Origin of the sequence: Mesorhizobium sp. M1334 (genome assembly GCF_040317995.1) — a bacterium.
Classification (GTDB): domain Bacteria; phylum Pseudomonadota; class Alphaproteobacteria; order Rhizobiales; family Rhizobiaceae; genus Mesorhizobium.
Window position 1 is genome coordinate 340,712 of the sequence record NZ_JAMYLM010000002.1, and the last position, 46,789, is coordinate 387,500.

Below are 46,789 nucleotides of genomic sequence, written 5' to 3' on the forward strand. Positions count from 1 at the left end.
ACGCGATCAGGCTCGGCATGGCGCTGGCCCCCGAAAGCCGCCGCGACCAGGGCCTCTGCCTCAACCTGCCGGTCGGGCTCAACCTCAATCTGCCGATCTACAAGCGCATCTCGAGCAATCTGCTGATCTCGCGCGCGCAGGAAAAGGCGCAAGCCGATCGCCAGATCGCCGACCTGCGCATCAAGACGCCGACACGCAGCGCCCTGGCCTCCAGCCTGTCCGGCGGCAACCAGCAGAAGATCGTCATCGGCAAATGGCTCGCCCACGGCGCCAAGCTGTTCATCTTCGACGAGCCTACTGTTGGCGTCGATGTCGGCACCAAGGCCGAGATCTACCGCCTGTTCGGCGCGCTGCTATCCAAAGGAGCCGGCATCATCCTGATCTCGTCCTACCTGCCCGAGGTCTATGAACTCGCCGACACGCTGCATGTGTTCCGGCGCGGCAAACTGGTGGCTACGCACGGGTTTCGGACCGCTGATCACGAGGAGATCCTCACCCAGGCGCTGGCCGAGAAACAAGAAAGACCGGGAGGACGGATATGAGCACCGAGGCGATCGCTGCCGAAAGGCCGAAACGCAACTACAACGCCCTTTTCGGGCTGACACTGCTGGCGCTGCTGGTTCTTTTGTGGGTCATCCTGTCGGTGGCGACGCCGAGCTTCGCCTCGGCCAACAACATCTCCAACCTGTTGCGGCAAGGGTCGATGATCGCCATCCTGGCGGTCGGCCAGACCTTCGTCATCATCACCGGCGGCATCGACCTTTCCGTCGGCGCCGTGGTCGGCTTCGCCACCGTCATCGTCGCGATGCTGATCAACGCCGGAACACCGGTTTTCCTGGCCATCCTGATCACCTTGCTGGTCGGCGTCGCCATCGGCATGTTCCACGGCTTCGGCATCGTCAAGATGGGCCTGCCGCCCTTCATCATCACCCTGGCGACGCTGACCTCGCTGCGCGGCATCGGTCTGTTGATGACCAACGGCAACTCGATCTCGATCAACAACGACGCCTTCCAGACGTTCTCGCGCAGTTCCTTCCTCGGCGTCCCCAATCTGTTCTGGATGGTGATCCTGGTCGGCATCCCGGCCTACATCTTCCTGCACCACAGCCGCTGGGGCCGCTATCTGTTCTCGGTCGGCTCCAACGCCGAGGCGTCGCGCCTGTCAGGCGTCAACGTCCAGCGCACCATCTACATGGCCTACACGCTGTCGGGGCTGTGTGCGGCATTCGTCGGCGTGCTGCTTGCCTCGCGCATCGGCATCGGCAATCCGACACAAGCCGAGGGCTGGGAATTGCAGGCGATCGCCTCCTCGGTGATCGGCGGCACCTCGCTGTTCGGCGCTGTCGGCTCAGTTCACGGGCCGCTGCTCGGCGCCTTCATCCTTGCCACCATCAACAACGGCGCCAATCTGCTCAACGTCAACGCCTTCTGGCAGCGCATCATCACCGGCGTGCTGATCATCGTCATCGTCTATTTCGACGGGCTGCGCCGCCGCGGCAAATAGACCGCCTCCCCACAACCGCCGGCCTCGCGACAGCAGAGCCGGCGGTGCCATGAACCGACTGGATTGAAGCATGAAAGCCGTCGTCTGCCGCTCGCCCGGCGAACTTGTCCTCGAAGATCGTCCGGCGCCTGGCGCGCCCCCGGCCGGCTGGGCGCTGGTCGCCGTCAGCCATGTCGGCATCTGCGGCACCGACTATCACATCTTCGAAGGCAAGCACCCGTTCCTCGCCTATCCCCGCATCATGGGCCACGAAGTTTCCGGCACCGTGATCGAGGTTGGGGAGGGCGTCGATCTGGCAATCGGCGAACCGGTGGTCGTCAATCCCTATCTCGCCTGCGGCAAATGCATCGCCTGCCGGCAAGGCAAGCCGAATTGCTGCGTTAAGATCGAGGTGCTCGGCGTCCACCGCGACGGCGCCATGTGCGAGCAAATTCTGGTGCCGGCGCAAAATCTCTATCCGGCAAACGGCTTGTCGCTGGCCGATGCTGCTGCCGTCGAATTCCTGGCGATCGGCGCGCATGCCGTGCGGCGCTCGCTGGCTGATCCAGGTGCGCGCACGCTGGTCATCGGCGCGGGCCCCATCGGGCTCGGCACGGCGCTGTTCGCCCGCATCGCCGGGCTCGACGTGACGCTGCTCGACATGAGTGCGGAGAGGCTGAGTTTCGCCGAAAGCGAACTCGGCTTCGCGACCCTCGACGGCTCGCAGGGCGCTGCTGCGGACCTGGTGCGGCAAGCAACCGACGGCGATGGCTTTGACATGGTTTTCGATGCCACCGGCAACACCCAGTCGGTGCAGTCGGCCTTCGCCCATGTCGCGCATGGCGGGGCGCTGGTCCTGGTCAGCGTCGTCAAGGACGACATCGCCTTTTCCGATCCCGAATTCCACAAGCGCGAGATGATGCTGATCGGCAGCCGCAACGCGCTGCGTGCCGATTTCGACCATGTCGCCGCCTCGATCCGCAACGGCGCGGTGCCGTTGGCAAAGCTCGTCACGCACCGCACGACGCTTGGCGAAACGCCGCACGATCTTGCCCGCTGGGCGCATGAGAAGTCCGGCCTGATCAAGGCGGTTATCCAGGTCGGATGATGCCAGGGCTGGCGCATCTCAGAGCGCCGATAGTTTGAGCTCGATCCGCTCGGCCGGGAAGCGCGACTCCGAAAACTGGATCGGCTGACCGTCGGGCGTGACGTTAACGGCGACCGTCACCAGCACGATGGCGCCGGGCTGCAGGTCGAGGTCCGCAAGGTCGGCGGCATCCGCATGGCGCGCCGACAGCACCGTCGATTGCCGCAGATAGTCGTCAATGCCGAAACGTGCCAGCGATGCGGTGATCGAACCGGTTTCCGCCATGGCAGCATCGATGCCGGCAAAGCGCCTGGCATCGAACCAGCCGGCAGCGCGGGACACCGGCATTCCATCGGCTTCGCCGCGCGTTTCCAGACGTATCACGTCGGCCCCCTTTGCAAGGCCTAAGCTCTCTGCCACACGACGGTTGGCAGGCTCGACCGATGATGCAAGCAAGGTGATATGCCGCTCGGACGCCTGTCCTTGCAATCCTTCGGAAAAGCGGGTGCGGGCGCCGATCGGATATGACAGCCGCCTGCGCGACAGCACGAAGGTGCCGCGCCCCTGCTCTGCCCTGAGCACACCCTCCTGCACCAGCGCTGCAATGGCGCTGCGGACGGTGTGGCGGTTGACGCCATAGCGCTCGGCAAGTGCCACCTCCGGCGGCAACGCCGCATTTTCGGGAAAATCGCCGACGGCAATCGAATGCAGGATCTGATTGGCGATCTGCCGCCACAGCGCGACACCGCTGCGCCGCTCGATGCTGTTGGCTTGTCCGATCATTTTCTGCCCCAACCTTTGCGCCCCCTCTTCTCGCCCTGTCATGCACCCGTCATAGACACGCATTAGATAATAGGTATAATTTGTATAATTGTCTATATCAATAGACAAGTGTCGATGCAAGGGAGTGTTAACCATGCGAGGACAGGAAGCGCGCGATCAGGCTGAGCGCAAGGCCGTTATGACAACGCTGGCGCAATCGACCGGCGACGATATCGTCCGTCTGTGGAACGAAGCCGGCCTGCCTTCTGAGGCGGAACTCCTGCGCGGCCCCGAAACCGGCCTGGTGACCGTGCGTGGCCGCATCGGTGGCGGCGGCGCGCCGTTCAACGTTGGCGAGGCGACGGTCACCCGCGCCACCGTCAGGCTCGCCTCCGGACAGGTCGGCCACTGCTATGCGCTCGGCCGCGACAAGCAGAAGGCAAGGCTGGCGGCAATCGCCGACGCGCTCTGGCAGGACCCGGCTCACCGCAACGAGGTCGAGGCCAGGCTCGTCGCGCCCTTGCGGGCGGCACTGGCCAAGGCCCGTGACCAGCGCCGCGCCGAGACGGCGGCGACCAAGGTCGATTTCTTCACCATGGTACGCGGAGAAGACTGATGGACATCGCAACCCAAGCGATCGAAGGCGGCTTTGCCGATCCGGTGTTCGACGCCCAGACGGTCTTCCGCGCAATGATGGACGCGATGGCGCGGCCGGGCACACTGCAGCCCCTGCCGGTCTTTACCCATCCACCGACGCCGCTGTCAGCCACCGCGGGCGCCATTGCGCTGGCGCTGTGCGATAACGACACGCCGCTCTGGCTCGACCCCGCCTTGCAGGCTTCAGCGACGGTGAAATCCTGGCTTGGCTTCCATACCGGCGCGCCGCTGGCCAACACATCGGCCGACGCGCATTTCGCGCTGATCGCCACCCCGGCCGAGATGATGGCGCTCGACGGGTTTTCGCAAGGCACCCAGGATTATCCCGATCGCTCCACGACGCTGATCCTCGAGGTCAGCGATCTTGTCTCCGGCGCTCCGCTGCTGCTCGAAGGCCCGGGCATCGAGAAGACGGCGACGATCGCGCCGGCGCAAATGCCGCGCCATTTCGTCGAGCAATGGAAGCAGAACAACCAGCGCTTTCCGCGTGGCGTCGACATCATCCTCGCCACGTCCGAAGCAATTGCCTGCCTGCCGCGCACGACGCGCATCAAGATGATGGAGGCATAGGATGTATGTCGCGGTAAAGGGTGGCGAAGCGGCCATTCGCAACGCCCACAAACTGCTCGCCGACCGCCGGCGCGGCGATCGTTCGGTGCCCGCACTTCGCCTCAACCAGATCGTCGAGCAGCTGGCGCTCGGCGTCGACCGGGTGATGAGTGAAGGTTCGCTCTACGACACGGAATTGGCGGCACTCGCCATCGTCCAGGCGCGCGGCGACATGATCGAGGCGATCTTCCTCATTCGCGCCTACCGCACCACGCTGCCGCGCTTCGGCTACACCAGGGCGGTCGACACCGGCACGATGCTGGTCGAGCGGCGCGTGTCGGCCACCTACAAGGACCTGCCCGGCGGCCAGTTGCTCGGCCCGACTTTCGACTACACCCACCGGCTGCTCGATCCCGAGCTTGCTGCAGGCGGCGAAGTCGCCGAGCCGGAGCAGCGTGCCGGCGAAGCGGAAGCCATGCCGCGCGTGTCGGCGATCCTCGCCCGCGAGGGCCTGATCGAATCCGACGGCGACATGCCTGAAGATCATGTCCCCGGCGACATCACCCGCGAGCCGCTCGAATTCCCGATGGCGCGCGACATCCGCCTGCAGGCGTTGTCGCGCGGCGATGAGGGGTTTTTATTGGCGCTCGGCTATTCCACCCAGCGCGGCTATGCGCGCAACCATCCCTTCGTCGGTGAGGTCCGTATCGGTGAGGTCGAGCTGGAGCTCGACGTGCCGGAACTGCCTTTCGCAGTGCCGCTCGGCAGTATCCGCGTCACCGAGTGCCAGATGGTCAACCAGTTCAAGGGCTCGGCCAAGGCGCCGCCGCAATTCACCCGCGGCTACGGCCTTGTCTTCGGCCAGAGCGAGCGCAAGGCGATGGCCATGGCGCTATGCGACCGCGCGCTGCGTGCCTCGGAGTTGGGTGAGGATGTCGTCGCCGCCGCCCAGGACGAGGAGTTCGTCATCTCGCATTCCGACAATGTCCAGGCGACCGGCTTCGTCGAGCATCTGAAGCTGCCGCATTATGTCGATTTCCAAGCCGAGCTCGACCTCGTGCGCCGCATGCGCGCCGAGCACGACGCCCGCGAAAACGCCGGCAAGGCCGAAGAGAAGAGAGAGGCCGCGGAATGACCGCACAACCAACCGACATCGCCACCTACAACTTCGCCTATCTCGACGAGCAGACCAAGCGGATGATCCGCCGGGCGATCCTCAAGGGTATCGCCATCCCTGGCTATCAGGTGCCGTTCGCCTCGCGCGAAATGCCGATGCCCTATGGGTGGGGCACCGGCGGTGTGCAGGTCACCGCTTCGATCATTGGTCCCCTCGATGTGCTGAAGGTCATCGACCAGGGCGCCGACGACACCACCAATGCCGTCTCGATCCGCGCCTTCTTCAAGAAGGTCGCCAATGTCGCTGTCACCACCGAGACGGCGAAGGCGACCATCATCCAGACTCGCCACCGCATCCCTGAATATCCGCTGAGCGCCGGCCAGGTGCTGGTCTATCAGGTGCCGATCCCCGAGCCGTTGCGCTTTCTCGAACCGCGCGAAACCGAGACGCGCCAGATGCATGCGCTGGAGGAATACGGGCTCATGCATGTCAAGCTTTACGAGGACATCGCCAAACATGGCCGCATCGCCACCACCTACGCCTATCCGGTCAAGGTGGAGCGCCGCTATGTCATGGACCCGTCGCCGACGCCGAAATTCGACAATCCGAAGATGCACCGTTCGCCGGCTTTGCAATTGTTCGGGGCCGGCCGCGAAAAGCGCATCTATGCACTGCCGCCCTTCACCGATGTGGTCAGCCTCGACTTCGAGGACCATCCGTTCGAGGTGCAGACCTTCGACCAGCCCTGCGCGCTGTGCGCGGCCGAGAACGTCTATCTCGACGAAGTTATCCTCGACGACCATGGCGGCCACATGTTCGTCTGCTCCGACACCGATCATTGCGAGAAGCGGCGGGCCGAAGGCCATCGCGGCCATCTTGCGCCTGAAACCCCTCTTGCCCTGGAAAAAACGGAGCCGGCCCAATGACCGACGAACCGCTGCTGCGCGTTTCGGCGCTGTCCAAATTCTACGGCTCGCGCGTCGGCTGCGAGGACGTCACCTTCGACCTCTGGCCGGGTGAAGTGCTGGCGGTGGTCGGCGAATCCGGCTCCGGCAAGACCACTTTGCTCAACTGCCTGTCGACAAGGCTACTGCCCAGCTCCGGCACCGCCAGCTACCGCATGCGCGACGGCCAATTCCGCGAGCTCTATCGCATGAGCGAGGCCGAGCGCCGCTTTTTGATGCGCACCGACTGGGGCTTTGTCCATCAGAACCCCGCCGACGGGCTGCGCATGACGGTGTCGGCCGGCGCCAATGTCGGCGAGCGGCTGATGGCGGTCGGCGACCGTCACTACGGCAAAATCCGCGCGACGGCGGTCGACTGGCTGTCGCGCGTCGAGATCGACGAAGACCGCATCGACGACGAGCCGCGCGCCTTTTCCGGCGGCATGCGCCAGCGCCTGCAGATCGCCCGCAACCTCGTCACCGGGCCGCGGCTGGTGTTCATGGACGAGCCGACCGGCGGCCTCGACGTCTCGGTGCAGGCGCGCCTGCTCGATCTGTTGCGCGGCCTGGTCACCGATCTCGGCCTGGCGGCCATCGTCGTCACCCACGATCTCGCCGTGGCGCGGCTGTTGTCGCAGCGCATGATGGTGATGAAGGACGGCCGCGTCGTCGAAAGCGGCCTCACCGACCGCGTCCTCGACGATCCGCGCGCGCCCTACACCCAGCTTCTCGTTTCTTCCATTCTGCAGGTGTGACTATGGCAACCCCGCTCGTTGTCTCCGACGTCGCCAAGAGCTTCACCATGCATCTGCGCGACGGCATCAAATTGCCGGTCGTCGCCGGCGTCTCGTTCGCGATCAGGGCCGGCGAATGCGCCGTGCTCGGCGGCCCGTCCGGCGCCGGCAAGAGCTCGATCCTGAAAATGCTCTACGGCAATTATGCCGCCGATGAAGGCCAGATCATCGTCCAGCACGAGGGCGGGCTCATCGATCTCGCAACTGCCAGCCCGCGCACCGTGCTTGCCGTGCGCCGGCTTACCATCGGCTATGTCAGCCAGTTCCTGCGCACCGTGCCGCGTGTCTCGGCGCTCGATGTCGTCGCCGAGCCGCTGGTCGAGCGCGGCGAGGAGCGTGAGGTCGCGCGCGGCAAGGCACGTGCCTTGCTGGCGCAGCTGAACCTGCCGGAAAAACTCTGGGCGCTGCCGCCGGCGACGTTCTCCGGCGGCGAACAGCAGCGCGTCAACATCGCGCGCGGCTTCATCACCGAGCATCCGATCCTGCTGCTAGACGAGCCGACCGCCTCGCTCGACGCAAGGAACCGCGACGTGGTGATTTCCCTGATCGCCGCCAAGAAGGCCTCGGGCGTCGCCTTGCTCGGCATCTTCCACGACCACGACGTGCGCGAGGCGGTGGCCGACCGTATCATCGACGTGACCGCCTTCGCCGCCGGAAAAATCGCCGCATGACGAGGAAACTGTCGGAGGCACCGCTGATCCACGAGACGGCGCAAGTTGAGAACTCGACGCTTGGCCGCTGGACCGAGATCGCCGAGCGCTGCCGGGTTTCCGAAAGCACGCTCGGCGACTATTCCTACATGATGCAGGACTGCGGCGTCTGGTGCGCGACGATCGGCAAATTCGCCAACATCGCCGCCAATGTGCGCATCAACGCCACCAACCATCCGACCTGGCGGCCGACGCTGCACCATTTCACCTATCGCGCGTCCGACTATTGGGACGACGCCGAGCACGAGAGCGAATTCTTCGCCCAGCGCCGCGCCAAACGCGTCACCATCGGCCACGACACCTGGCTCGGCCATGGCTCGACCATCCTGCCCGGTGTTACTGTTGGCGATGGAGCGGCAGTCGGCGCCGGCGCAGTGGTGTCGAAGGACGTCGCGCCCTACACCATCGTCGCCGGCGTACCGGCCAAGCCGATCCGCGAACGCTTCGACCGCCGCACCGCGGAGCGCTACCAGGCGCTCGCCTGGTGGGATTGGGATCACGCCCAGCTGCGCGCCGCGCTCGACGATTTTCGGGAACTGTCGGCCAATCAGTTTTTGGAGAAGCATGGGGGTTGACGTCCCGAATAAGTCAGCCGCTCAGGCAAATGTCCAAAATAATAGAAAGAAATCCTAACGTGATAAGAATAGCACCACCAGTCTGATTTAACCTTATAAGTTCTATAATTTTTTTGTCATAACCAATATCTACAAGCGATTTGGTTTTTTCCTCAATCTTATTTGCAAAATTTATCGTAACTAGCGCAATTAAAAAAATGAGAATCATTATAATAATGGCCGCGTCGCGCCCATTTCCATAATTGTACAAGTATCCCGGTATTGGATGGTTCAAGCTACCAACCCGATATACGGACATCAAAACCAGGGCCACTGTGAAACTTATCGCAGCGACTACCCCTGCAGCATACAGCCGCAACCACTGGCGCCAACGTAGCAATTAGGAAGCCTCTCTTTGATACGAGTTTGAATCTTTATTTCAATCTTGATGATGTGCAAACCCCGGCAGAATCGCTTGGCGAGTCCTGCCTTTGATATTCTACTTCTTGGCACGGTTTTGATGTCCCTGACACATCGTCGGGGCAGAACGCGGCCTTTCCTCTGGAGATCGCAATGCCTGTTTCAGTCAAACCTTCGCTCGCCGGATACTTTGCCGGCTCGAACCTGACCCCTCCGCTGCATCTCGGCAGGCGCTACGACACCTCTGGCAATTTCCTGACCGAGCCCGGCAACACGGTCGTCTGCCATCTCGTCGACGGCTCGCCGTCCGAGGCAGTGGTGGTCGAAGTGCGTGAGCGGATGCGCGCCATGCCCCATACCGACCGGCTGGCCTTCACGCCGGTCTCCAGCCTGCACATGACGCTGTTCCAGGGCATCATCGAATATCGGCGCCGGCTTCCCTGTTGGCCTGAGGATGCGCCCCTCGACACCAGCATCGACGACATGACCCGCCTCTATCAGGAACGCCTGAACGGCTTCGAAGGCCGCGGCGCCTTCAAGATCAGGGTTGTCGATGTCGTGCCGACGGGCTTGACCGTTGCCGGCGCAACCGATGAGGACGTGCGTATCCTGCGCGCATGGCGCGATGCCTTGTCGGCGCCCTTCGGATATCGGCATCCCGACCACGACAGCTACACGTTCCACATAACCTTCGCCTATCAGATCCGCCGTCTCGACGATGAAAGGATAACGCAATGGCAACAACTATTCGATGATTGCCTCTCGCTGCCGTCCGTCAGACTCCAGTGATCGAGCTGCTGCCTCCGGCATTTTGCAGCTTCAAGGACATGAAGCATTTCGAGGAGCTTCTTGTCCTGGGCTGATCCAAAGGCGCGCGGATGAATTCCCCGGGCGAGGCGTACCTGTGGGCAGTAACAAAACTGACATCGTTCCGACACCGCAGGTTCATGCGGCTGCGCTAGCGAGGGTTAACAGACCTTCAATTGCGATTGGACTGGAGCCTGCACCATGTCAGCTACGCTCGAAATCCGCGGCGTCACCCGCCGGTTCGGCAAGAACACCGCCGTCAGCAATGTCGACATCGCGATCCCGCACGGTCAGATGGTCGGCATCATCGGCCGTTCCGGCGCCGGCAAATCGACGCTTCTGCGCATGATCAACCGCCTCATCGATCCCAGCCAGGGATCCATCCTGTTCGACGGCGTCGAAGTCTCCGGGTTGCGCGGCTCGCCGCTCCGGCGATGGCAGCGCGACTGCGCCATGATCTTCCAGCAGTTCAATCTGGTGCCGCGCCTGGACGTGCTGACCAATGTGCTGCTCGGCCGGCTCAACCACCGCTCGACGCTGTCCAACCTGTTCGGCATGTTCTCGCGCAGTGAATGCGCCGAGGCTGTTGCGGCCCTTGAGCGTCTCGACATCGCCCGCACCGTACTGCAGCCCGCCGGCACGCTTTCCGGCGGCCAGCAGCAGCGCGTTGCGATTGCGCGTGCCATGATGCAGCAGCCGAAGGTGCTGTTGGCCGACGAGCCGATCGCCTCGCTCGATCCGCTCAACGCCAAGGTGGTGATGGATTCGCTGCAGGACATCAATTTGCGCGAAGGCATCACCGTCATCACAAATCTGCATACGCTTGATACGGCCCGCAACTATTGCAGCCGTATCATCGGCATGGCCGCCGGCAAGGTTGTCTTCGACGGCCCGCCCGAAGACCTCAACCGCGAGGCCGTGCGCATGGTCTACGGCGCCGACAGCAATGGCGGCGAAATCTCCGAGGCCATCACCTCGACCAGCGTCGCCATCAAACAGAAAATCGCTGCATCCGCCGGACCGCTCGAGCCCGTATTCCCTGGCTACTGAGAACGGCCTGATCGCCCGCCCGCGTCAAAGGCACTCGTCAAAAGTTCGAACGCTCCGGCGCGAAGCCGGAACCAACAGGAGAGAGATAATGTTCAGGAAGATGGTTTTTGGCGCGGTTTCATTGCTCGCCATCGCAACAAGTGCCGCTCACGCCCAGGATATCAAGGAATTCCGCATCGGCATCCTTGGTGGTGAAAATGAAGCGGACCGGCTGCGCAACTTTCAGTGCCTCGCCGATCACCTGAAGTCCGAATTCGGCTTCGAGAAGGTCTCGCTGTTCCCGGCCGCCGACTATGACGGCGTAATCCAGGGCCTGCTCGGCGGCACCCTCGATTTCGCCGAGCTTGGCGCGTCAGGCTATGCCAGCGTCTACCTCAAGGATCCGAACGCCGTGACCCCGATCCTCACCACCCAGCAGACCGACGGCGCGACCGGCTATTATTCGATCGGCCTGGCGCTGAAGTCGTCCGGCATCACCGACATCAAGTCGGCAAAGGGCAAGAAGCTCGGCTATGCCGACCCGGATTCGACCTCCGGCTATCTGATCCCGCTGACCCAGATTCCGAAGGACACCGGCGCCTCGAACGAAACCTTCTTCGCCTCGACCCAGTTCAATGGCGGCCACGAGAACAACCTCCTCGCCGTTCGCGACGGCAAGGTCGATGTTGCGGTTGACGACTCCTCGGGCATTGGCGACTTCAAGAATGGCTACACCTCCGGCACCTTCCACAAGGAAGTCGCCAAGGGCGCCGTCGACCCCAACGATTTCGTCGAAGTCTGGCGCTCCGGCCTGATCCCGAACGGCCCGCTGGTCGTGCGCACCGCGCTCGGTGGCGATATGAGCGCCAAGCTCGCCAACTTCTTCACCAGCCTGCCGGCCAAGGACAAGCCCTGCTTCGAGGCCATCGAAGGCGGCGATTTCACTGGCTACGTTCCTGTGAAGCCGGACTTCTACAGCGTCATCGTCGAAGCCCGCAAAGCCGCGATCGGCGGCTGAATGCAGTTGCAAAGGGCGGCCTTATCAGCGCCGCCCTTTTTGCATGCCCGATCATGACCATCTCAGCCACGATCCGTTCAGACGCGACCCGGCGGACAGCCGACTCCTGGCGACGGCAGACGTCCTTGCGCCGGTTCTACACGGCGCTCGGCATCGGTTTGCTGCTTATCGCCATGTGCACAGCCATGTGGTTTGCCGACGAGGCCAATGCCGGACATTTCTTCGATCGGCTGCCGCACATACTGGATTTCCTTAGCTGGCTTGTTCCCAAAGACTGGAACGACGTCTGGCGGGCGCTGTTCGACATCGCATCGCCGCACGACAAGGGCAGCCAGGAGTTCAACTTCCCGCTTGGCCGCGTTTATCTCTGGGGCGGTTTTTACCTACCCGAATATTTCGAGCTGATGCTCACCACGCTCAACGTGGCGCTGGTTTCCACTTTCATCGGCTTCGTCTTTGCGGTGCCGTTCTCGTTCATCGCCGCGCGCAATTTGACACCCAGTCCGGTGCTCAGGCTCGTCGTCAAGCGCTTCATGGAACTGCTTCGCGCCTTCCCCGAGATCGTCATTGCCGGCCTGTTCGCAGCCATCCTCTCGACTGGCCCGGTCGCGGCCATCATCGCCATCGGCCTGCATTCGATCGGCGCCCTCGGTAAGCTCTTTTACGAGATCAACGAAAACATCGACATGCGCGCCGAAGAAGGCCTGCGCGCGGTCGGCGCCAACTGGTTCGAGCGCGTGCGCTTCGCCGGCCTGCCGCAGGTGCTGCCCAATTTCATGTCCTATGCGCTGCTCAGGATCGAGATCAATGTCCGTATCTCGACCATCATCGGCGCGGTCGGCGGAGGCGGCATCGGCGAGGAGCTGAAGCTCTCCATCTCACGCGGCTTTGGCGCCAAGACGCTGGCACTGGTGCTGCTGTTGTTCACCACCATCTTCCTCGTCGACCAGTTCTCCGCCTGGCTTCGTCGCAAGCTCGTCGGCGAGCAGGCCTTCATGATGGGCGCCTGACCATGATCCCAAAAAGTGGATTCCGGTTTTTGGAAAAGATCTTGGCAAATCAACAAGAAGACTGCCCATGACCGCGATGACCGCCGATGAGATGCAGGCGATAGAGGAGCGCTTTCCCCAAGTGTTCCGACGGCCCTTGTACAAACGCTTCGGCCCGCTGGTGCTGTTCGCCGGCATCCTGCTCTACCTCGTCTATGCCTTGTGGTTCTTCAGCCTGCCGCAAGTGCTGAGGCAATCGCACTGGGAGCGCCTGCCGCTCTTCCTGACGCAATGGATCAGCTACGATCTGCAGCCGGAATTCCGTCTCGATCAGCCTCAGATCACCCCCAAATACCCGCGTTTTTCTGCACTTGGCGAAGACCCGCATCCCGATTGGGTCATCACCAATGCCAACGGCTCCTACACCGTTCTGATCGACGGCCGAGCCAAATCCGTCACCTTCGACAAGGCCGAGGCAACGCTTGTCGCCAATGGCCAGGCGGTGCCGGTGTCGTTGACCAGCGGCAAGCCGGTGATAACCGGCCCGGTGCCGGACTGGATCACCGCGCATGACGATGAAATCGTCGCCCGGATGGGCTTTGCCGGCGAGGTTCGCATAACCGTCGATCGCGTCAAGGTCCGCAAGCGCTTCCTCGGCTGGGCGAATTTCGTCTTCGACACACGCTCGCCCTTCTTCGGCAAGTCGCCCGGCGAGGTGGTCTCGTTGCTGATGTCCGGACCCCAGCTCAAGCCGGGCACATCGAACATTGCGCTGGCCGCGGACAATATCTGGAACAACGCCCAATGGCAGCATGGCGACGTCTGGACGAAGCTGTTCCAGACCATCGTCATGGCGTTTCTCGGCACCTTGCTCGGCGGCATCGTCGCCTTCCCGCTCGCCTTTTTCGCCGCCCGCAACATCACCCCGAGCGGCCTCCTCAGCCAGGTGCTCAAGCGGTTCTTCGATTTCATGCGTTCGGTCGACATGCTGATCTGGGCGCTGTTCTTCACCCGCGCCTTCGGCCCGGGCCCGCTGGCCGGCAGCGCCGCGATTTTCTTCACCGAGATCGGCACGCTCGGCAAAGTCTATTCGGAAGGCCTCGAGAACATCGACGACAAGCCCCGCGAGGGCATCCAGTCGACCGGCGCCAACGGCTTGCTGGTGCAGCGCTATGGCGTGCTGCCGGAAGTGATCCCGGTCTTCATCAGCCAGACGCTCTACCAGTGGGAATCCAACACCAGGGGCGCGACGATCATCGGCGCCGTCGGTGCTGGTGGCATCGGCCTGAAGCTTTGGGAAGCGATGCGCACCAACTCCAACTGGGCCAATGTCTTCTACATGGTGCTCTTGGTCCTGCTCGTCGTTTTCATCTTCGACAACATTTCCAATTTCCTGCGCCGCCGGCTGAGCAGGACGATCCACGACTACAACAGGATCCAGGCTGAGCAGGGGTGACGGGTGCGGCATCGGGCTGGCCGATCATTATGCAGCTTTCCTCCACCCGTTCTTAATGTGCCTGTAGCCGTCGCGGTAGACAGCTTCCGGGCCTTCGGAAAAGTCGCGCCACACCTTGGTGGCCGCGGCCAAGTCCTTCAGCGAACGCCCGAACGCCTCGATCGTCAGCCAATCGTCGTAGCCGCTCTTGCGGATGGCGGAGAAAGTCTCCTTCCAGGGAATATGGCCACGGCCCGGCACCCCGCGATCGTTCTCCGAAATGTGGATATGGACGATGTTGTTGCGGTTGCGCGTATAGGCGCCAATCGGGTCGGCTTCTTCGATGTTGGCATGGAAGGTGTCGTACATCGCCTTGATGTGCGGCCGGTCGATCGCGTCGATATGCTCCGACAAATCGTCCATCGTGTTGAACAGATAGCATTCGAAGCGGTTGAGCGCCTCCAGCCCGATGGTGACGCTCTTGTTGCCGGCATAGTCGCCAATGGCGCGTTGCGAAGCGATCGAACGTTTTTTCTCGGCCGCTGTCGGCCCGCTGCCGGAGAAGGCCCCGAGTGTCGAATGGAGCGGGCCGCTCAACGTGTTCGCGCCAAGCGCCTGAGCGCAGTCGATCGCCGATTTCATGTAGTCGATACCGGCCTTGCGCGTCGAGGCATCCGGCGAGATCAGGTTCATCGCCGGATCGCCCATCGCCGAGACGGCGGTGCGTTGCAGCCCGATACGGTCGAGCAGTTCGCCGAGTTTCCTGTAGTTGTCCGGCGTGCCGGAGAAGACCGGTATTTCGACGCCGTCGAAGCCGGTCGCCTTGATGTCCCTCAGCAACGGCTCGTGTTTTTTCGAGACACTGGTCGTCCACAACAACATGCACATGCCGATTTTCATCGACGCCCCCTCCCTTCATTCGCTCGATCGCCGGAGGAGTGGTGAGATTCAGGTCAGGCCGAGCCGAAAATGGTGGGTTCCGAGAACCGGAGCGGAGCGTGCTTTTGGTACATGAGCACCGGAAGCGCAGGAAACTGCCATTTGCAGGCCGGTCTCACCTGACTATCACCACCACCCTTCAGAGCTTCGTCCACGCCCCATTCTTCTTCGACGACTTCACGCAGGCCTCGATGAAGGCCATGCCCTCGACCCCGTCCTGCACGGTCGGGAAGACGACATCCTTGGCCGGCTTCCCGCCCTTCCGGCGCGCTGCACGAATAGCCCGCGCGGCTTCCTGATAGATGTTGGCGAAACCTTCGAGATAGCCTTCCGGATGCCCTGGCGGAACGCGGCTGACGCGCCCGGCGACGGGGAGCGCGCCGGCGCCATTACGGGTGATCAACTGCTTCGGCTGGCCGAACGGCGTGTACCAGAGATAGTTCGGGTCGGCCTGCACCCATTCGAGGCCGCCCTTCGAGCCGTAGATGCGCAATTTCAACCCGTTCTCGTGGCCGGGCGCCACCTGGCTTGCCCAGATCATTCCCTTGGCCGGGTGCGACCCGCCGACCGGCTTGAAGCGCAGCAGCACATTGATGTTGTCGTCGAGCAGCCTCCCCGGCACGAAGGCATCGAGATCGGCCGACAACGAATCGAGCTCCAGCCCGGAGACGAAACGGGCAAGGTTGTAGGCATGCGTGCCGATATCGCCCAGTGCACCGCCGGCACCCGCCTGCTTCGGGTCAGAGCGCCACGCAGCCTGCTTCTGGCCGGTGGCGGCCAGGTCTTCGGTCAGCCAGTCCTGCGGATATTCCGACTGCACGATGCGGATATCGCCGAGCTGTCCCTTGGCGACCATCTCGCGTGCCTGCCGCACCATCGGATAGGCGGTGTAGTTATGCGTCAGCACGAACACCTTGCCGGTCTTTTCGACCAGCGCCGCCAGCCTCTTTGCCTCGGCTAGCGTCGTCGCCAGTGGCTTGTCGCAGATGACGTGGATGCCGGCCTCGAGAAAAGCTTTGGCGGCCGGCACGTGCACATTGTTCGGCGTGACGATGGCCACCACTTCGATGCCATCCGGCCGCTTGGCCTCCGCCTTGGCCATCTCGGCATAGGAGCCGTAGCTGCGTGCCGGATCGAGCCCAAGCTCGGCCGCCGAGGCCTTGGCGCGCTCCGGATTCGACGAGAGGGCGCCGGCAACCAGCACGAACTCGTTGTCCATGCGTGCCGCGATGCGGTGCACCGCGCCGATAAAGGCGCCTTGTCCGCCGCCAACCATGCCGTAGCGGATCGGACCGCCTCCCGTTTCCGTCTTCGATGCGCCAACCACGATTTTCTCCCTCGTCATTGAAATACCCCTCCCCTTGAGGGGAAGGTGGCCCGCAGGGCCGGGTGGGGTCGGTTCATGCCGAGCCCTACGCCCAGCGACCCCACCCCGATCCGCTGCGCGGATCGACCCTCCCCTCGAGGGGGAGGGATATCTGTGCTAGATCCCCATCATGCCGCGCAGCACCTTTGTATCGGTCTTGCCGCCGGCGAAGTCGTCGAATGCTTTTTCCGTCACCCTGATGATGTGGTGCTGGATGAAGGGAGCGCCTTCGGCCGCACCATCCTCCGGGTGCTTGAGGCAGCATTCCCATTCCAGCACCGCCCATGAATCGTAATTGTATTGGGTGAGCTTGGAGAAGATGCCGCCGAAATCCACCTGCCCGTCACCGAGCGAGCGGAAACGCCCGGCACGGTTGGTCCAGCTCTGGTAACCGGAATAGACGCCTTGCCGCCCGGTCGGATTGAATTCGGCATCCTTGACGTGGAACGCCTTGATCCGCTCGTGGTAGATGTCGATAAAGTCGAGATAATCGAGCTGCTGCAGCAGGAAGTGCGACGGGTCATAGTTGATGTTGCAGCGCTTGTGGCCGCCGACCGAATCGAGGAACATCTCGAATGTCGCGCCGTCGAACACGTCCTCGCCCGGATGAATTTCGTAGCCGACATCGACGCCGTTGTCGTCATAAACGTCGAGGATCGGCGTCCAGCGTTTGCCGAGTTCGGCAAATGCCTCCTCGATCAATCCCGCCGGCCGCTGCGGCCAGGGGTAGAGGTAGGGGAAGGCCAACGCTCCGCAAAACGACACCGACGCCTTGAGCCCGAGATTCTTCGACGCCTTGGCGGCGAACTTCATCTGTTCGACCGCCCATTGTTGCCTGGCTTTTGGATTGTTGTGCACCGCAGCCGGCGCGAAGCCGTCGAACTGCGCGTCATAGGCGGGATGCACCGCCACCAATTGCCCCTGCAGATGCGTCGACAGTTCGGTGATCTCGACGCCGGCATCGGCGCAGATGCCCTTCACCTCGTCGCAATAGGCCTTGGAGGAGGCTGCCTTCTCGAGATCGAACAATCGGGCGTCCCATGTCGGGATCTGCACGCCCTTGTAGCCCAGACCGGCCGCCCATTTGGTGATCGAGGCCAGCGAATTGAACGGCGCGGCGTCGCCCGCAAACTGCGCCAGGAACAGACCAGGCCCCTTCATCGTCGTCGGCATCGGCATCTCCCTATGTTTTACGACCAAGCATAGCGCCGATTGAAAACAGGGCCAGCGTCTTTGGTCTCTTTGCACAGCGCGCTCAGCGCCACTATTCTGGTATTACCAAATGCCGAAATCTGGTCAAGCCATTTGACGCGCTGCCGCAGTCCTGCAACCATGCCGAGTTAAGCCACATGTTTAAGTATAATCAATAGCATAGACAGGAGCCAACGCTTGATGGCAGCACTTCTTGCCGTCCAGATGAAATTACTGTAGACCTCCCATCAAGCCCAATTGGTCGAACCAGTTTGCAAAAAAATGCTGGGACGGCTTGGGGAGGAATCATGCGGCGGCTTCGGCAGAGTGCGCCGCAGGCAAACTGGTACAGGCGATTCTGGGAAGGATAGACCATGCATCTTTCGACGCACAATTGGATGCGGGCGGAGCCGCTGGAAACGACGCTCAAGCGCATCAAGAAATTCGGCTATGAGTCGATCGAGATTTCCGGCGAACCCGAACAGTACAAGCCCAAGGAGACGCGCGCACTGTTGAACGAGTACGGCATTCGCTGCTGGGGAGCGGTGACGCTGATGCTGGGCGAGCGCAATCTCGCCGCCAAGGACCAGGGCCAACGCGAGCGGTCGGTGCAGTACGTCAAGGACGTGCTGACCATGGTCAGCGAGCTCGACGGCGAGATTATCACGCTGGTTCCCGCCACCGTCGGCAAGGTCGTGCCGGACGGCACCGAGGAAGAGGAATGGAAATGGGTGGTCGACGCCACCCGGGAATGCTTCACCCACGCCAAGAAAGTCGGCGTCAAGATCGCGGTTGAGCCGCTCAACCGCTTCGAGACTTATCTGTTCAACCGCGGCGCCCAGGCACTGGCGCTGGCCGATGCGGTCAGCCCCGAATGCGGCGTCTGCCTCGACGCCTACCACATCCACATGGAAGAATTTAACGTCTACGACGCGATCCGGCAGGTCGGCAAGCGCCTGTACGATTTCCATGTCGCCGACAACAACCGCTTCGCCGCCGGCCTCGGGCAGATCGACTGGCCGAAGATCGTCGGCACGCTGAAGGAGATCGGCTATGACGGCGCGCTGACCAATGAATTCGTCGCCCCCGTCGACCGCACGCCGGCTGCTCCCTATCCCGACATGGTCGAACGCAACCCCGTCGACATCTCGCCGGAGCAGTTGAAGTTCATTCAGGACCACGGCTCCAGCGTGCTCACGGAGAAATTCTACACCGACCAGATGCGCATCAACGCGGAAACGCTGCTGCCGCTGATCAAGTAGCCGAGCCGTTTGGAAAGAGCCCTTCCGCCTCACCGCGGCCGGGCCGAGGATGAACATGCGCATCAAAACGGTCCAAGCCTGGTGGGTCCGCATACCGATCGAAGTCGCGAAGCAGCACCGCAGCGACTTCGGTCAGGTGGCGACGTTCGACGCCGCCATCCTGCGCATCGAAACCGACGACGGGCTGGTCGGCTGGGGCGAAGGCAAGAATGCCGCCGGCAGCGCCGGCAGTTACGGCGCTCTCGTCCATTTGCTGAACTACGAGGTCGGCCCGCAGCTGGTCGGCCGCGACCCGGCCGACATCGGCGTCATCTGGGAGATGCTCTATAATGGCACGCGCCACGACAGTGCCGCTCGCGCCGGCCATGCCATGCCGCAACTGGCACGACGGGGCATGAGCATCGCCGCCATCAGCGCCGTCGACATCGCTTTGTGGGACATTCTCGGCAAATCGCTCGGCGTTCCGGTCTGGCGGCTGCTCGGCGGCCGCAAGCTGGACCGCATGCCGGCCTATGCTTCCGGCGGCTGGGCCACCGCGGAAGCCATCGGCGACCAGCTGCAGTCCTACATCGCCAAGGGCGGCTTCAAGGCGCTGAAGATGCGCGTCGGCGCGATGGACGGCGCCCCACATATCTCGGCCGCTCGCGTCCGCGCCGCAAGACAGGCGCTCGGTCCCGATATCGACCTGATGGTCGACGCGCACGGCACTTACACGGTGGCCGAAGCCAAGCGCTTCATCCATCTCGCCGGCGACCTCGATCTCGCCTGGTTCGAGGAGCCGGTGATCGCCGACGACAAGCCCGGCATGGCCGAGGTGCGCGCCTGCGGTTCGATCCCGATCGCCACCGGCGAAAGCGAGGCGACACGCTATGCCTTCCGCGACCTCGCCGTGCTCAAATCCGCCGATATCTTCCAGCCGGATCCGGCCTTTTGCGGTGGCATCAGCGAGGCGATGAAGATCGGCACCATCGCCAGCGCCTTCAATCTGCGCTTTGCGCCGCATCTTTGGGCCGGCGCGCCCTGCTTCTTTGCCGGGCTGCATGTCTGCGCCGCTTCGCCGGCGAGCTTCACCGTCGAATATTCGCTCGGCGCCAACCCGATGATCCACGATCTGATCGAAGAGACTGTCGAAGCAAAGGACGGTATGGTAGCGATCCCTGATAGACCCGGGCTGGGATTCACCATTTCGGAGCGGTTCCTGGAGGCGCACGCGCAACACGGCTGACATGAAAGAAAAGAACCTTCTCGCGGAACTTGCCGCCTATCTGTTCTCCCATTCCGACAAGGAGACGGGCCGCACGCCGTCGGAGCGCGAACTGGCAGAGCATTTCAGCGTCAGCCGCGGACAGATCCGCGAGGCGCTGGCCATTCTCGAGGCGATGCGCATCGTCGAGCGACGGGCGAAATCCGGCATCTACATCGATACGAAGCAGGCGAGCGTCGAGGCGATGGCGCTGTTCGCCCGCGCGGGCCTGCCGCTCGATCCCGTCCAGATCTACGAGACGGTCGAGTTGCGCAAGATCCACGAGATCAAGGCCGCCGAACTGGCCTGTTCACGCGCCACCGAGGAGAATTTCGAGCGGCTGCGCGAGATCCTGAAGGCGTCCGAGGATCGCATCGCCGCCGGTGAAGGCCTTGCCCGGGAAGACCGCGAGTTCCACCTCGAGATCGTGCGGGCGACCAAGAACAGCGTCTTCCACAATATCTGCAGCGTCTACTACATGATGGGTGAGCTGCGCCTGCCGATCTATTTCAACGATCCCGAACGCAGCGTGCGCTCCCATGCCGAGCATATCCAGATCTACGAGGCGCTGCTGCGCCGCGACGGCAATCTCGCCCAGGCGCTGATGAGCGCCCATCTGCAAGGCGCCGAAAGCTACTGGAAGGGGCTGATCGAGGGGCGTGGGGCGGAACCGCAAAGCCCAGCGCTCGAAAAGGCCTGAAATGCCCAAGATCCTGTCGACACACAGACTGCACCCCCGTGCCTCTTCCATGCTGACAGGGACCGGCGAACTCGTCGTTGCTTCCGCCCTCGATGCGCATACGCTTGCCGCCGAGGCAAGGGACGCCGATGTCATCATCGTTCGCGCTCCCTTGCCTGCGTCGCTTTTCGAAGGAGCGAGGAGGCTCAGGGCCGCGATCCGCCACGGCGCCGGGCTGGACATGGTACCTATGGAAGCGGCCAATGCGGCCGGCGTGCTGGTGGCGAACGTACCGGGGGTGAACGCGCGATCCGTCGCCGAATACGTGATGTTCGCGGCGCTGGCGCTGCTTAGGCGCTTTCGTGTGTTGGACCGCGACCTGCGTGCGAAGGGCTGGCTGGCCGGCCGCGAACACACGGTGGTGGCCAGCGAGCTAGCGGGCAAGACGATCGGCATTGTCGGCCTCGGCGCGATCGGCCAGGCGGTTGGCCACATCGCGGCACATGGGTTCGATCTGAATGTGGTGGCGACGACGCGCAGCATGCGGCCGGCGCCGGACAGGGTCGGCTTCCTGTCGATCGATGCGCTGATCGAACAGAGCGACATCATCGTTCTGTGCTGCCCGCTGACGCCCGAAACACGGGGGCTGATCAGCCGCGAGCGCATTGACCGGATGAAGCCGGATGCGCTGCTGATCAATGTTTCGCGCGGGCCGGTGATCGACGACGACGCGCTGATCGAGGCCTTGCAGAAGGGCCGCATCGGCGGCGCCGCACTCGATGTTTTTGCAACACAACCGCTGCCGCCCAACCATCCTTATTTCGGGTTCGACAACGTCATCGTCACCCCGCACATGGCTGGGATCACCGAGCAGTCGATGATGCGCATGGGCGTCGGCGCGGCTGGCGAAGCCTTGCTGGTGCTGGCCAACAGATTACCGGTCAATCTGCGCAACCCGGAAGTGGTCGAGCACTACCGGCGGCGGTTCCCTGTCGATCTCTGAGCGCCTCAATTTTCCCGAACTCGCCGGCGATGGTGCCGGCATGGTAAACGTCACAAAATTCCTGCTGACCGCTGGCTTCTGCGTGGCGACGGCGCAAGTCTTCGCCAACGGACAGGGCAGCTACGTGTTCTGCGACAACGGCTTGCGCTGCGTGGCGGCACCCTGTCCATCGAACAGCGCACTCGACCTCGCTACTGGTAAGCTCATCAAAGGCGTTTCAATCGACATTGATCGCCTGCCGCAGCAAGACAAAGCCCTCAATCTTTCGGACAAGCTCTATGCCGGCGAGGTCGTTGTTGTCGGATCGATCGAGAACCGCACCCGGACCTTCAACGGCAAGCGGTACACCCTGCCTTGGCTGGTTGCCACCGGCATCGAACGCGCCGCCAAGGACAGCGAACGCGGCCACTGCTCGTCGCGCTGACACGCGCTGTCGGATCAATTTGCAAGCAGCGCCTCCACGCCGGCTGCGATGCGCAGCAGGTGGTGGTCATGACCATTGCGCGCCACCAGCATCAGCCCGGCCGGGCGCGCCTTTCCCGGCATGGGCAGCGAGATTGCTGACAGATCGAACTGGTTGGCGACCTGCGTGTTGCGCAGCAGAAGACCCTCGATCCTGTTGCAGAGGGCCTCGTCGCCGGTCATCGAGACTATCGTCGGCGCCGTCACCGGCGTGGTCGGCAGGGCCAGTACGTCTACCCCTGCCAGCCGCTCATCCATTGCGGCGGCAAGTGCTGCGCGACGGCGCATTGCCCTGATATAGACCGGGGCCGGAATGGCGGCGGCGCGCGACAATGGTCCGCTTACCCGCGGGTCGACCGGCGTCGCCGCTCCCGTCGCCAGCCAGTCGGCATGGATCTCCGCCCCTTCCATCGCCGCGATTGAGGCGCGCTTGGTTGCCGCGCGCAACTCGGCAAGCAGGTCGTCGATCGACAGTTCCGCAAGCCGTGCGCCGCTAAGCTCCATCTTGCGAAGACACCAGTCGAATGTCGTCGCGACCTCTTCCTGCGTATCATCGAACAGCACGCCGCGCGCAATACCGATGCGCAGGCCGTCCAGCGGAAGCGGCAACAGTGCTGCCAGGTTTTCGCCCGACATCACTGCATCGGCCGCCGCACATTCGGCGACGGTGCGGGCCAGCGGACCGATCGAGTCCAGCGTGGCCGACAGCGGAAACGCACCCGCGAGCGGCACGCGCCGCGCGGTCGGCTTGAAACCGACGACGCCATTCAGCGATGCCGGAATGCGCACCGAACCACCCGTATCGGAACCGATAGAGATTTGGCTGGTGCCTTCGCCGACCGAAACGGCGGCGCCTGAGGACGAGCCGCCCGGAATACGGGTGGCATCGCTTGCATTGCCGGGGGTGCCGTAATGCGGATTGACGCCGATCGCGGTGAAGGCGAACTCGGTCATGTTGGTCTTGCCGAGGATGACTGCACCGGCCTGACGCAGCCGTCGCACGACAATGGCATCCCGCAGCGCCGGCGCTGCGGTGGCGAGCAGCAGGGAGCCCGCCGTGGTCGGCTCGCCAGCGACATCGAACAGATCCTTGATCGAGACGATCGCCCCATCGAGCGGCCCGAGCGTGACGCCGGCTTTTCGCCGCGCATCGGCGGCGTCGGCCGCCGCCCGTGCGGCTTCCGGGTAGAGCTTCACGAAAACGCTTTCATCGTCGACGCGAGCGGCAAGACGCGAAAGAATTGCTTCGAGGCGATCACGGGCTGATTGCATTTTCGGTGTCGGACTCCGCACGCTTGCGACGTCTTAAGGTAGCAGCCGGAAACTGGCCGCAGGAGACATAGCCCGGCACGGTCGGATTTGCACCTGTCGAACCGAAGGAGGAAGGCCCGATGTTCTACCAAGGCAGCTGCCACTGCGGCAAGGTCGCGTTCGAGGTCGAAGGCGAGCTGACCGGAGCCGTACGGTGCAATTGCTCGATCTGCTCGCGCAAGGGTGCACTGCTATGGGCAGTGCCGCATGAGAGTATGCGGGTGCTTGCCTGGGGCGATGATCTCGGCCGCTACAGCTTCGGCAACCATGTCATCGCGCACCGCTTCTGCCGCAGCTGCGGCATTCACCCCTTCGCCGAGGATGTCGGCGAAGGGAGCGGGCGAAGTGCCTATATCAATATTCATTGTATCGAGGCGTTGGACGTCGCCGCCGTGCCGGTCTTCGACTTCGACGGCCGTTCCGTCTAGGCCTTGGGATCGTCGATCGGCTTGGGGCCAAGGAAGAACGCCGCCAGTGCCGCAAGCAATGTCGCCGCCGCGCAATAGGCGAAGGCGCTGGCAACGCCGGCATTGTCGACCAGCAGGCCGCCGAAGACGGCGCCCAACGCGATGGCGACCTGGAACGTCATAACCATGAGCCCGCCGGCGCTTTCGGCCTGATCGGGGGCGGCCCGCACCAGCCAGGTCTGCAGCCCGACTGGGACGGCGCCGAACGCAAAGCCCCAGCTAGCCACTGCTATTGCAGCCACCACGGGTGAGCCTCCGACGACCAGCAGCAAGAGCGCCGAAAACGCGATCAGCAGAGGCGCCAGGCTGACGGCTGCCTTGAGGCTGCGTTCGGCAATGAAGCCGCCGGCAAAATTGCCGAAAAAGCCACCAATGCCGTAGGCGAGCAGCACAAGCGAGATCGTCTCGATGTCCAGCGCGGGCACCTTCTCGAGAAACGGGCGGACATAGGTGAAGCCGGCAAAGTGTCCCGAGGCGACCAGCAGCACCACCAGCAGCGCTACTCTGATCATCGGCCGCTTCATCACCTCCAGCAGCGTGCGAAAACCTGCCGTACCTGCCGGCGGCAGTCGCGGGATGGTAGCCACCTGCACCAGAAGCGCCAGCGCGCCGACCACGGCGGCGATCATGAACGCCGTCCGCCATCCCCAGATGTCGCCGACATAGGCGCCGACCGGAGCAGCACAGACCGTCGCCACCGAAACGCCGGTGAGGATGATCGACATGGCGCGCGGCATCAACCGCATCGGAACGAGCCGCATCGCCATGGCCGCCGACATCGACCAGAAGCCGCCGAGACTGATCCCGAGCATGATGCGGGCGATCAGAAGAACGGGAAGCGACGACGCAAACGCGGCCACCAGGTTTGACAGCACAAGCAGCACCGTCAGCGCCCACATGACCAGCCTGCGGTCCAGCCGCTTGGTGACAATAGCCATGGTCGGCGCCGCAATCGCGCCAATGACGGCCGTTGCCGTTACCGCCTGCCCGGCGGCGCCTTCGGTGATGCCGAGATCCTGCGCAAGCGGCGTCAACAGGCTGGCCGGCAGAAATTCTGCGGTCACCAGGCCGAAGACTCCGAGCGCCAGGGAGACCACCGCCCCCCATGCGGGCTCGGATCGTTCGCCAGTTTCCGATGGATCGAGAACGGCGTCCATGACGCCTGTCGCGGGTTCGGTCATGAGGGATCTCCGGTCTGTTGCAGCGCAGCATTTGACTGCGATGCAACATAAGGAGTGACCAGCTGGAGTTTCCATGCTAGAAACACCATCATGTTTGACCGTTCGTCCAAAATCCCCGTAACCGGCGATCCGCTGACGGACATACTGCGTGGATTGCGCCTCGAAGGCGTCGATTACGGCCGTTGCGAGATGAAGGAGCCTTGGGGCATCCATTTTCCGGCTCAGGCGGCGGCACGGTTTCATTTCATCGGCCGCAAAGGCTGCTGGTTGCTGCAGCCGTCCGGCGAATGGGTCGAGCTCAAGGCGGGCGACGCTGCCTTGTTGCCGCGCGGCTCAGCTCACACGCTGGCGAGCGAGCCGGGTGTCGAGGCGGCGCCGATCCACGGCTATGAGGTCGAGGAAATCTGCAAGAATGTCTATTGCATGTCGAATGACGGCGTGCCCGGCTGCCGTCCGGGGACCTTGCTGTTTTTCGGCAGCATGTATTTTAATCTCGATGGCTTGCACCCCTTGCTCGGCATGATGCCGGACGTGATGCGCGCACATGAGTTGGAAGCCTATGAACCAGGTATCCCACATTTGCTGGAAGCGATGGCCCGCGAGGTGACGATGGAGCGCGTCGGCTCCGGCGGCATCCTGGCGCGGCTGGCCGATGTGCTTGCCGCGACCGTCATCCGCTCATGGGTCGAGCGCGGCTGCGGCGACTCTTCCGGATGGATCGCGGCGGTCAGGGATCGCGAGATCGGCCGGGTGCTGGCCGCGATCCACCTGGAACCGAACCGTGACTGGACGGTGGAGGCTCTGGCGAAGATGATGGGTGCCTCGCGATCGGGTTTCGCCGATCGCTTCGCCACCATTGTCGGCGAAACACCGGCAAAGTACGTCACGCAGGTGCGGATGCACCAGGCGCGGCAATGGCTGGTCCGCGACCGGCTCAAGATTTCCGTCGTGGCGGCGCGCCTCGGCTACGAATCCGACGCCTCCTTCAGCCGCGCCTTCAAACGGGTCATCGGATCGCCGCCCAGCCATTTCCGGGCCGAGGAACAGGCGGAGATCCGCTAGGCCGGCTAAACGTTGGCCGGCTTATTGCTCGGTGATACAGGCCGAGCCGGCACTGCTCTTGCAATATTTGCCGGAGGCCCCGCACCTGCCATCCGAGACTTCGACGACGGTGCCGCTCAACAACAGTTTGCAGTCGCTGGTGGACAGATTGACCGTGCCGTTGAGGCCCTTGATCTTCTTGGCGTCGACCTTCGCACCGGCGACGACTTTCTTGGCTGCCTGCGCCTCGCCCAGATGCGCCGCCAACAATCCCATACCGGCGACAACCAGGATCGTCGCAAATGTGCGGAACAGATTTCCCATAGCCAACCCTCCATTTCGGGTCTCCAAATTGCGCTTGCAAAGCCCGTTTGGGACCAAAGGATCAGCCTATTCGACAAATCGGCGCATCCGCATCCCCCGCACGGGGGAGATGACGGGAAGACTCGAGCATTTCGCACCAAATGGAATCACGCAGCGTCGCACAAATGCGGCTAAAACACATAGATGGAGCAGGAAACACGGTTCGCGTTGAACGCATCCCGCCCCAAGCTGCAGTAAAGAGGCTTGTACTTAGCCGGCGTGACGCAGGCTTATTCCGCTGCCCTTGTCGAACAGCACCACCTTGTCCGGGTTCCAGGCAAAGCGCACCGGCTGCTCTATCTGGACGTCGGTCCTGGCCGGCACGGTGGCGCGCAGCATGGCGTCGCCGACCCGCAGCGTCAGGATCTTCTCGACGCCATGGTTCTCGACATCGTGGACCCGCGCCTCGACCGGCGCGCCGGTCTCGAGATAGACGTCCTCGGGACGAATACCGAAGACGAGCGGGCGACCGTCGGTCGCCGCGCCCGTCTTGGCACCCCCCGAAGTCTTGGCACCCCCCGCAAACGGCAATTCGAAATTGAGCGGCGCCATCACCGCGCGTCCGTTGACGAGCTTGCCGTCGATGAGGTTCATCGGCGGCGAGCCGACGAAGCTTGCCACGTAGGTGTCGCGCGGATTGTTGTAGATCTCGTACGGCGTGCCGGTCTGGACGATGCGGCCATGGTTGAGCACGCCGACCTTGTCACCCATCGACATCGCCTCGATCTGATCGTGCGTCACGAACAGGAAGGTGGCGCCAAGCTGCATCTGCAGGTTCTTCAATTCGGTGCGCAGCGCCTCGCGCAATTTGGCGTCGAGCGCCGACAACGGCTCGTCCATCAGGAATACCCGCGGCTTGCGCACGATGGCGCGGCCGATCGAGACGCGCTGCATCTCGCCGCCTGAAAGCCTGTCGGTCTTGCGGTCGAGCAGATGCTCGATGCGCAGCGTCCTGGCCGCGCGGTCGACACGATCCTTGATCTCGGCATCGGGCAGCCGGCGGATCTTCGGCTTCAGCGGAAATTCGAGGTTCTGGCGCACCGTATAGCGCGGATAGAGCGAATATTGCTGCAGCACCAGCGCCACGTCGCGCTCGGCCGCGCCCCAGTCGGCGACATCGACGCCATCGATGAAGACCTGGCCTTCGCTCGGTTTTTCCAGGCCGGCAATCATGCGCAGCGTCGTCGTCTTGCCGGCGCCGGTCTCGCCAAGCAGGACGAAGAACTCGCCATCGGCGATGTCGAGATCGAGCCCGGTCAAGGCGGTGTGGTTACCGAACTTCTTTGAGATGTTCTTGAGCTGGATGTGGGCCATCAGAGTCTCACTCCCAGCGATTTGCCGCTCGCCGTGTCGAAGAAATGCGCCTGGCTGGGATCGATTCTGACGAAGACCCTTTCGCCGGGGCCGCTGATGAAGCCGCTCTTGGTGCGCGCACGCAGCATCTTGGAGCCGACCTTGAGGTCGACGATGTCGAAGGACCCGAGCGGCTCGACGATCTGCGTCTCCACCGGCAGGAACCCCTCGGCGGCTTCGCGGCGGACGAGGACGCCTTCCGGCCGGATGCCGAGCGCGAGTTGGCTGCCGGCATGGCCATTGAGCTTCGACAGCAAGGCGCGCGGGAATTCGAAGCCAGCGGCCGCATCGCCGACCGTGACCGAGGCCGATGAGGGTTTCTCGGTCACCGAAGCGTCGGCGACGTTCATCACCGGGCTGCCGACAAATTGCGCGACGAAAAGATTCGCCGGATGCGAATAGACCTCGTCCGGCGAGCCGACCTGCTGCAGCACACCTTCATGCATGATGACGATGCGGTCGGCGAGGCTCATCGCCTCGATCTGGTCGTGGGTGACGTAGATGCTGGTCGAACCCTGCTTGATGTGCAGCCGCTTGATCTCGGCCCGCATCTCCTCGCGCAGCTTGGCATCGAGCGCCCCGATCGGCTCGTCCATCAGCATCGCCTTCGGCCGCCGCACCAAGGCCCGGCCGATCGCCACGCGCTGCATGTCGCCGCCGGACAGCGCCGACGGTTTCTTGGCGAGGAGATCGCCGATCTGCAGCGTCTTGGCGACCGAGCGCACCTCGCTGTCGATCTCGGCCTTGCTCTTGCGCGTCGCCCTCAGTGGAAAGGCGATGTTCTCGTAAACGCTCATATGCGGATAGAGCGAAAACGATTGGAAGACCATGGCGATGTCGCGGTCGGCGGCCTTGAGGTGCTGGACCGGCTTGCCGTCGATGAGGATGTCGCCGCCGTCGATCGTCTCCAGTCCGGCAACGGCCCTGAGTGTCGTCGTCTTGCCGCAGCCCGACTGGCCGAGCAGCACGATGAACTCGTTATCGTCGATCTTCAGGTTGAGGTCCTTGATGACCTGGACGGCGCCGAAATATTTCTGGACGCCGCGAAGCTCGATCTGGGTCAATGCTGTGCCCCCGGATTTGTCCCTTGCCCGGTGCCGGCCTTCTCCTCCGGCGCGATCTTGGAGGTGATGTTGAAGCCAATCAGGCCGATCAGGATGATGGTCACGCCATAGCTGTGCAGCAGCATGTGCCATGGCTGGCAGAGCGCTATGATGCCGAGCACCATCAGCACCTGGCTGCCCGGTTCGAGATATTTCTGGTTGATGTCGCGAAAGCTCATTTGCGGATCGCTCCGAAGGACATGCCGCGCAGCAGGTGGTTGCGGAGCAGGAAGGTGAAGATCGCGACCGGCAGCAGGAACAGGAAGGTTCCGGCGGCGATCACCGTCCAGTCCGGCAGGCCGGCGCCGACCTGGCTGGGAATGAAGGGCGGTGCCGTCTGGGCGCGGCGGCTGGTCATGATCAGGGCGAAGGCATACTCGTTCCACGCCGTGATGAAGCAGAACACGGCGGTGGCGGCGATGCCGGTGGCGGCCTCGGGCAGCACGATCTTGAAGAAGGCCTCCATGCGCGTGTAGCCGTCGACGAGCGCCGCCTCTTCATACTCCTTCGGGATTTCGTCCATGAAGCCCTTCATCAGCCAGACCGAGAAGGACAGGTTGAAGGCGGTGTAGAGAATGATCAGGCCGACATGGGAATCGTTGAGCCCTACCGCCCGGTACATCAGGAACATTGGGATGGCGACGACCACCGGCGGCAGCATGCGCGTCGACAGGATGAAGAAGAGCAGATCCGCCTCTCCCTTCACCTTGAAGCGCGAGAAGCCATAGGCGGTGAAGGTGCCCATGCCGACGGCCAGGACGGTCGAGGTTATGGCGACGATCAGCGAATTCATGAAACGGCTCGGATAGCCCGACCACTGAACCTGGCCCTTGCCGTCGCGCACGATCTTTTCGCCGCCATTGAAGACGACGCGCTCCCACCACGGCGCAGCCGCATACTCCTCCGGCGACGGCGGGCTGCGCAGCTGCGAACGCTTGGTGAACAACTTGACGAAGGGCGATATCTCCGGCTGGAAAACCACCGTCGGTGGAATGGTGGTGGCGAGGTTGCGCGGCTTGAACGCCGTCGAGGCGATCCAGTAGATCGGCGCCAGGAAGATGATCGTCACCAGCAGGACAGCGACGATGGCGACCCGGTTGAAGGTGATTTCGGAAGAAGTGCGGACTGCGGCCATCTCAGCGCTCCTTCACCTTGTTGAGGTATTTGACATAGATGTTGGTGATCGCCAGCACCATGATCAGCACGATGTAGGCGAGCGCGCAGGAACGCCCGGTCTGCCATTCCTGGAACGCCATCTTGTAGAGCCGGATCGAGATCAGCTCGGCCGTCGGCTGGCTGGTCAGGATGTAGGCGAGGTCGAAGGTCTTGAACGCCTCCATGGTGCGGAAGATGACCGCGATCATCAGGATCGGCGCAACCAACGGCAGCGTTATGCGGAAGAAGGTGTAGAACGGCCCGGCCCTGTCAATCGCGGCTGCCTCGTAGAGATGCTTGGGCACGGCCGACAGGCCGGCCAGCGACAACAGCATGACGAAGGGCGACCACATCCAGATGTCGGTCAGCGCGACCGCGTAGAGCGCCATTTTCGGATTCGACAGCCATTCGAAGGTACCGAGGCCCAGCGCATAATTGATGATGCCGAAGGACGGATCGTAGAGCAGCTTCCAGAACAGGCCAACGACGGCCATCGACAGCATCATCGGCAACAACAGGAGCGTCGTCAGCAGGCCCTTGAGCGGAATGTCGCGGTTGAGCAGCATGGCCACGCCGAAGCCGACGAGCAGCTGGCCGGCGACCGAGATGATGACGTATTTCGCGGTGATGGCGAAGTTGGACCAGACATAGGGATCGCTGAGCAGGTCGCGATAGTTTTGCAGCCCGACGAAATTCGCCGCCGCGCTGGTCGAGGCCCGGAAATCGGTGAACGAATAGCCCAGCGAATAGATCAGCGGGAAGATGTTGAAGACGATCAGAAACAGGATCGTCGGGATGATGAAGAGATTGCGGATCGAAATGTCGCTTAGACCGCGAGCGGCGGCCCGCGAGGACCTGTCCAGCGTGGTGATCATTGTGGTCGCCAAGACCCTGCTCCCAGTTCAGAAATCAGAAAGATTTCAAAAATCAGAAAAAGAAACGGAGGAGGCACGAGCGCCTCCTCCGTGAAACTCCATGCTTATTGGCCGCGGCCGTATTTCTTGAAGGTCGCGTTCCAGTCGGCTGCCAGTGCGTCCAGCGTCTCCTTGGCGGTGCCTTGGCCGCCGATCATGTAAGGATAGATGCGCTGATTGAGCTGCTGCAGCAGTTCGGCATATTCCGGAACCGCCCAGAAGTCCTTTACCTTGAACATGGTCTCGTAGAACGCCTTGTTGTAGGGCGTGGCGTTCTGGAATTCGGGCGACTTGAGCACGGCGGCACTGCAGGTGTAGCCGCCGAGCGCTGCCCACTTCTTCTGGGTCTCGTCCTTGATGAACCATTCCAGGAACTTCGTCGCCTCTTCCTGCTTCTGCGAGTAGGAAACGATGGAGATGCCCTGACCGCCGAGTGCGGCGAACTGGTCCCCGTTCGGGCCGGGAGGATTGGCGAAGAAACCGGTGTTCTTGGCATTCGGGTTCGACGCCTCGTTGATCAGCGAGGGGAAGAACGCGAAGTAGTTCATGCTCATCGCCGCCAGGTTTTCAGTGATCGCCTGGTTGTCCTCGACGAAGAACGACTTGGCCCAGCCCGGGGGCGTGAACTTGTAGAGTTCCTTGTAGGCGTCGAGCGCCGCGATCGCCTTGTCGGAGTTGATGAAGCCATCGACCTTGTAGGTCTTATAGTCACCCAACTCGCCGCCAAAGGAGAACAGCGCGTTTTCGAAGCCCATCGCCATCGCGTCGTAGGAATTGTCGGTGTAGATGGCTATGCCGTATTTCTTCTGGTCCGGACGGTGGAAGAATTCGGCGATGTCGCGCAAAGCCTTCCAGTCCTTCGGCACGTCGAGATCGTAGCCATACTTGGCCTTGAAGGCTTCCTTTTCCTTGGGGTCTTCGAACCAGTCCTTGCGATAGGACCAGCCGACGGCGTCGCCTTCGAGCGGAATGGCCCAGTATTTGCTGCTGCCGCCCGGATATTCGGCATAGTATTTCACCGTGGCCGGTGCCATCACTTCACCGACCTTGTGCTTGTTGAAGAAGTCGGTCAGGTCGACATAGTGGCCACCGGTCGAGCCGGCACCGAGCCATTGCGAGTCGCCGACGACCATATCGTAGGCGTCGCCATGGGCGTTGAACTCGGTGAAGGCCTTGGTCTGGAAGTCGGGCCACGGTGTGGTTTCCACCGTGATCTTGACGCCGGTTTCCTTCTCGTACTCGTTGCCGAGTTCCTGCAGGTAATTGGCCGGATCCCATTCCGCCCAGAAGATTGTAAGTTCCTTTTCCTGCGCGTAGACGGACGTTCCGCAGGCGAGCACTAGGCCGATACCAGCAAGCAAGCTGGTCATTGTCTTGCGCATAATGATTTCCTCCCTTGTGCGCATTCTACCTTGTCATGCGGGCCGGCGGCGAGGCCGGCCCTGGTAGTCCTCCCGTGACGGCACCGTTCCGGTTTTTGAGCCTCCTCGTTCGACCGAAACGGATATTAGCCTTCACCCTTTTGATCCGCTTTATTTGTCCTGATCTGGTATTACCAATTCCAGAGGAACGTCAAGCCCTTTCTTGGACGGCGACAGACACGCAGACAAGTTGGTTTCTGCGATATCTGCCTGTTTTCCCTGAATTTTCCTACTCTTTGATACATAAATGCCTTGCTTGGACCGCTGCATCGGTAGTAGCATGAATAGTCAGGTTGAAAATCTGGTCGAACCAGATTGACGTTATCTAGCGGCCGACGTCGGCGCGATCCCATCTCATTCAGTCACCGATTCCGTCACCGCCGCGCGCACCAGAGCGCCGGCCGCCCATTGCGCGACCGACATCATGCGGCGGCTATCCAGTCCCCATATATCCTTCAAAACGATCAGCACCTCAACGCCGAAGATCAGCGACAGCGCCTGCGCGAGCCGCTTGAATTCGCGCGGCGGCAACTGGCCCTTGAGTGGCGCGATCGCATCCTTCAAAAGCTCGATGCGATGGCCGCGCGTGAAGGCCGGTTCGCCGCCCAGCGTGCCTGCCTGTCGCTGTGCCCACTGGTCGAGCGACAGTTTCAGCGCCGCCTTGAACGTCGCTTCGAAGGCCTCGATGCGTGGCATGGCGGTGTCGAACAGCTCGGCCACCCGGCGCTCCGGATCGGCAGAGCTCGATTGCCAGGTAAGGATCGGCCCGAGCCCTTCGTCGACCACCGCCTGCACCAGCGCCGCCTGGCTCGGAAAATACCGATAAGCGGTGGCGCGCGAGACTTCCGCTGCTTCCGCCACCTCGCTGACGGAGGGCGTGGCGCCCGCCTGCATCAGCTTTGTCGCCGTCTCCAGCATCAGCCGCTTGGTGCGCGCGCGGGCCCCGCGCTCAGCCCGCGGGCTGGCGCCTTGGCCGGCGTCGTCGTTCACTGTCGCTTGTTGACGTGAGACATCCATGTCAATACGATACGCGCGTCTCAAAAAATTGCAATGGCCCTTCGCCCATCGAACGGCCAGGCAAAGGGGCGGCAGCGCCGAACACGCCCAAGACCGGGGAAACGCGATGAAGCGCATCTATGTGGTGGGCACCGCCGACACCAAGGGCGAGGAACTCGCATTTCTGTACGATGCGGTCGCCGCTACCGGCGCTTCGATTGCCCGTGTCGACATCGGAACACGCGGCGCGACCGTGCCGGTCGACATTTCGGCCGACGAGGTCGCCAGCCACCATTCCGAGGGTCGCAATGCCGTGCTCGGCGTCGACGATCGCGGCACCGCTGTGGCGGCAATGGCTGCCGCCTTTGCCCGGTTTGTTCAATCGCGCAGCGACATTGCCGGGATTGTCGGCATCGGCGGCGGTGGCGGCACCTCGATCATCACCGCAGGCATGCGCACGCTGCCGCTCGGCCTGCCCAAGATCATGGTTTCGACCTTGGCTTCCGGCGACACCGGACCTTATGTCGACATCTCCGACATCATCATGATGCCGTCGGTGACCGACATGGCCGGCCTCAACCGGCTTTCCCGTGTCGTGCTGCACAATGCCGCCCAGGCGATATCAGGCATGGCGGCAAAGCCGGCGCCGCCGGCCGACGGCAGACCCTCGATAGGCCTGACCATGTTCGGCGTCACCACGCCATGCGTGACCGCGATCGCCGATGAGCTTCGTTCGACCTATGACTGCATGGTCTTTCATGCCACCGGAACCGGCGGCCGCACCATGGAAAAATTGGCCGACAGCGGCCTGTTGTCCGGCGTCATCGACATCACAACAACCGAAGTCTGCGACTTGCTGCTTGGCGGCGTGCTGCCGGCGACCGAAGATCGCTTTGGTGCCATCGCCCGCACCGGGCTGCCTTATGTCGGCTCGGTGGGCGCGCTCGACATGGTCAATTTCTGGGCGCCGCCGACAATTCCGGAACGCTATCGCGGCCGGCTGTTCTATGAGCACAATCCAAACGTCACACTGATGCGCACCACTGCCGACGAAAGCAGAACGATCGGCGAATGGATCGGTACAAGGCTGAGCCTCTGCCCGGGTCCGGTTCGTTTCCTCATTCCGGAGAAAGGCGTGTCGGCGCTCGACATCGAAGGCGGCGCCTTCTTCGACCCTGAAGCCGATGCCGCATTGTTCGAGGCGATCGAGCGTACCATCAAACCCGCCAAAACGCGGTGCGTGCTGCGCCTGCCGCTGCACATCAACGATCCGGAATTCGCCTGGGCCGCCACAACGGCCTTCCTCGACATCGCCAGACAGTGAGACACCAAGACATGGCCGCCATTCCGCGCAAGAAAATCCTGGAGAAATTCCGCATGATGATTGCGGATGGCGTGCCGATCGTCGGCGGCGGTGCCGGCACCGGCCTGTCGGCCAAGGCCGAGGAAGCTGGTGGCATCGACCTGATCATCATCTACAATTCCGGCCGCTACCGCATGGCCGGGCGCGGCTCGGCCGCCGGCCTGCTCGCCTATGGCAACGCCAACGAGATCGTCAAGGAGATGGCCTACGAAGTGCTGCCGGTAGTGAAGAAGACGCCGGTGCTGGCCGGCGTCAACGGCACCGATCCCTTCGTCATCATGCCGCTGCTTTTGGCCGAGTTGAAGACGATGGGCTTTTCCGGCGTGCAGAATTTTCCGACCATCGGCCTGTTCGACGGCCAGATGCGGCGGAGTTTTGAAGAAACCGGCATGGGCTTCGAGCTCGAAGTCGACATGATCGCCGAGGCTCACAAACTCGACCTGTTGACCACGCCCTATGTCTTCAACCCAGACGAGGCGCGCGCCATGACAACAGCCGGCGCCGACATCGTCGTCGCCCATATGGGGGTGACCACCGGCGGCTCGATCGGCGCGACGTCGGCTAAATCGCTGGACGACTGTGTCAGCGAGATCGACGCCATCGCCAAAGCGGCACGCTCAGTGCGCGAGGACATAATTCTGCTTTGCCATGGTGGGCCGATCTCGATGCCGGACGACGCCAGATATATTCTCGAGCGTTGCAAGGGCCTGCACGGGTTCTATGGCGCCAGTTCGATGGAGCGGCTGCCGGCGGAAGCCTCGATCGCCAGGCAGACGGCGGATTTCAAGGCCGTCACGTTCGGCGCTGCGTAGAGACCAGCAAAAGAAGGTGGGACGATGACCGACAACAGCAAGGTATTCGTATATCCAAAAGACGTCAGCGTCTTCGGCTTCGACTGGGGCAGGCTGTCGATGACGGTCGCTCCCGAAGTGAACGGCGCAAAGCGATTTTCCGGTGGTGTCGTCGACCTCCCGTCGGGCAAGGGCCATACGCGTCATAACCATCCGGGTGCGGAGGAGATCATCTTCGTCATCTCAGGCAATGGCGAGCAGATGGTCGAGGACGAGAAAGGCAACCCGGTCGTCGAGAAGGTCGGCCCCGGCTGCACCATCTATGTGCCGGAAAGCCGCTTCCACTCGACGCTTAATACCGGCGACGGGCCGATGCAGCTTTTCGTCGTTTACTCGCCGGCCGGGCCGGAACTGGCGTTGCGCGACCTGCCGGATTTCAGGCTGCTACCGCCAAGCGGGGAACTGAGATAGAAGCGCCTAACCCCCGCCCCTGTTCCAGCCCCGGCCCCGGTCGCCGAACATCACGTACCCTGTGTCGGTGACCGCCACCGTGTCCTCCAGCTTGATGAAGCCGCGCGTCGGGTGGAGCATGGTCGTCTCGACCGAAAGCACCATGTTCTTCTCCAGCGGCTTTGCGGCATAGGTGCCTTCATAGGTCACCGGATGGTTGGTCATCAGGAACGGCGCTTCATGCGTGATCAGCCCCATGCCATGCGCGAAGAAATCGGTATAGGGCGCAACCTTCGACTTCTTCAGCACACCTTCGGCATGAGAAATCATGTCACCGCCCAGCGTGCCCGCCTTGACCCTGGAGAAGGCCGCCTGCTGCACTGTCTCGATCTCGGCCAACAGATCCTCGAGTTCGGCGTCAGGCTCGCCCAGCACGCCCATGCGGCAAAGGTCGCCGATATAGCCGTGGTAGTTTCCGCCGGAATCGATCGACATCACCTCGCCCCGTTTCCACGCCTGCGGCGAGGCGGCGCGGTTGTGGCTGGAGCCTAGCGTCAACAGGCAATATTCGAAATGCGCGCCGCGATTGGTCTCCTCGCGCCTGAGCTGTTCGATGATCTCCCTCTTGGTCGTGCCTTCGCGTGCCCAGCCGATGGTCGCCAGCATGGAATCGGTGATCAGCTCGGAGGCGATGCGCAGCTTCTCCAACTCGGCCTCGGTTTTGATTGCCCGCATGCGCTCCAGCATATCAGTCGCATCGATCAGCTTGGCATCCGGCAGCGCGTTACGGATTAGCATATAGGCGTCGGACGGCAGGAAGGCGGGCTCGATGCCGATGCGGGCATTGCCCTTGCCGATCTTTCGCAAATGCTCGACCGCCAGATTGGCGGCATCGAGCGTGCCCCAGCAGGCGGCATGCAGTGTCGGCGTCCAGAATGGATGGTTCTGGTGCTCGCCGCCTTCCATGCGGTTGCCGATATAGGCGGCATGCTCCGGCCCACCTTTCTCATAGACGACGACAGGCAGATAACGGCTGTGGCCGATCGCATCCATGGCGGCGAAGAAGATGAACTTGTACCCACCAAGCAGATATTGCGTGTTGTGCTTGGAGGTGGCGAGCAGCACGTCGATGCCGGCCTCCTCCATCAGCCCGTCCACCCTGGACTGGTCGAACGGCACGCCGCCGACGGCATTTTTGCCTGGGGCAATGTTCATGTCTCTCTCCCTGAAATCCTTAGCTGGCCGCTCGCCGGCACCGGCTTTTCCGGCTCTGAACCTCGGCTATGCTTAAATCTGCATCATTTTGCCCGATCTGGTCCAGCCAGAACGGGCGAACCGGCCCAAAGCTGGTCCACCTGCTGCACTTTACTCCAGTCTGGGTCCTGCCAGAACCGCGCATCGAACCGTTTCTATACAACTGGTCCAACGGACGGAAATTTCAAAGCCACGTGAGGATGCGCCAATTCCGTCTTTGGCGAAACCCCGCACAAGGCCCATAATCAGCTTTGCAGGATGCTTACGAGCGTCCGAGGGGTACGGCGGACCCGGCCGGGTCCGCGGAGAGGACGGAGTTCGATCATGCCAGAGTTCACCATTTCCAGACGTACGATGCTTGCGGGTTCGGCATTGCTGCTGGCCTCCACCGCGATGCCGACGATCGGGTCGGCGCAGACGCCGAAAAAGGGCGGACGACTGGTTGTCGCCGCTGATTCCGAGCCGCGCAATCTCAATCCGGCGATCGTCGCCTCGAACGGCGTCTTCTTCATTTCGAGCAAGATCGTAGAACCCTTGGCTGAGGCCTCCTTTGACGGCAAGGACGGGCTCGATCCGCGCCTGGCGCTCAGCTGGGAAGGTGCCGCCGACGGCCTGTCGGTGACGTTCAAGCTGCGCGAGGGCGTCAAATGGCATGACGGTAAACCTTTCACCTCCGGCGATGTCGCGTTCTCGGCGCTGCATATCTGGAAGCCGCTGCAGAATCTCGGCCGCACCGTGTTCAAGGATCTGGAGGCGGTCGACACGCCGGACGAAGCCACCGCCGTGTTCAAATTCGCCAAGCCGACACCGTTCCAGCTGATCCGCAACGCCTTGCCGGCGCTGAGCAGCGTGGTGCCCAAGCACATCTACGAGACCGGAAAGATCGAGGACAACCCGGCCAACAACGCCCCGGTCGGCACCGGCCCGTTCAAATTCGCCGAATACAAACCCGGCGAATATTACCGGCTGGAGAAGAATACGGATTATTGGGGCAAGGACGAGCCCTATCTCGACGAGATCATCTATCAGGTGCTGCCGGACCGCACAGCAGCGGCCAGCGCGCTCGAGGCCGAAGAGATCCAGCTCGCCGCCTTCTCCGCCGTGCCCCTCGCCGATCTCGACCGCATCTCCAAAGTGCCCGGCCTCAAGGTGATCACCAAAGGCTACGAAGGGCTGACCTACCAGCTCGTCGTCGAGATCAACCATCGCCGCAAGGAGCTGGCCGACCTGAAAGTGCGCCAGGCGATCGCTCACGCCATCGACAAGGATTTCGTCGTCAAGACGGTGTTTCTCGGCTATGCCGCCACCGCCACTGGCCCGGTGCCGAAAAACGACCCGCAATTCTACACCGCCGACGTGCCGACGTACGCCTTCGACGTCGCCAAGGCCAACACCTTGCTGGACGAGGCCGGCTACAGCCGAGGCGATGACGGCAAGCGCTTTTCACTGAAACTGCTGCCGGCGCCCTATTTCAACGAGACCAAGCAGTTCGGCGACTATCTGCGCCAGGCGCTCGCCGCCGTCGGCATCGACGCTCAGCTGGTCAACAACGACTCGGCCGCGCATATCAAGGCTGTTTACACCGACCACGCCTTCGACCTTGCGGTCGGGCCGCCGGTGTTCCGCGGCGATCCTGCGATCTCGACCACCATCCTGGTGCAGAGCGGCATTCCAGACGGCGTGCCCTTCTCCAACCAGGGCGGCTATAAGAACGCCGAACTCGATGCCCTGATCGCCAAGGCATCGGAGACGCTCGACACCGCCGCCCGCACCGGACTCTACAAGGAGTTCCAGAGAAAAGTTGCCGCTGACCTGCCACTGATCAACGTCGCCGAATGGAGTTTCATCAGCGTCGCACGTGATACGGTCAAGAACATCGCCAACAATCCGCGCTGGGCGGTATCGAACTGGGCGGACACTTGGCTGGAGGGGTAAGGAAGTCTCTCCAGACTTGCGCGCCGCTTGTGTGCTCAGCTTCAACGATGAGAGCTTTTTCGCGCCCCCCTCTGTCCTGCCGGACATCTCCCCCACAAGGAGGGAGATCGGCTGTCATTGTCGCTTTCGCCAATCTCCACCGTTGCAAGACGGCCGGCAACGCCGAAGCTGCCAATCTCCCTCCTTGTGGGGGAGATGTCCGGCAGGACAGAGGGGGGCGCCGTAGAGCGCGGCACGCAAGACTTGGCTCTCCTATCGGCGTTATGCCATGACCCGCGCTGTCATCCTCGTTCGCCGCCGTCTCGTCGGCAGCATCTTCGTGCTGCTGATTGTCGTCATCGGCACCTTCCTGTTACTCGAAGCCGCTCCCGGCGACGCGGTCGATGCCTACATCGTCTCGACCGGCGGCGACGCCGGGATGATCGAGCTGTTGCGTCACCGCTGGGGTCTCGACCAGACGGAACTGACGCGGCTCGCCAATTATCTTTGGGCGCTGCTGCATCTCGATCTCGGCCAATCGGTCACCTTTTCGCGGCCGATCCGCGACGTCATCCTCGAGCGCCTGCCCAACACGCTGCTGTTGATGGGCAGCGCCACCGCGCTCTCCTTCGGTCTCGGCTCGGCACTCGGCATCTATGCCGGCGCCAGGCCCGGCAGTTTTCGCGATCGCTTTCTGTCCATCGGTTCGCTGGCGCTCTATGCCGTGCCGGGCTTCTGGCTTGGGCTGGTGCTGATTATCGTCTTTGCCGTCGACCTGCGATGGTTTCCGATCGGCGGGATCGAGAGTATCGCCTCGGCCCGGACCGGCCTCGATCGCGCCGCCGATATCGCCCGCCATCTCGTCCTGCCGGTTTCGGCGCTCGGCTTCATCTATCTCGCGCTCTATCTGCGCATGATGCGCGCCGGCATGACCGAGGTCTGGCGACAGGATTTTGTGCTGGCCGCCCGCGCCAGAGGACTTTCCCGCCGCCGCATCGTGCTCGCTCACGTCGCCCGCAATGCGCTGTTGCCGCTGGTCACCATGCTTGGCCTGCAGTCCGCGCAAATGTTGGGCGGCAGCGTCGTTATCGAAAGCGTCTTTTCCGTGCCAGGCCTTGGCCGGCTGGCGCAGGAAGCGGTGGCGGCACGCGACACGCCGTTGCTGCTCGGCATCATTCTCATCAGTGCCGTCCTGGTCGTCATCATCAACCTTCTCGTCGACATCGCCTACGCCGTCCTCGATCCGCGCGTCGGGGCCAGTGAGGCCGGCGCGTGAGCCCGCTTCGCCGCTTTCTTAGCACGCCGGAAGCGATCGCCGGCGCGGTCATCCTGACGGCGCTGTCTGCCGTGGCGCTTGCCGCACCTTTGTTCTTTCCGAGCGATCCGCAGGCCATTGCCGGGCCGGCATTGCTGTCGCCGTTGCAGGACTGGTCGCTGCCACTCGGCACCGACCGCCTCGGCCGTGACGTGCTGGCCGAGCTTTTCCACGGCGCCCGCACCTCGCTGGCGGTCGGCCTGGCAGCAGCAGCCACCGCGCTTGCCATCGGCGCCGTAATCGGCACGTTGGCCGGTTTTGCCGGCGGCCTTGTCGACGAGGTACTGATGCGCATCACCGACGCTTTCCAGACCGTCCCATCCTTCCTGCTGGCTTTGGCTTTCGTCAGCATCGTCGGGCCGTCGCTCGGCGTCGTCGTCGCTGCGATCGCGCTGGGCGCCTGGACCGGACCGGCACGCGTGGCGCGGGCCGAAGTGCTGTCGATCCGTGAGCGCGATTTTGTTGCCGGCGCCCGCGTCATCGGCATGCATCCGCTGGAGATCGCCTTTCGCGAGGTGCTGCCCAACGCGCTGCCGCCGGTACTGGCGTTGTCGTCGGTGATCGTCGCCGCGGCTATTCTCACCGAAGCGGCATTGTCTTTTCTCGGCCTCGGCGACCCCAATCGCGTGACCTGGGGCGGCATGATCGCCGAAGGCCGCGCCGTGCTGCGCACCGCGCCCTTCCTGTCGATGATTCCGGGTGTAGCACTCGTGCTGACCGTGCTCGGCGTCTATCTCGCCGGCGAAGGCGTCGTCGAGACCGCGGCGGTGAGAAAGAGCCTGTCGTGACGGCGCTTGCTTCGATCCGCAATCTGACGGTGACCTATCGCCGCGACGGCACCGAGGTGGCGGCGCTGAGACATATCAGCTTCGATGTCGCCGCCGGCGAGCGCCTCGCCATCATCGGCGAGAGCGGCTCGGGCAAGAGCACGTTGGCGCTGGCGATTGCTGGGCTGCTGCCGGCCACTGCCAAGAGCGGCGGAGCGATCGAGTGGCAGATGACGGAATTTCGATCGTCTCATTCGAAAGACCGTCAGTCTTTCCTTGTTCTCAATAGCCTTCCTCTCGGAGGCCGTGATATCGGCTTCGTTTTCCAGGACCCATCCGCCACTCTCGATCCGGTCATGCCAATCGGCAGGCAGATCGCGGAAGTCGCGCGCACCCATCTCGGACTTGACTGGCGACACGCCTATGCCAGAGCAAAAACCTTGCTCGAACGGGTCCGTCTGCCCGACCCCGATGCCGCTCTGCGCGCCTTTCCACATCAGCTCTCCGGCGGCCAGAAGCAGCGCGTGGCGATCGCCGCCGCGATCGCGGCCGGGCCGAAACTGCTGATCGCCGACGAGGCGACCAGTGCACTGGACACCATCGTGCAGGCCGAAATCGTCGGGCTGATCCGGCGACTGGTGGTCGAGGACGGCATGACGCTGCTGTTCATCAGCCACGACATTGCGCTGGCCGCTGAGCTTGCAGAGCGCATCGCGGTATTCCAGCATGGCGAGCTGCTCGAGCTAGGTGCGACGGCGCAGGTGATCAGTGCGCCGCGTCACGCGTACACAAGGGCGCTGCTCGACGCCAATCTCGGTCTCGACGCCGAGCCGCTGCTGCAGCGAACATGACCAGTCCACTGCTCGCCGTTTCCGGCCTGACCAAACGATACAGTAGCGGCGGCAAGATCATCGCCGCGGCCGACGATGTTTCCCTCCACATCGAGCATGGTGAGACGCTGGCGCTGGCTGGACCTTCCGGCAGCGGCAAATCGACGATCGCTCGGCTCATACTGCGGCTCATCGAAGCCGATGCTGGCCGAATCGAGTTTGAAGGCAGTGATTTCCTGTCGTTGAACGGCGCTGCGTTGCGCGACCGGCGCGCTCGTCTGCAGATGGTGTTTCAGGATCCGCTCGCCGCCCTGAACCCACGCGCCACGGTGGCGCGTGTGCTCGACGACCCCTTGCGCATCCATCACATTGCCTCTCGCGCCGAACGCCCGCGCCGTATCGCCGCTCTGCTGGAACGCGTCGGCCTCAGCGCCGGTCTCGCCGGCCGCGCCATTCACGAAATCTCCGGCGGTCAGCGCCAGCGCGTTGCAATCGCCCGCGCCATCGCCACGAAACCGTCGCTGGTCGTGCTCGACGAGGCGGTGTCGGCGCTCGACGTGTCGGTGCGCTCGCAGATCCTGCAGTTGCTGCTTGATCTTCAACGCGAGGAGCGCATCGCCTATCTGTTCATTTCGCACGATCTCGGCGTCGTCCGTGCCATCGCCCACCGCATCGCCATTCTGGACGGCGGGCGGATTGCCGAGAGCGGCGATGCCCGCACCGTCATCGACGCGCCGCAATCCGCGATCGGCAAGGCGCTGGTGGCGGCAGCGCCAAGACTGTCGAGGATCGAACGGGACGCATCATGACCGACGCCGAAGCCCGAGCCGAAAAACTGTCACGCGAACTCGATTCCGCCTTCCGCAACCGCGCCGATCTCTATCGTCTGTTGCTCGACGAACTGACCGCGGAAGTTGGCGCGGAAAAAGCCGAGGCGATCATGATCCGCACCATTGAACGGCGAGGCAGGGAGGTTGCGGCGGCGGCCTTCGCCGATTTCGGCCCCAACGACGCACCGGCGATCGGCGAGGCGTTCCTGGCCGTCAGCCCGGATGGCGGTCGCATGTATCCGACCGACGTCGAACGCGGTCCGGACCGCATCGCCTTCAAGGTCAGGCGCTGCCCGCTGAAGGACGCCTGGCTCGAAGCCGGCGTCGACGACGAGAAACTCGCCACGCTCTGCCGCATCGCCGGCGCCTTCGATCGCGGCCTGTTCGAGGCCACCGGGGTACGCTTCGACAATGTCACCTGGACACCGGGCCACGGTTTCGGCTGCTGCCACATCGCTTTGACCAACCGGGATGCCGGTTAGAGCTGCAACTCGAGCCACGTCGGCGAAGACGTAGAGTTCCGTTCCGTTGGGCAGCACGGAGCCAACAAAAACTCCCGGCGGCATAAGGCCACGGCAATCAAATCAATCCGAGACTTGTCGGATTGCGGCATCCTTGTTCGTCTTCTGTAGGGGAGTTCCTGGAAGTGAATTATGAGCGAATTGCCGGTGGTCAAAACGAAACGCAGAGGCAAGACCCTTACGCAGAGCGTGCTGATCCCAACGGAGAAAATGGTCGCTGACGAGCTCCGGGCTGCACGACCTGCCCACTTGTCGGACCTTGCAGAGTTGCGACGTAAGCTCGCGGCAAAATACGGAGCAGACGCCTGCTGCCCGGTGACTGTGCGGCGGCACTTGGTGCATATCAGTCAAGACGGCAGCGCGCCCTTTTGGCGCGTCGTAAATCCCGATCGGCCATTCGCCCGACGCATGAGAGGTGGATCGGAGCACATACGCGAAAAATTGGCCGCGGAATGCTAAGTGTCCCCTGTCGCCGTACTTCAGTGCATACGAAAACGGCCCGCACAAGGCGGGCCGTTTTCGTATTTTGGTTGCGGGGACAGGATTTGAACCTGTGACCTTCAGGTTATGAGCCTGACGAGCTACCGGGCTGCTCCACCCCGCGTCAACCCTAAAGGTAAGCCTTGGCTCACCGAATTCAAGCTTCCGCCAAATGAAAGGGCCGCTTGCGCGGCCCGGAGTCCCGTTGGCGGGCCTGTTCGTAAGGAGAAGATTAAACAACGTGCGCTTGGCAGACCTGGCAGCGACCTACTCTCCCGCGTCTTGAGACGAAGTACCATCAGCGCTGGAGCGTTTCACGGCCGAGTTCGGAATGGGATCGGGTGCAGCCGCTCCGCCATAACCACCAGGTCGGCAAAACGCACGTTGCTCGAGAAGCTGTTTTCTGTGCCATCCATCTCGGCGCAATCCAAGGATTGTCGCCAGAAATGGGCATTAGGAATGAGAACGATCAAGCCGATCGAACTATTAGTACCGGTAAGCTTCAAGCGTTGCCGCTCTTCCACACCCGGCCTATCAACGTGGTCGTCTTCCACGGTTCTCAGGGAATACTCGTTTTAAGGTGGGTTTCCCGCTTAGATGCCTTCAGCGGTTATCCCGTCCGGATATAGCTACCCTGCTATGCGGCTGGCGCCACAACAGGTCCACCAGAGATCCGTCCATCCCGGTCCTCTCGTACTAGGGACAGATCCTTTCAATATTCCTACACCCACGGCAGATAGGGACCGAACTGTCTCACGACGTTCTGAACCCAACTCACGTACCGCTTTAAATGGCGAACAGCCATACCCTTGGGACCTGCTCCAGCCCCAGGATGCGATGAGTCGACATCGAGGTGCCAAACAACCCCGTCGATATGGACTCTTGGGGGTCATCAGCCTGTTATCCCCGGCGTACCTTTTATCCGTTGAGCGATGGCCCTTCCACGCGGGACCACCGGATCACTATGACCGACTTTCGTCTCTGCTCGACTTGTCAGTCTCGCAGTCAGGCAGGCTTATGCCATTGCACTCAGCGAACGATTTCCGACCGTTCTGAGCCCACCATCGCGCGCCTCCGTTACTCTTTAGGAGGCGACCGCCCCAGTCAAACTACCCACCATACATTGTCCCGGACCCGGATAACGGGCCGCGGTTAGACATCCATAGTGATAAGGGTGGTATTTCAAGGGTGGCTCCACCTGAGCTGGCGCCCAGGTTTCAAAGCCTACCACCTATCCTACACATGCCACTACGAATGCCAATGTAAAGCTATAGTAAAGGTGCACGGGGTCTTTCCGTCTAACCGCAGGAACCCCGCATCTTCACGGGGAATTCAATTTCACTGAGTCTATGCTGGAGACAGCGGGGAAGTCGTTACGCCATTCGTGCAGGTCGGAACTTACCCGACAAGGAATTTCGCTACCTTAGGACCGTTATAGTTACGGCCGCCGTTTACTGGGGCTTCGATTCAGAGCTTGCACCCCTCCTCTTAACCTTCCAGCACCGGGCAGGCGTCAGACCCTATACGTCGTCTTGCGACTTCGCAGAGCCCTGTGTTTTTGATAAACAGTCGCTACCCCCTGGTCTGTGCCACCCTCCCATGCTTGCGCATGAAAGGGTCACGCTTCTTCCGAAGTTACGCGTGCAATTTGCCGAGTTCCTTCAGCATAGTTCTCTCAAGCGCCTTGGTATACTCTACCAGTCCACCAGTGTCGGTTTCGGGTACGGTCTATAAGGAGGAGCTATTTCCTGGAACCACGCAGCAGCCCTTTCAATCCGATAAGATTGGACTACCTCAATGATCCGTCACTTCCTCCAGGCCCACGAATATTAACGTGGTTCCCATCGTCTACGCATTTCTGCCTCGACTTAGGGGCCGGCTAACCCTGCTCAGATTAGCTTTAAGCAGGAACCCTTGGACTTTCGGCGGGGGAGTCTCTCACTCCCCTTACGTTACTCATGTCAGCATTCGCACTTCTGATACCTCCACCATCCCTCACGGGTATGGCTTCATCAGCTTACAGAACGCTCCGCTACCGCTTGCATTGCTGCAAACCCTAAGCTTCGGTGTATGGCTTTAGCCCCGTTACATTTTCGGCGCAAAGACCCTTATTTAGACCAGTGAGCTGTTACGCTTTCTTTAAATGATGGCTGCTTCTAAGCCAACATCCTGGTTGTTTTGGGATCCTCACATCCTTTCCCACTTAGCCATAACTTGGGGACCTTAGCTGTAGGTCAGGGTTGTTTCCCTTTTCACGACGGACGTTAGCACCCGCCGTGTGTCTGCCGACTATTACTCCCAGGTATTCGGAGTTTGGTTAGGTTTGGTAATCCGGTGAGGACCCCTAGCCCATCCAGTGCTCTACCCCCTGGGGTATTCGGTCGACGCTCTACCTAAATAGATTTCGCGGAGAACCAGCTATTTCCGAGTTTGATTGGCCTTTCACCCCTAGCCACAAGTCATCCCGAA

At 62.5% G+C, this 46,789-nt stretch carries 45 protein-coding genes, 1 tRNA gene, 2 rRNA genes and 1 pseudogene (2 of these 49 cut by a window edge); 31 read left to right on the forward strand and 18 right to left on the reverse strand.

Annotated features, from left to right (window positions below; translation table 11 throughout):
- From NKH17_RS05050 to NKH17_RS05060, 3 genes are all read left to right on the forward strand, one after another.
- Positions 1-542 carry the 3' end of a sugar ABC transporter ATP-binding protein gene (locus tag NKH17_RS05050; protein WP_352476361.1) on the forward strand. The gene continues 1,012 nt to the left of window position 1, outside the view, so only the last 542 of its 1,554 coding nucleotides appear in the window; its start codon lies beyond the left edge, outside the window; its stop codon occupies positions 540-542.
- On the forward strand, positions 539-1,504 hold the full coding sequence (locus NKH17_RS05055) for an ABC transporter permease (RefSeq protein ID WP_352476360.1): 966 nt from the start codon (positions 539-541) through the stop codon (positions 1,502-1,504). Before NKH17_RS05050 ends, NKH17_RS05055 begins: the two co-directional genes overlap by 4 nt.
- A 70-nt stretch (positions 1,505-1,574) precedes the next feature.
- Positions 1,575-2,591 carry a zinc-binding alcohol dehydrogenase family protein gene (locus tag NKH17_RS05060; protein WP_352476359.1) on the forward strand — a complete coding sequence of 339 codons (1,017 nt, stop codon included), beginning with the start codon at positions 1,575-1,577 and terminating at the stop codon, positions 2,589-2,591.
- An 18-nt stretch (positions 2,592-2,609) separates the two neighbouring features.
- Here NKH17_RS05060 and phnF read toward each other — a convergent pair whose 3' ends face one another.
- Positions 2,610-3,353, reverse strand: a complete 744-nt coding sequence (phnF, locus tag NKH17_RS05065) for a phosphonate metabolism transcriptional regulator PhnF (protein ID WP_352897547.1) — start codon at positions 3,351-3,353, stop codon at positions 2,610-2,612.
- A gap of 133 nt (positions 3,354-3,486) precedes the next feature.
- Here phnF and phnG point away from each other — a divergent pair, with 133 nt between their 5' ends.
- The 12 genes and pseudogenes from phnG (at position 3,487) to phnE (NKH17_RS05125) (ending at position 14,376) form a co-directional block, all read left to right on the forward strand.
- Positions 3,487-3,948 carry a phosphonate C-P lyase system protein PhnG gene (gene phnG / locus NKH17_RS05070; RefSeq protein WP_352476357.1) on the forward strand — a complete coding sequence of 154 codons (462 nt, stop codon included), beginning with the start codon at positions 3,487-3,489 and terminating at the stop codon, positions 3,946-3,948.
- Positions 3,948-4,559, forward strand: coding sequence for a phosphonate C-P lyase system protein PhnH (phnH, locus tag NKH17_RS05075; RefSeq protein ID WP_352897549.1), 612 nt, complete (start codon positions 3,948-3,950; stop codon positions 4,557-4,559). Before phnG ends, phnH begins: the two co-directional genes overlap by 1 nt.
- Before the next feature lies 1 nt (position 4,560).
- Positions 4,561-5,673: a carbon-phosphorus lyase complex subunit gene (locus NKH17_RS05080; RefSeq protein WP_352476355.1), complete on the forward strand. Its 1,113-nt coding sequence runs from the start codon at positions 4,561-4,563 to the stop codon at positions 5,671-5,673.
- Positions 5,670-6,581 (forward strand): alpha-D-ribose 1-methylphosphonate 5-phosphate C-P-lyase PhnJ, encoded by a 912-nt coding sequence (locus NKH17_RS05085; protein ID WP_352897551.1) that lies wholly within the window; start codon positions 5,670-5,672, stop codon positions 6,579-6,581. The genes NKH17_RS05080 and NKH17_RS05085 overlap by 4 nt, the downstream gene beginning before the upstream one ends.
- Positions 6,578-7,354 (forward strand): phosphonate C-P lyase system protein PhnK, encoded by a 777-nt coding sequence (phnK, locus tag NKH17_RS05090; protein WP_352476353.1) that lies wholly within the window; start codon positions 6,578-6,580, stop codon positions 7,352-7,354. Before NKH17_RS05085 ends, phnK begins: the two co-directional genes overlap by 4 nt.
- Positions 7,355-7,356: 2 nt before the next feature.
- Positions 7,357-8,064 carry a phosphonate C-P lyase system protein PhnL gene (gene phnL / locus NKH17_RS05095; RefSeq protein ID WP_352476352.1) on the forward strand — a complete coding sequence of 236 codons (708 nt, stop codon included), beginning with the start codon at positions 7,357-7,359 and terminating at the stop codon, positions 8,062-8,064.
- The gene (locus NKH17_RS05100) at positions 8,061-8,678 is read left to right on the forward strand and encodes a DapH/DapD/GlmU-related protein (protein ID WP_352897554.1); all 618 of its coding nucleotides are present in this window, start codon (positions 8,061-8,063) and stop codon (positions 8,676-8,678) included. Before phnL ends, NKH17_RS05100 begins: the two co-directional genes overlap by 4 nt.
- A 552-nt stretch (positions 8,679-9,230) precedes the next feature.
- Positions 9,231-9,940: pseudogene (locus NKH17_RS05105) on the forward strand (DUF1868 domain-containing protein).
- Between the two features lie 145 nt (positions 9,941-10,085).
- Entirely contained in the window at positions 10,086-10,934 is an 849-nt protein-coding gene (gene phnC, locus NKH17_RS05110) for a phosphonate ABC transporter ATP-binding protein (RefSeq protein WP_352476350.1), read from the forward strand.
- Between the two features lie 88 nt (positions 10,935-11,022).
- The gene (gene phnD / locus NKH17_RS05115) at positions 11,023-11,931 is read left to right on the forward strand and encodes a phosphonate ABC transporter substrate-binding protein (RefSeq protein ID WP_352476349.1); all 909 of its coding nucleotides are present in this window, start codon (positions 11,023-11,025) and stop codon (positions 11,929-11,931) included.
- A gap of 53 nt (positions 11,932-11,984) precedes the next feature.
- Positions 11,985-12,941 carry a phosphonate ABC transporter, permease protein PhnE gene (gene phnE, locus NKH17_RS05120; protein WP_254816749.1) on the forward strand — a complete coding sequence of 319 codons (957 nt, stop codon included), beginning with the start codon at positions 11,985-11,987 and terminating at the stop codon, positions 12,939-12,941.
- A gap of 67 nt (positions 12,942-13,008) precedes the next feature.
- Entirely contained in the window at positions 13,009-14,376 is a 1,368-nt protein-coding gene (gene phnE, locus NKH17_RS05125; protein WP_352476348.1) for a phosphonate ABC transporter, permease protein PhnE, read from the forward strand.
- Positions 14,377-14,403: 27 nt separating this feature from the next.
- Here phnE (NKH17_RS05125) and NKH17_RS05130 read toward each other — a convergent pair whose 3' ends face one another.
- From NKH17_RS05130 to NKH17_RS05140, 3 genes are all read right to left on the reverse strand, one after another.
- Positions 14,404-15,255 (reverse strand): sugar phosphate isomerase/epimerase family protein, encoded by an 852-nt coding sequence (locus tag NKH17_RS05130; RefSeq protein ID WP_352476347.1) that lies wholly within the window; start codon positions 15,253-15,255, stop codon positions 14,404-14,406.
- A 178-nt stretch (positions 15,256-15,433) separates the two neighbouring features.
- The gene (locus NKH17_RS05135) at positions 15,434-16,639 is read right to left on the reverse strand and encodes a Gfo/Idh/MocA family protein (RefSeq protein ID WP_352476346.1); all 1,206 of its coding nucleotides are present in this window, start codon (positions 16,637-16,639) and stop codon (positions 15,434-15,436) included.
- A 138-nt stretch (positions 16,640-16,777) separates the two neighbouring features.
- On the reverse strand, positions 16,778-17,833 hold the full coding sequence (locus tag NKH17_RS05140) for a sugar phosphate isomerase/epimerase family protein (protein ID WP_352476345.1): 1,056 nt from the start codon (positions 17,831-17,833) through the stop codon (positions 16,778-16,780).
- A gap of 392 nt (positions 17,834-18,225) precedes the next feature.
- Between NKH17_RS05140 and NKH17_RS05145 the strand changes: the two genes are divergently transcribed.
- The 5 genes from NKH17_RS05145 to NKH17_RS05165 are packed head-to-tail and all read left to right on the forward strand — an operon-like array spanning position 18,226 to position 22,462.
- On the forward strand, positions 18,226-19,113 hold the full coding sequence (locus NKH17_RS05145; protein WP_023675190.1) for a sugar phosphate isomerase/epimerase family protein: 888 nt from the start codon (positions 18,226-18,228) through the stop codon (positions 19,111-19,113).
- Positions 19,114-19,168: 55 nt separating this feature from the next.
- Positions 19,169-20,338, forward strand: a complete 1,170-nt coding sequence (locus tag NKH17_RS05150; protein ID WP_254816744.1) for a mandelate racemase/muconate lactonizing enzyme family protein — start codon at positions 19,169-19,171, stop codon at positions 20,336-20,338.
- Position 20,339: 1 nt separating this feature from the next.
- Positions 20,340-21,056 (forward strand): FadR/GntR family transcriptional regulator, encoded by a 717-nt coding sequence (locus NKH17_RS05155; RefSeq protein ID WP_254816743.1) that lies wholly within the window; start codon positions 20,340-20,342, stop codon positions 21,054-21,056.
- A 1-nt stretch (position 21,057) separates the two neighbouring features.
- The gene (locus NKH17_RS05160; protein WP_352476344.1) at positions 21,058-22,038 is read left to right on the forward strand and encodes a hydroxyacid dehydrogenase; all 981 of its coding nucleotides are present in this window, start codon (positions 21,058-21,060) and stop codon (positions 22,036-22,038) included.
- A 40-nt stretch (positions 22,039-22,078) separates the two neighbouring features.
- Positions 22,079-22,462: a hypothetical protein gene (locus tag NKH17_RS05165; protein ID WP_352476343.1), complete on the forward strand. Its 384-nt coding sequence runs from the start codon at positions 22,079-22,081 to the stop codon at positions 22,460-22,462.
- Positions 22,463-22,476: 14 nt separating this feature from the next.
- On the opposite strand, the gene NKH17_RS05170 is transcribed toward NKH17_RS05165, so the two are convergent.
- Positions 22,477-23,772, reverse strand: a complete 1,296-nt coding sequence (locus NKH17_RS05170) for an amidase (protein ID WP_352897558.1) — start codon at positions 23,770-23,772, stop codon at positions 22,477-22,479.
- A 119-nt stretch (positions 23,773-23,891) separates the two neighbouring features.
- Here NKH17_RS05170 and NKH17_RS05175 point away from each other — a divergent pair, with 119 nt between their 5' ends.
- On the forward strand, positions 23,892-24,239 hold the full coding sequence (locus NKH17_RS05175) for a GFA family protein (protein WP_352476341.1): 348 nt from the start codon (positions 23,892-23,894) through the stop codon (positions 24,237-24,239).
- Here the strand turns inward: NKH17_RS05175 and NKH17_RS05180 are convergent.
- A complete protein-coding gene (locus NKH17_RS05180) occupies positions 24,236-25,459 on the reverse strand; it encodes an MFS transporter (RefSeq protein WP_352476340.1) in 1,224 nt (407 codons plus the stop codon). The genes NKH17_RS05175 and NKH17_RS05180 overlap by 4 nt on opposite strands.
- 90 nt (positions 25,460-25,549) lie before the next feature.
- On the opposite strand from NKH17_RS05180, the gene NKH17_RS05185 reads away from it, so the two are divergent.
- Positions 25,550-26,521, forward strand: coding sequence for an AraC family transcriptional regulator (locus tag NKH17_RS05185; protein WP_352476339.1), 972 nt, complete (start codon positions 25,550-25,552; stop codon positions 26,519-26,521).
- A 21-nt stretch (positions 26,522-26,542) separates the two neighbouring features.
- Here NKH17_RS05185 and NKH17_RS05190 read toward each other — a convergent pair whose 3' ends face one another.
- From NKH17_RS05190 to NKH17_RS05225, 8 genes are all read right to left on the reverse strand, one after another.
- Positions 26,543-26,824 (reverse strand): hypothetical protein, encoded by a 282-nt coding sequence (locus tag NKH17_RS05190; protein WP_352476338.1) that lies wholly within the window; start codon positions 26,822-26,824, stop codon positions 26,543-26,545.
- A gap of 249 nt (positions 26,825-27,073) precedes the next feature.
- Positions 27,074-28,177, reverse strand: coding sequence for an ABC transporter ATP-binding protein (locus NKH17_RS05195; protein WP_023675181.1), 1,104 nt, complete (start codon positions 28,175-28,177; stop codon positions 27,074-27,076).
- Entirely contained in the window at positions 28,177-29,280 is a 1,104-nt protein-coding gene (locus NKH17_RS05200; RefSeq protein ID WP_352802238.1) for an ABC transporter ATP-binding protein, read from the reverse strand. The genes NKH17_RS05195 and NKH17_RS05200 overlap by 1 nt, the downstream gene beginning before the upstream one ends.
- Entirely contained in the window at positions 29,277-29,498 is a 222-nt protein-coding gene (locus tag NKH17_RS05205; RefSeq protein WP_254816734.1) for a hypothetical protein, read from the reverse strand. The genes NKH17_RS05200 and NKH17_RS05205 overlap by 4 nt, the downstream gene beginning before the upstream one ends.
- Positions 29,495-30,454, reverse strand: a complete 960-nt coding sequence (locus NKH17_RS05210; RefSeq protein ID WP_023722316.1) for a carbohydrate ABC transporter permease — start codon at positions 30,452-30,454, stop codon at positions 29,495-29,497. Before NKH17_RS05210 ends, NKH17_RS05205 begins: the two co-directional genes overlap by 4 nt.
- Before the next feature lies 1 nt (position 30,455).
- Positions 30,456-31,361, reverse strand: coding sequence for a carbohydrate ABC transporter permease (locus NKH17_RS05215; RefSeq protein WP_254816733.1), 906 nt, complete (start codon positions 31,359-31,361; stop codon positions 30,456-30,458).
- Positions 31,362-31,453: 92 nt separating this feature from the next.
- Entirely contained in the window at positions 31,454-32,770 is a 1,317-nt protein-coding gene (locus NKH17_RS05220; protein ID WP_352476334.1) for an ABC transporter substrate-binding protein, read from the reverse strand.
- 393 nt (positions 32,771-33,163) lie between these two features.
- On the reverse strand, positions 33,164-33,826 hold the full coding sequence (locus tag NKH17_RS05225; protein WP_352802241.1) for a TetR/AcrR family transcriptional regulator: 663 nt from the start codon (positions 33,824-33,826) through the stop codon (positions 33,164-33,166).
- A 106-nt stretch (positions 33,827-33,932) separates the two neighbouring features.
- Here NKH17_RS05225 and NKH17_RS05230 point away from each other — a divergent pair, with 106 nt between their 5' ends.
- From NKH17_RS05230 to NKH17_RS05240, 3 genes are read left to right on the forward strand one after another with little or no spacing between them, the layout of a single operon-like run.
- Positions 33,933-35,129, forward strand: a complete 1,197-nt coding sequence (locus NKH17_RS05230; RefSeq protein ID WP_352802243.1) for a Tm-1-like ATP-binding domain-containing protein — start codon at positions 33,933-33,935, stop codon at positions 35,127-35,129.
- Between the two features lie 11 nt (positions 35,130-35,140).
- Positions 35,141-35,980 (forward strand): phosphoenolpyruvate hydrolase family protein, encoded by an 840-nt coding sequence (locus NKH17_RS05235; protein WP_254816729.1) that lies wholly within the window; start codon positions 35,141-35,143, stop codon positions 35,978-35,980.
- 24 nt (positions 35,981-36,004) lie between these two features.
- Entirely contained in the window at positions 36,005-36,430 is a 426-nt protein-coding gene (locus NKH17_RS05240; RefSeq protein WP_352476331.1) for a cupin domain-containing protein, read from the forward strand.
- Positions 36,431-36,436: 6 nt separating this feature from the next.
- Here the strand turns inward: NKH17_RS05240 and NKH17_RS05245 are convergent, their stop codons facing one another.
- A complete protein-coding gene (locus NKH17_RS05245) occupies positions 36,437-37,624 on the reverse strand; it encodes a M24 family metallopeptidase (RefSeq protein ID WP_254816727.1) in 1,188 nt (395 codons plus the stop codon).
- Between the two features lie 363 nt (positions 37,625-37,987).
- Between NKH17_RS05245 and NKH17_RS05250 the strand changes: the two genes are divergently transcribed.
- The 6 genes from NKH17_RS05250 (at position 37,988) to NKH17_RS05275 (ending at position 43,801) form a co-directional block, all read left to right on the forward strand.
- Entirely contained in the window at positions 37,988-39,598 is a 1,611-nt protein-coding gene (locus tag NKH17_RS05250; protein ID WP_352476329.1) for an ABC transporter substrate-binding protein, read from the forward strand.
- Between the two features lie 268 nt (positions 39,599-39,866).
- Positions 39,867-40,853 carry an ABC transporter permease gene (locus NKH17_RS05255; protein WP_352897566.1) on the forward strand — a complete coding sequence of 329 codons (987 nt, stop codon included), beginning with the start codon at positions 39,867-39,869 and terminating at the stop codon, positions 40,851-40,853.
- Positions 40,850-41,680, forward strand: coding sequence for an ABC transporter permease (locus NKH17_RS05260; RefSeq protein ID WP_352897568.1), 831 nt, complete (start codon positions 40,850-40,852; stop codon positions 41,678-41,680). Before NKH17_RS05255 ends, NKH17_RS05260 begins: the two co-directional genes overlap by 4 nt.
- Positions 41,677-42,510, forward strand: coding sequence for an ABC transporter ATP-binding protein (locus tag NKH17_RS05265; protein WP_352897570.1), 834 nt, complete (start codon positions 41,677-41,679; stop codon positions 42,508-42,510). The genes NKH17_RS05260 and NKH17_RS05265 overlap by 4 nt, the downstream gene beginning before the upstream one ends.
- Positions 42,507-43,298 (forward strand): ATP-binding cassette domain-containing protein, encoded by a 792-nt coding sequence (locus NKH17_RS05270; RefSeq protein ID WP_352897572.1) that lies wholly within the window; start codon positions 42,507-42,509, stop codon positions 43,296-43,298. The genes NKH17_RS05265 and NKH17_RS05270 overlap by 4 nt, the downstream gene beginning before the upstream one ends.
- Complete coding sequence (locus NKH17_RS05275; protein WP_254816721.1) at positions 43,295-43,801, forward strand: L-2-amino-thiazoline-4-carboxylic acid hydrolase; 507 nt, start codon at positions 43,295-43,297, stop codon at positions 43,799-43,801. The genes NKH17_RS05270 and NKH17_RS05275 overlap by 4 nt, the downstream gene beginning before the upstream one ends.
- A gap of 566 nt (positions 43,802-44,367) precedes the next feature.
- On the opposite strand, the gene NKH17_RS05280 is transcribed toward NKH17_RS05275, so the two are convergent.
- The 3 genes from NKH17_RS05280 to NKH17_RS05290 all read right to left on the reverse strand — a co-directional run.
- Positions 44,368-44,444: transfer RNA gene (locus NKH17_RS05280), tRNA-Met, on the reverse strand.
- A 130-nt stretch (positions 44,445-44,574) separates the two neighbouring features.
- Positions 44,575-44,689 (reverse strand): 5S ribosomal RNA (rrf, locus tag NKH17_RS05285).
- A gap of 96 nt (positions 44,690-44,785) precedes the next feature.
- Positions 44,786-46,789, reverse strand: a 23S ribosomal RNA gene (locus NKH17_RS05290) (it continues 803 nt past the right edge of the window).

What these genes read in the sequence shown, in the direction of transcription:
- NKH17_RS05205 (WP_254816734.1), bottom strand. Translation starts at nt 29,498, where the DNA reads ATGAGCTTTCGCGACATCAACCAGAAATATCTCGAACCGGGCAGCCAG.
- phnL (WP_352476352.1), top strand. Translation starts at nt 7,357, where the DNA reads ATGGCAACCCCGCTCGTTGTCTCCGACGTCGCCAAGAGCTTCACCATG.
- NKH17_RS05170 (WP_352897558.1), bottom strand. Translation starts at nt 23,772, where the DNA reads ATGCAATCAGCCCGTGATCGCCTCGAAGCAATTCTTTCGCGTCTTGCC.
- NKH17_RS05100 (WP_352897554.1), top strand. Translation starts at nt 8,061, where the DNA reads ATGACGAGGAAACTGTCGGAGGCACCGCTGATCCACGAGACGGCGCAA.
- NKH17_RS05145 (WP_023675190.1), top strand. Translation starts at nt 18,226, where the DNA reads ATGCATCTTTCGACGCACAATTGGATGCGGGCGGAGCCGCTGGAAACG.
- NKH17_RS05175 (WP_352476341.1), top strand. Translation starts at nt 23,892, where the DNA reads ATGTTCTACCAAGGCAGCTGCCACTGCGGCAAGGTCGCGTTCGAGGTC.
- NKH17_RS05185 (WP_352476339.1), top strand. Translation starts at nt 25,550, where the DNA reads ATGTTTGACCGTTCGTCCAAAATCCCCGTAACCGGCGATCCGCTGACG.
- NKH17_RS05165 (WP_352476343.1), top strand. Translation starts at nt 22,079, where the DNA reads ATGGTAAACGTCACAAAATTCCTGCTGACCGCTGGCTTCTGCGTGGCG.
- phnF (WP_352897547.1), bottom strand. Translation starts at nt 3,353, where the DNA reads ATGATCGGACAAGCCAACAGCATCGAGCGGCGCAGCGGTGTCGCGCTG.
- NKH17_RS05230 (WP_352802243.1), top strand. Translation starts at nt 33,933, where the DNA reads ATGAAGCGCATCTATGTGGTGGGCACCGCCGACACCAAGGGCGAGGAA.
- NKH17_RS05250 (WP_352476329.1), top strand. Translation starts at nt 37,988, where the DNA reads ATGCCAGAGTTCACCATTTCCAGACGTACGATGCTTGCGGGTTCGGCA.
- NKH17_RS05155 (WP_254816743.1), top strand. Translation starts at nt 20,340, where the DNA reads ATGAAAGAAAAGAACCTTCTCGCGGAACTTGCCGCCTATCTGTTCTCC.
- NKH17_RS05245 (WP_254816727.1), bottom strand. Translation starts at nt 37,624, where the DNA reads ATGAACATTGCCCCAGGCAAAAATGCCGTCGGCGGCGTGCCGTTCGAC.
- NKH17_RS05060 (WP_352476359.1), top strand. Translation starts at nt 1,575, where the DNA reads ATGAAAGCCGTCGTCTGCCGCTCGCCCGGCGAACTTGTCCTCGAAGAT.
- NKH17_RS05275 (WP_254816721.1), top strand. Translation starts at nt 43,295, where the DNA reads ATGACCGACGCCGAAGCCCGAGCCGAAAAACTGTCACGCGAACTCGAT.
- NKH17_RS05220 (WP_352476334.1), bottom strand. Translation starts at nt 32,770, where the DNA reads ATGCGCAAGACAATGACCAGCTTGCTTGCTGGTATCGGCCTAGTGCTC.
- NKH17_RS05055 (WP_352476360.1), top strand. Translation starts at nt 539, where the DNA reads ATGAGCACCGAGGCGATCGCTGCCGAAAGGCCGAAACGCAACTACAAC.
- NKH17_RS05080 (WP_352476355.1), top strand. Translation starts at nt 4,561, where the DNA reads ATGTATGTCGCGGTAAAGGGTGGCGAAGCGGCCATTCGCAACGCCCAC.
- NKH17_RS05190 (WP_352476338.1), bottom strand. Translation starts at nt 26,824, where the DNA reads ATGGGAAATCTGTTCCGCACATTTGCGACGATCCTGGTTGTCGCCGGT.
- phnE (WP_352476348.1), top strand. Translation starts at nt 13,009, where the DNA reads ATGACCGCGATGACCGCCGATGAGATGCAGGCGATAGAGGAGCGCTTT.
- NKH17_RS05270 (WP_352897572.1), top strand. Translation starts at nt 42,507, where the DNA reads ATGACCAGTCCACTGCTCGCCGTTTCCGGCCTGACCAAACGATACAGT.
- NKH17_RS05255 (WP_352897566.1), top strand. Translation starts at nt 39,867, where the DNA reads ATGACCCGCGCTGTCATCCTCGTTCGCCGCCGTCTCGTCGGCAGCATC.
- NKH17_RS05240 (WP_352476331.1), top strand. Translation starts at nt 36,005, where the DNA reads ATGACCGACAACAGCAAGGTATTCGTATATCCAAAAGACGTCAGCGTC.
- NKH17_RS05130 (WP_352476347.1), bottom strand. Translation starts at nt 15,255, where the DNA reads ATGAAAATCGGCATGTGCATGTTGTTGTGGACGACCAGTGTCTCGAAA.
- phnK (WP_352476353.1), top strand. Translation starts at nt 6,578, where the DNA reads ATGACCGACGAACCGCTGCTGCGCGTTTCGGCGCTGTCCAAATTCTAC.
- NKH17_RS05140 (WP_352476345.1), bottom strand. Translation starts at nt 17,833, where the DNA reads ATGCCGACGACGATGAAGGGGCCTGGTCTGTTCCTGGCGCAGTTTGCG.
- NKH17_RS05085 (WP_352897551.1), top strand. Translation starts at nt 5,670, where the DNA reads ATGACCGCACAACCAACCGACATCGCCACCTACAACTTCGCCTATCTC.
- NKH17_RS05235 (WP_254816729.1), top strand. Translation starts at nt 35,141, where the DNA reads ATGGCCGCCATTCCGCGCAAGAAAATCCTGGAGAAATTCCGCATGATG.
- NKH17_RS05210 (WP_023722316.1), bottom strand. Translation starts at nt 30,454, where the DNA reads ATGGCCGCAGTCCGCACTTCTTCCGAAATCACCTTCAACCGGGTCGCC.
- phnC (WP_352476350.1), top strand. Translation starts at nt 10,086, where the DNA reads ATGTCAGCTACGCTCGAAATCCGCGGCGTCACCCGCCGGTTCGGCAAG.
- phnE (WP_254816749.1), top strand. Translation starts at nt 11,985, where the DNA reads ATGACCATCTCAGCCACGATCCGTTCAGACGCGACCCGGCGGACAGCC.
- NKH17_RS05150 (WP_254816744.1), top strand. Translation starts at nt 19,169, where the DNA reads ATGCGCATCAAAACGGTCCAAGCCTGGTGGGTCCGCATACCGATCGAA.
- NKH17_RS05135 (WP_352476346.1), bottom strand. Translation starts at nt 16,639, where the DNA reads ATGACGAGGGAGAAAATCGTGGTTGGCGCATCGAAGACGGAAACGGGA.
- phnH (WP_352897549.1), top strand. Translation starts at nt 3,948, where the DNA reads ATGGACATCGCAACCCAAGCGATCGAAGGCGGCTTTGCCGATCCGGTG.
- NKH17_RS05160 (WP_352476344.1), top strand. Translation starts at nt 21,058, where the DNA reads ATGCCCAAGATCCTGTCGACACACAGACTGCACCCCCGTGCCTCTTCC.
- NKH17_RS05195 (WP_023675181.1), bottom strand. Translation starts at nt 28,177, where the DNA reads ATGGCCCACATCCAGCTCAAGAACATCTCAAAGAAGTTCGGTAACCAC.
- phnG (WP_352476357.1), top strand. Translation starts at nt 3,487, where the DNA reads ATGCGAGGACAGGAAGCGCGCGATCAGGCTGAGCGCAAGGCCGTTATG.
- NKH17_RS05225 (WP_352802241.1), bottom strand. Translation starts at nt 33,826, where the DNA reads ATGGATGTCTCACGTCAACAAGCGACAGTGAACGACGACGCCGGCCAA.
- phnD (WP_352476349.1), top strand. Translation starts at nt 11,023, where the DNA reads ATGTTCAGGAAGATGGTTTTTGGCGCGGTTTCATTGCTCGCCATCGCA.
- NKH17_RS05180 (WP_352476340.1), bottom strand. Translation starts at nt 25,459, where the DNA reads ATGACCGAACCCGCGACAGGCGTCATGGACGCCGTTCTCGATCCATCG.